Source organism: Azotosporobacter soli (genome assembly GCF_030542965.1).
In the GTDB taxonomy this organism is placed as follows: Bacteria; Bacillota; Negativicutes; order SG130; family SG130; genus Azotosporobacter; species Azotosporobacter soli.
In genome coordinates this window covers 57672-101427 of the sequence record NZ_JAUAOA010000010.1, presented here as the reverse complement: position 1 = coordinate 101427, position 43756 = coordinate 57672, and the positions used below count along the sequence as shown (strand labels likewise).

The following is a 43756-nucleotide window of genomic DNA, read 5'->3' as shown; positions in this document are numbered from 1 at the left end:
TGAACTGAACCAATAAAAACGGACAATGACAAAACACCCCCAGTTGTAGATAATTAATCTATGACTGGGGGTGTTCATATGTCAGGGCAAAGAGGAATAAAACATTTTGGAGAACACATTATTCTCGACGTTCTAAAAATGAAAGAAGAAGGCAAAACGAATCGTGAAATTAGCGAGTTCTATGGATTTAAGGATAAATACGTAATCAAAGAACTAATCCGAAGACACAACCGAAAACAAAAGATGATTGAATCTGGAATTATTCCACGGAAAAAAGGCAGACCGCCTAAAAGCTATGTTACCATACAGGATAAAAGAGATAATGAAATCAAGCGTTTAAAGATGGAAAACGAACTATTACGTTCTTTTCTTCAAATCGTTGGAAGGAAGTGAGGCCATCTGTAAAATACATGGCAATTTATAAAAACCAAGACAGCTATTCTATCTCTGCAATGTGTGACTTTTTTGATGTATCACGCAGTGGGTACTATGATTTTGTTCATCGCATGAATCAACCGAATCGCAATGAACGAATCGTAGCAGAAATTGCGGTATGCCAAGAAATATCAAAAAGAACGTATGGATATCGAAGGGTTCATTTGTGGCTTCAACAGAATAGAAATATATTTATTGATCCGAAAACCGTTCTTCGCTTAATGAGCAAATATAATTTATTATCTCAAATTCGCCGACGTAAAAAATACAAGAGAATGCAGCAACAACTTCATAAATATGAAAATCTACTCAATCGTGATTTTGAAGCAACTGCGCCGAATCAGAAATGGGTTACCGACATTTCATACATCCATACACTCCAAGGAATCCTGTATTTATCAATGATACGCGATGCGTTTGATCGCAGTATTATTGCTTATAAAACAGGAACAGAACAAACTGTAAATTTAGTTCTTGAAACAATTCGAACTGCCATGAAAAAGGAAAAAGTCACTACAGAGCTGCAACTCCATAGTGACCAAGGGTTTCAATACACTTCACAGGGGTATTTTAACCTAACTAAAGAGTATGGTATTACACCGTCCATGTCAAGGCGAGGAAATTGTTATGATAACGCATTAGCTGAAAACTTTTTTAGTATTTTGAAAGCAGAATGCATTTCGAGAATACATCTCAAAACATTTGCAGAGGCTAACGAGGTTATCGATGAGTATATCTATTTTTATAATTTTGAACGCATTCAACTAAAAACAAAACTGACACCGTATGAAAAACGATGCCAGTTTGCGTAATTTAAAGCTATTCTACTTCTGGGCGTTTTATTTTATGTACGTTGTTTCTGGTTCAGTTCAGATATGCCAAACGGGTTTCCTTTTAGTAATCGGATTTATATTTGTTTGCGTTTATCACTTTTCGTTTGCGGGGGTATAATCAGTCTAGGGATCCAGGGTGGTGCAGGCGGTTCGGCCCTCTTGGGCGTAAAATCAAGTAGGTCGCGAATCCAAAGCGGCGACTTGCCATTAGCGTCGGCAACGCGCCAGGAGATGATGCGTATAGCAATATAAACAAGTAAAAGAATAAATGAAAGTAGCAAATCCATAGGCTATCACCTTTTACGCTTTATGATGCTGTAACAAGTATAACATAATGCAACTTATGAAATTAACTATTTTCTTTTAGTGAACCTAGCATTTGAAGATAAATCGGTTGCCAATAATTTTTATCGATATCGGGACAGATAAGGACAACCGCAGTGATTTGACCGTTGCGTGGAACTAGGTTGACAATGGCGAACATCGGCAGCGGTAGTTTTTCCGGTAAAGTGGCGCGTAACGCCAATTGGATACCCGGATGATTGGGGATCGATGACTTGTTGGCGGGTAACCACTCGATTAATTTCAAATTGTTTTCCTCTAGTTTTTTACTGACCAGAGTTTTTCCCATTTCGGACAATAATGGATAGATTTCTGGTTTGAAACCGATCAAATCGATTAAAGTTCCGGCCATACCGAGATCTTGCGGTGCTTTGTAGACGAGTAAGCGGGCGTAATGAATTCCGGCTGTATCGGTAGCAGATAAGTCATATTGCGTTTCCATGTTTGTCATGCTTTCAGTGCCGACAGCCGCTGTTGCGCTGCAACCGGTCGGCAGCGAAGTCGTTCCTACGCCTTCAAGGGAAAATACGCTGCCCGATGATGAAATGGCGGCCGAAGTCGTAAGGGGCAAAGCAAGAAAAACAAAAAGCAAAAATAGGCTGAAAAAATGACGGTTTAGCATGAAAGAATGCCTCCAATCGGTTAATCCAGAGATAATGTTTGACCAGGGAGTAGGATATGAACAGGAATGGAAAAGCGCGCTTCAACATCCTGCTTAAACGTTTCAGCATTTTGTGCGATCAATGGCCAGGTGTTGTAATGCATGGGGATAACATGTTTTGCGTTCAACATTTTCGCTGCTTCAGCGGCATCGGTCGGACCCATTGTAAAATTATCGCCAATCGGCAGCAGGGCATAGTCGATAGATTCCAGACGGCCAAGTAGTTGCATGTCGCCAAAAATTCCGGTATCTCCTGCAAAATAAATGGTCTTGCCGAAAATGCTAACAATGAAACCGCTGGCGAGCCCGCCAGAAACTCCAGCGCCGTGCAATGCCGGAGTGAGGCGAACGGAACCGAAATCAAAGACGTGTTTGCCACCGATATGCATCGGGTGGATGCGGCAACCAGAGGTTTCGCACATGCTTGCTAATTCAAAGGTGGCTACGATTTGAGCGTCATTGGCTTTTGCTATCTCAATTGCGTCGCCGAGATGATCGTGATGCCCATGGCTTACGAAGATGTAATCACATTTAATACTTTCTGGTTGTATAAGTTGATGGGGATTATCACGCAAAAACGGATCAAAGAGAAGGGAATAGTTTGGTGTGGACAAGAGAAAACATGAGTGTCCCCAAAATTGAAGTTGCATAACGGCCGCCTCCCGTCGATTTTTTCATAATAGACAAAGATACTATAAGTATAGCAGGAAAAGATAGAAAAAGAGCAGGATTTTTGGTATTTGTAACGAAAATCATTTTACATCGAAAATAAAAAACCAGGAATGGGAGGAAGGTTTGTGAATTACCGACGAAGCGTATTTATTTTCTTGTTTTTGTTAGTCCTTCCTTCGGTCGCATTTGGTGCAGCAATCAAAGTACAAGAAGGCGACACCGGTGAAAAAGTCACCTTCATTCAAGAACGATTGAAAGTCAATGCTTATTATGAAGGCGCAACGGATGGTCGTTTTAATTCATCAGTTACGAAGGCTGTTAAAGCGTTTCAACGTAAGAATGGATTAAAACCAGACGGTGTAGTAGATGATAAGACGTACCAATTGTTGGAGAACATGCCTAAAGGGACAGGCGTGGGTCAAAAAGTGAGCGACAGTGCCCGGAAATATATTGGTGTGCCCTATAAATTCGGTGGTACGACAGCAAAAGGATTTGACTGTTCTGGTTTAGTTCAAAAAGTTTTTCAGGAACAGGGCATTAAGGTGCCGCGTATGGCAGATGAGCAATTCAAGTATGGCAAATCTGTTTTACGAACGACTCTGCTGCAGCCGGGAGATGTGGTTTTCTTCACTACGTATGAAAAAGGTGCGTCGCATTGCGGTATTTACATGGGAAACAATAAGTTTCTCCACGCCTCTTCAAGTAGAGGTGTCATGATCAGCGGACTCGACGAAACATATTGGAAGCCGCGTTATTTGGGTGCAAAGCGGTTCGTATAAAAAACAACCTGGAAATGCAAAAAAAAGCATTTCTGGGTTGCTTTTATATTTACACTGTGCTATAGTTTGTATAACTTAATAAGAAAACATGTAAAGGTGATGAACGGGAAGAGTAGACTAGTTTGTTTTTCAGAGAGCCGAGGGGTGGTGCGACTCGGTAAAGAGGCTAGTTGAAATACACCTGGGAACTGCAGGCCGAACGATAAGTCCAGTAGGCCGTGCCGGAATGCCTCCGTTATAAAAGGCTAGAGTATCGGTCGTGTAAGTGTACGCCCCGTACTTGAAGAGTGGCTTGCTATGGCAAGCAGGGTGGTACCGCGGGTTAAGTCTCCGTCCCTGTAGGGATGGGGGCTTTTTCTATTTTTATCTAAGTTGATTAAAAAGATGATGGAGGTTATGAAAATGATTATTGTAATGAATGACAACGCGACGAAGCAGGAAATGGAACAGGTGGTGGATCGGTTAGAGGCAGTCGGACTTAAGGTTCATTTGTCGACCGGCGATAGCCGAACGATCATTGGCGTAATTGGCGAAAAAGGATTGATTGCCGAACAGCCGATAGAGGCTATGCCAGGTGTTGAAAAAACGGTAGCTGTGACCGAAAGTTATAAATTAGTGAGCCGCAGCTTTCATCAGGAAGACAGTATCATCGATATTGACGGAGTGAAAATTGGCGGCGGTAATTTGGCTGTCATGGCGGGGCCGTGTGCTGTGGAAAGTATGGAGCAGTTATTGGAGTCGGCGCGTGTGGTAAAGGCGGCCGGAGCACAATTCTTACGCGGCGGAGCATTCAAACCACGAACTTCGCCTTATGCGTTTCAAGGTTTAGAGGTGAAAGGCTTGGAAATGTTGGCTAAGGCTCGTGAACTTACCGGTTTGAAGGTGGTGACGGAAGTTGTAGATGTGGAATCGGTTCCCGTAGTTGCCGAATATGCTGACATGTTGCAAATCGGTGCGCGCAACATGCAAAACTTCAAACTGTTGACGGCAGCCGGCAAAAGCAATAAGCCGGTACTTCTGAAACGCGGCTTGGCGGCGACGATTAATGAATGGTTGAATGCTGCGGAATACATCATGAGTGAAGGAAATTACAACGTGGTCTTTTGCGAACGCGGTATTCGTACTTATGAAGAATATACGCGAAATACACTTGACTTAAGCGCGGTTGCAGCGGTTAAACAAATCAGTCATTTGCCGATTATCGTTGATCCAAGCCATGGCACAGGACGTTGGAAATTAGTCGGGCCAATGTCGAGGGCGGCAGTTGCTTGTGGGGCTGATGGTCTAATGATTGAAGTACATCCGAATCCGGCAATCGCATTGTCAGACGGAAAACAATCCTTGACTCCGGAAAATTTCTCTTTAGTAATGAAGGAAATTTCCGGCATTGCAAACTTAATGGGGATGAAGATGGCATGAACGCCCAAAAGATAGCCGTTGTTGGATTGGGGTTGATTGGAGGATCACTGGCGCTCGCGCTACGTGACGCTTACCAGAGTTCAATTGAATTGTGCGGCGTGGATCAACGGGAAGAGGATTTAAATGCGGCAATCAATAGGCAGATTTTGAACTGGGGAACGGCGTCGATCGCCGAAGCGGCAGCTTGGGCGGATATTATCTTTCTCTGTACGCCTGTTTTGCAAATACCGGTTTTAGTTTCAATGATGGCGCCGCATCTTAAGCCTGGAACAATCATTAGCGATGTGGGAAGTACGAAACAATTAATTTCCTTTCAGATCAGAAGCTTGCTTCCGGAACATGCAGACTATGTCGCCGGACATCCAATGGCAGGGCGGGAAAGCAGTGGTTTTTGCGCAGCGGATAAAAATCTCTTTCGTGGCAAAAAATATATCTTACTGCCGGAATATACTCGGCAACCGGAATCGCTAGTGGTCATTGAAAATTTGTTAAGCGTACTTGGAGCGGATATTGCATATATGGATGCGATAACACATGACAAATGCGCGGCCATCATCAGCCATGTTCCTCATGTAGCGGCAGCCGCATTGGTTAATTTACTGGAAGATGGCGAGACGGAAACTGCTAAACTGGCGGGTGGCGGGTTTAAAGATACTACACGAATAGCCTCTTCCAATGCCGATATGTGGTCGGATATTTGCTTGACGAACGGAGAGGCCATTGTTGATTCGCTGGAAAATTTAAAACAAAAGCTGGATGACATGATTTATGCCATCCAGCGTCAGGATCGAAACGAAATTCATCAGTTCTTCAGCAATGCAAAACAAAAGCGGGATCAACTTGTTAGCGAGTCACTCTTGACCAATTAGCGTTAATCAATTGTCCCATTAACTTTTTCCCTTCTAAATCCATGTGCAAACCATCGACTGCAAAATGCGGTGGTAGATCGCCATCTGCGTTCATGAAGAATGGTGCAATGTCTATTACATAACGCTGTTGGCGTAGAAATGCATTGACCAGTGCAAACTGTTCTTTCCATTCGGGTGATGTTTCTTCTTGAAAAACGCGGGCGATCGCATCCGGGTTGATCGGAGGGAGCGTGAGGAAGATAGGGCGGATGCCATTGCGAATGCATTTGTCGCGAATGGTTGCTAAATCATGGATGACTTCCTCTGCGGGAACACCACCGCGCAGGCTATTGGTCCCGCCCATGATGAGTAAAAATTGCGGATGAAAGGGCAGTACGTCATGCTCAAAGCGATAGAGCATCGTCTCGCTGGTATCACCGCTTTTACCTAAGTTAAGAGCGGGAAAGGAAAGATATTTTTGAAAGCTGTATTCCATATCGGCCGGAGAATAGGAAACTGCTCCGCCGCCATGTGTAATGCTGTCGCCAAAGGTTGCTGCATAGCGACCGCTTTGAAAATCGACCGTGTAAGCTTCGGCATCAGAATAAACGCCAACGGCATGCCCGTTTTCATCTAAACCGCGGACGCGCCAATAATAAGTTCCAGGTGAAATCCGGGGGTTTTCATCATAACAGTCATAGCGACTTTGTACGATGGATGTCCAGATGCGATGTTCCGAAGGATAAGTGCCATTCGGGTTTTCTGGAGGGTGGTCAGTCAATTCGACTTCATACTGTGTAGCGCCCGGTATGGGGATCCACTCATAAACCGGGTAAATCGGCACGGGCAAATTGGCGGCGGCATAGCCGGTGTTTGATAGCGGACGCAGTAAAAATGGTTGCAAATTATCGATATAAATTTCTTCTGCATCAGAAAAAACACCAATTGGATTACCGTTGAAGTCAAGGCCGCGAGCACGCCAATAGACCTTATCGCGAAAGAAACGCGAGATATCGAGACTGTGACCGTTTGAAAAAACATCGCGTGTAACAAGTAGTTGAAAACGGGAGTGCTCTGTACCGTTTGGATTTTCCGGCAGGGCAGAAAGAAGTTCAAACTCATAATAAACCGCGCCAGCAACGGGGCTCCAGCTTAACATAGCAGTCGAAGGCGCCGGTGCCGAGGCTGGATAGTGCAAGGTCGGGGCGGGCTTGAGGTTTGCCTGCCTTAAGCTGGAGAATGCGACTGGTTCCGAATAAGTACCGAGTGGGTGATGCAGCAAACTATGCGCCGATACGCGGATAAAAGCGCTCTCAGGAAATGAGTTGTCAAGTTGGATATTGTTTGACAGCGTACGATACCGGGTGATGCGCGTAGCATCAGATGGCAGCAACTGCCAGTGTTCACGTGAACCGCTGAAGACTTCCACCTCATAATAGGCGGGATAAGAGGGTTTGGACCAGGAAAAGCACAGACGGTTTTGAAGACGTTCGACGGCTATGACTGGAGCATAAGTGCCGAAGCGGCTAGCCGAAGATAACTCAAATGCATATAGGGCGAGTAATAGAAATAAGATGATAGATATATATTTCCTCATGGAGGCTCCTTTTATCATATCGTTATGAATGTAGCACACTGTCACAATGATAGCATATCGGAGCTTGGTTTTCCATAATTATCCGCACTGAGCGGCGGTGCCTGAGGCCGGAGCCTGCTTTTGGGCTTGACCAAAAACAAGATGATATGTTGCAGGGATTAAACCATCTTCTGTGCAAAAGAGTTGTTCGTAATGCGATATCATCGTTGGAAGAAGTTTTCGATTAAAGTTATTACTAACTGAGGTCGGCGTATGATTAGCGCCGACTTTTTTTATTGAAGAGAGAAAAGAACGGACAGAAGGGTAATAAAGCAGTTCGGTTTTTTCCCTGTGATGGCAGAAGAGTCCGTTGTTAGAAGCATAGTCGGCCAGCGATGCAGAGGAAGCGAAGGGCGGGCCATGACGAATGTCAGACGGCAGAGTAAGACTATGGCGTGCCTGATTGAAAGAGGTATGCAACTCATAAAATGTTTCCGGTCCGAAAGTCGCATACAACAAGAGACCTTCAGAGGTCAAGTGACGGAAAAATCCGGAAAAAGCCGCGTCGTAATTGTTGAACCACTGGAAAGCTGCATTGGAAATGATTAAGTCAAATTTAGTGTTGAGAGAGAGGTTTTCACCGTCTTGTCTTTCGAATCGAACATTTTTGCCTGTTTGTAGGATTGAAGCCTGAGTGAGCATGGTTTCTGAAATGTCGGTCGCTACAATGTCAGCGCTAGGAAAGGATTTCGACAATAGACGGGTCAGATAGCCGGTGCCGCAGCCGATCTCTAGAATATGTGAAAAAGAGCGGCTAACCTTTTGTGTTTGCTGGAGGAGTAGGTGGGCCATTTTTTTTTGGACGACGGCATTTTCTTCGTAAGTTGTTGCGGCGCGGCTGAAACTATGCAAAATTTTTTCTTTATCCAACATGACTATTACTCCCTTCGAATTGTCGAAAAATGGATTCGAGCAAGATTTGAAATTTATTTTTCTCGTTTAAAAATGGTGCATGGCCGGACTCGGAGAATGCGTGCAATCTCGCGCCTGGCAGTTGTGCGGCAAGATAAACAGCGGCCCTATAGGGGCAAATTTGATCCTGCGTTCCGTGGATGATGTGACAGGGGAGGGTGATTTGTCCTAAGAGAGGACGAAGATCAGTTGCTGCTAAATAATCAAGACCCAAGAGATGTGATTCAAGTTCGAGCGGTGATGGTTCGTCCGCTAACATAGAAAAAGCGTCTGAATCGATTTGTCTACGAAAGCTGGCTATGGCAGTAGATGGGGTGCGCAATACTTGGCGTTTGAGTTGGCGCAGTGCGCCTGCTGATTGGCCGTGAGGAAAATCTGGTGCAGTTAAAAAGCGAGGCGTGGTTCCGACCAAGATGAGACCGGCTACATTATTGGGGTGGCGAAACGCTGTTTCTAGTGCCAGCATGCCGCCGAGTGACCAACCGACTAACACTGTTTTTTTGTTGTGCAATGCAAGAAAACGTAGGAGTTTATCTAGGGAGTAATTATCAGGCCAAGGGTGATGAAGTGGAAAATGAGCATTTGGCGTGTGGCAGTAATCCGGCCAAATGTCGGAATTAAAGGACCAGCCTTGTAAATATGTGATATGCAAAGAGAACACCTCTCGTTAACTTAAAAATAATAATGGTTTACGTTGATGCTTTAATATTACGGAAAATGAAATGCAAATGCAAGAAATATTGTGCGGGCGATGGATGCGAGGAAGTCGTATTTTTGGAACAAAACGGAAAATGATGCTAAATAAAGAGGAAAATAACCTTGCAATGTAGTATGATATAAGCAGTGAAAATAAATGAAATATAATACGATAAATTTAAGAAATTGGGGTGTTCGCATGGCTTACACTATATTGGTAGTCGATGATGTGGCCTTTAATCGTACTGTACTGAAAGCAGCGTTAAAGGATATGGAAGATGTCATATTTACTGATGCTGTAAATGGCGTTCAGGCTCTGGAAGTGATGGAAAGCGAAGAAATAAGCTTGGTGATACTTGATTTAATGATGCCGGAAAAAAATGGCTTTGATGTCCTGAGGGAGATGCGTCAGGATCATCGTTTGAAGGACATCCCTGTCATTGTATATTCGGCTATGGACGAAATCGACAGTATTAGTGAAGCGCTGGCTCTCGGCGCGTATGATTATTTTACAAAGCCTTTAAAACCGAAGCAGATGAATGTAATTTTGCCGATGAAGGTTAAAAATGCTATTCAACTATATGAACAACAAAAGACGATTCAAGCGCTGAATGAAAAAATGAGTCTTGAAATGCTGCTTGCAAATGTGTTTCAGCAGTCATTGTTGAAAGAAAGGCAAAGCTTTACGGTTGCCGACATGTACGGAAAATTTATTCCCTGCCATGAGGTGGGGGGGGATTTCTATGATTGCGTTGAATCCGGTGAGAGCCTTTGGTTTATTATGGCGGACGTTTCAGGCTATGGTGTGGCGGCGGCCATGTTGTCTTCCATGCTGAAAGTGGAATTTCAACATTGTGTGCAGCAGTTTCAATATCCGAATGATGTACTGCGTCATATCAATAATGTCTTTTGCAATCTAACGAAGAGTAATTATTGCCTGACTGCATTTGTCGGTCTCATCAAAGATAATACATTATGGTATTCAAATGCAGGACAATCCTATCCGGTATTTTATCAAGCAGAGAAAGATGTGGCCCATATTTTGCAAGAAAGCAGCCACAGCATAGGTATGATTGAAGACGAAGAATATGAACTGCATCAATTGCCGATTGCAGCGGGCGATCTTGTCGTGACCTATACCGAGGGTCTGTTGGAGAATAAACTGGACCATGCAGGAGCGGATGAGGTGTATGAAGAATTGTCGCGCTGCGTAATTAATCGAAAGCATCTGATTGCTGAACGGCCAACAGAATTTTTTGAAACGATCTTCCAATTGTTCGGAAATGGCTCGGATAAAAAAGCGAAAACGGATATGGCGATGATGCTTATTTGCGCGAAGTGAGAAGAACGGGTTTGCATTGATAAGAAACGGTGCGAGCCCGTTTGTTGCATGTGACATACATCATAGATTACATATAACAAATTTGTTAAAGTAAGAAGAAAAGAGATGAGGAAGAAGCATGAAAATAAAACGCAAAATTGTTAAGATTGATGAAATGCTTTGTAATGGCTGTGGCCAATGCGTTTCACCGTGTGCCGAAGGGGCAATCACGCTGGAGAATGGAAAAGCGAAGGTGTTACGGGAAGAATTATGTGATGGTGCAGGTTTTTGCCTCGGCGTATGTCCGACTGGCGCACTTACGCTCGAAGAGCGTGAAACGGAAAATTTTGATGAAGAGGCAGTTAAAGAGCACAAAGCTTCACTTGTGAAGGAGGGGCTTGCGCCGCATATCATGAGTTGCCATTGGTGCGGTAATTCGGAAATGATACAACCCTTGTTGCCGGTTAAGACGAACGGTGACAGTACCTGGGTTTGTGTGAAATGTCTGCCGCAGTTGATCCACGGTTAATCGAGGGATAAAAAACAGATCCTTTCAAGCATGAAAGAGATCTGTTTTTGTTTTGTCATTAAATATCGATTTGCCAAGCCGAGGACATTTTTGTATAGTATAGAGTAGTGTAAGTAAGAGAAAAGGAGAGTGCCATGCATATCGTGTTAGTGGAGCCCGAGATTCCAGGCAATACGGGAAATATTGCACGCCTTTGCGCTGCTACGGCGAGTCGGCTGCATTTGGTTAAACCACTGGGATTTTCTTTGGAAGACAGGTATCTTAAGAGAGCCGGACTGGATTACTGGCATTTAGTCGATGTCGTTTGCCATGAGGATTTTGCTTCTGTAGAGGCTGAATTGGCGGGGCACACCTTTTATTACGGTACAACGAAAACGACTCGTTCATATAGTCAGATTGCCTATAAGGCGGATGATGTTTTGGTGTTTGGGAAAGAGACGGCCGGATTGCCGGAGACGTTGCTTGCAGAAAACAGTGAGCGGTGCATCACAATTCCAATGCGAAAGGGCGCTCGATCTTTGAATTTGTCAAATTCGGTGGCGATCGTTCTTTATGAAGCGTTGCGGCAGACCGGATTTTCTGGATGTTAAAGAGTAACCTTTACTAACAGAGATAAAAGAGTGTTATGATGTGTAATATTTAATTTGGAGGGCTATAAAGTGAACATTTATGACAAGACGCATGAATTAGTAAAAGCAATCAAAGATTCGCAGGAGTTTAAAACGTTTCAAGCGGCTAAAAATGAGATCGAATCGGATTCGAATGCAAAAGAGATGGTAAAGAATTTTATCTCGAAACATATGGAATTGGAATATGAGATGATGGCTGGAAAGCCTGAAGATAAAGAAAAAGCGGAAAAAATCCAACAAATGTATCAGCTCATTTTATTAAACAGCAAGGCGGCATCTTTTATGCAAGCGTATATGACGCTGCAGCGGGTAGTTGCGGATGTGTATAAAATTTTAGGCGATTCGGTTGCCGAAGGAATGGATTTTTTTGATAAAAAATAAGATGAAAAATGACTTTGAAGCAGTTATCGCAAGTGAGCGCATTGCATATGAAGCGCCGCTGGCAGAGTATACAACGTTTAAAATCGGCGGTCCGGCAGACGTGTTGGCTTTTCCGATTTCGGTAGCAGAAGTGGCGGCGCTGGTGCGCATTGCGGCCGCCTATGCGATGAAAATCACAGTTCTTGGGAATGGCTCGAATATTTTAGTGCGCGATAAGGGGATTCGCGGACTGGTCTTGAAATTTGGTGATGAAATGGCTCAAATACGACGCCAGGGAAATGTTCTGATTGCAGGAGCTGGCACCGGCCTTGGGGACTTGGCTCGCTTTGCTGCGCAAGAAAAAATGACCGGTATGGAATTTTCGGTTGGTATTCCCGGTAGCGTTGGAGGAGCCGTGTTTATGAATGCAGGCGCCTATAATGGGGAAATTAGTGCAGTGGTCGAAAGTGTAACCGCCGTTACGTTAACTGGCGAAATTCAAAAACTGTCGCGACCGGAATTGAAATTTTCTTATCGGCATAGTGTCTTTCAAGAGAGTCATGCGATCATCTGTGAAGTGGAATTAGGGCTGGCGGATGGTCAGGAAGAAATGATTTTGGCGCAGATGGGGGAGTTTACCGAAAAGAGAGAGAGTAAACAACCGCTTGAAATGCCGAGTGCAGGAAGCACATTTAAACGTCCGGAAGGTCATTTTGCCGGTACTTTGATTGAAGCAGCCGGCCTGAAGGGCCTTCGTTACGGCGGCGCGGAAGTGTCAACGAAACATGCCGGTTTTGTCGTGAATGCCGGCGGCGCAACCGCAGCTGATGTGCAGGCGCTAATTAAAGAGGTGCAGCATCGTGTTTTTGAACATGCTGGTGTGATGTTGCATCCGGAAGTGCGCATTATCGGAGATGAATAAAGCGGATAGGAACAGGAACCCAAATAGAAATAGGGTTCCTGTTTTATGTCATAATGAAAAATGAGTGAAATAACGTAATCGATAAACTTATGTGATGCGAAAGCAAGAATTGCTGCAAGATGAAATAGTCGGAATTGAAGGAATTTAGCGCGTTTTGGCGAATTGGTATCGAAAGAGTAACGCATGCAGTCATTTATCTTATGGATAGAGGAGAAACATTATGCAGTTAACATTTTTAGGAGCCGCCAGAATGGTCACGGGATCCTCATACCTGTTGGAAGTGGGCAGTCAAAAAATCTTGATCGATTGTGGCATGTTTCAGGGATCAAAAGCCGTTGTTGCTTTGAATCAACGCGATTTTGTCTTTAACCCGGGTGAATTAGATTGTGTATTGTTAACGCATGCGCATATTGATCATAGTGGCTTGTTGCCTAAATTGTGCAATTCCGGCTTCAAGGGGCCTATTTATGCGACAAAGGTTACCGGAGAGTTATGCAGTATTCTTTTGCCGGACAGCGCCCATATTCAAGAATTTGATGCAGAGATTTTTAATCGTAAAGGCGTTCGGGCGGGGCGGGTAGCAATGGAGCCGTTATACACAATTGACGATGCCTACCTTTGCTTGCAGCAATTTTCTTCGGTTGCCTACGCGACGGAGGTCGTACTGTCAGATAAGGTTAGCGTGAAATTTTTTGATGCCGGACATATCTTAGGTTCGTCTTTGCTGGAGGTTACAGTGACGGAAGATGGCAAGAGCACGAAACTGGTTTTTTCCGGAGATTTAGGACAGTCCAATCAACCTTTGATCAAAAACCCGACAGTATTGACGGAAGCGGATTACGTCATTGTCGAATCGACATATGGAAATCGTCGTCATAGCCATTATGACAAAGAGGAAGCGTTGGGGAAAATTATCAAAGAGACAGCGGCGCGGGGCGGCAATATTATTATCCCGTCTTTTGCAGTAGGACGTACCCAAACGATTTTATATTATCTGCACAAGCTTCTCAAAGCAGGTAAGATTCCAGATTTACCAGTTGTGATCGATAGTCCGTTGGCAATATCGGCGACAGATATATTCATGCATAATATTCAAGATTATGATTCTGAGGCACTCGGTATGATGCGTGAAGACCAGGAAAGTCCTTTGTATTTGCCTAAATTACGCTTTACCAAGACTTCAGATGAATCGAAGGCGCTGAATGATCTCAACGAATCCGCAATCATCATTTCTGCTAGCGGAATGGCGGATGCCGGACGAATTCTGCACCATTTAAAACATAATCTGTGGCGTCCGGAATCAAGTGTGTTGTTTGTCGGTTACCAAGCGCAAGGCAGCTTGGGGCGTCGACTGATAGAAGGTGCGAAAAAAGTCAAGCTGTTAGGTGAGGAAATCAGCGTGAAAGCGGAGGTGCATAACCTCGACGGGTTTTCCGCCCATGCGGATCAGGGACAATTGCTCGAGTGGTTAGGGAATTTTGAAGGCAAACCGGCTTGCGTCTTTTTGGTGCATGGTGAAGTGGATATGGCTGAGCCGTTTGCGCTATTGCTTAAAGAAAAATTGGCCATGCAGACTTATATTCCACATTTTTCTGATGCAGCCCATATTGCAGGACGAAACTGGGAAATTGAAGAAAGCGGCATCGTCGTTCTTGATCCTGCACAGCGCCAATTGCAAGAATATCTTGAAACGGTGGAACGGGAGTATCAGCAATACCGTCGCCAATTAGAGCAGGCGGTTGCCTCTGATAAACAAAAAATGCCGGAAATTCTACGGCGACTGGAAAAATTGCAGAGTTATATGCGAAAAACTTTGAACGCAGTTTGATACTAGCTATTGACAGGGCGAGTGCCTTATACTATAGTAGCTTTATGCATAGACGGAGAGGATGCCGAGAAGCATCCTTTCTTTAATTTGGCTTGGAGGATGAAGGATGAAACGTCAGGACCTAAGAAATATAGCGATTATTGCTCACGTTGATCATGGTAAAACTACATTGGTGGATGCCATGCTTCGCCAGAGTAATGTTTTTAGAGCGAATGAACAATTGACGGAACGGGTTATGGACTCAAACGACCTGGAACGCGAACGCGGCATCACGATTTTGGCAAAAAATACCGCAATCATGCATGAAGGCGTGAAAATCAACATTGTTGACACCCCGGGACATGCTGACTTCGGCGGCGAAGTGGAGCGCGTTCTGAATATGGTAGACGGTGCGCTATTGCTGGTAGACGCGTTTGAAGGGCCAATGCCGCAGACAAAATACGTTTTGCGCAAGGCTCTTGAACAGAAATTAAAGGTTGTTGTTGTTGTTAATAAGATCGACCGTCCGGATGAAAGAGCTATCGAAGTTGTCGATGAAGTTTTAGAGCTGTTTATTGAGCTGGGAGCGGACGACGAGCAACTCGAGTTCCCTGTTATTTATGCGGCTGCCCGTGCTGGCGTTGCAAAAATGGATATGAAGGATGAGGCAGTCAACTTAGAGCCGATCTTCAAAGTTTTGCTGGAAGAAATCCCGGCGCCGGAATGCGACGAGGACGGAGCTTTGCAAATGATGGTCACTACACTGGAATATGACGATTATGTAGGCCGTGTAGCCCTGGGACGTATTATGCGTGGTACAATCAATGCGGGACAACAAGTCGTTACGATTAAAGGCGAAGTCCAGGCGAAGGGGAAACTCGGTCGCCTCTATACCTATGAAGGTTTGAAACGCGTAGAGACTGAATCGGCTAAAGCAGGCGACATCATCGCCTTGACGGGCTTGGCGGATGTCAGCATCGGTGATACCATTGCCGATCCGCTGCAACCGGAAGCTCTGCCGTCGATTCATATCGATGAGCCGACGCTGTCGATGGTTTTCAGCGTCAACACGAGTCCGTTTGCAGGTACGGAAGGCGACTTCGTTACGTCGCGCCATTTGCGCAACCGTCTCTTCAAAGAAGTGGAAACGAACGTCAGTTTGCGTGTTTCCGAGACTGACAGTGCCGATTCATTTGAAGTTTCAGGCCGTGGTGAGTTGCATCTGTCGATCCTGATTGAAACGATGCGTCGTGAGGGCTTTGAATTCCAAGTCGGTAAACCGGAGGTTGTTTATAAGATGATCGACGGCGAACGTAATGAACCGCTCGAGCATCTGACGATTGACGTGCCGCAAGAGTTTATGGGCGCGGTTATGGAAGCGCTGGGTGTGCGCAAAGCGGAATTGATCAATATGATTGAACTGGCTGGGTATTTGCGTATGGAATTTATCATTCCGGCGCGCGGCTTAATCGGTTTCCGTTCGGAATTCCTGACGAATACTAAAGGAACGGGTATCATGAACCATGTTTTCCATGGCTATGCACCGTTCAAGGGCGCAATCCAAGGCCGCACGCGCGGCGTGTTGGTAGCGTCTGAACAAGGTGAAACCTGCGCATATGGTATTTATGGCTTGCAGGATCGTGGTACTATGTTCGTTTCTCCGGTACAACCGGTATACCAAGGAATGATTGTTGGCGAAAGCACACGCGATATTGACATGGATGTAAATCCGTGCAAGAAAAAGCAGGTATCCAACATGCGTACAAGCGGCACCGATGAGGCGTTGCGTCTTGTTGCTCCGCGCTTGCTGTCGCTGGAACAGGCTCTCGAATACATCAATAAGGATGAACTTGTCGAAGTAACGCCGCAAAGTATCCGTTTGCGCAAAGCTACGCTCGATAAGCATCAACGTGGTCGTGAGCGCAAAAACGCTTAGTAACGAAGAATTTTTGGAGCTTTTGCAGGAAAAATGAAATGATTGGCGAATGCATACCAAAAGTAGTCATTTTATGACTTTGGAGGGCGAAAGACGTGGCAGTCGGATTGATTGATAAGTTAACGAACTTTTTAATGCCGATGGACGAAGTGCCGGAGCATGAAACAAGAGAAGAGCCGGAAGCGAATGAATTGGCTGCTTTGCGCGCAAAGAAAGCAACTCATTTGAAGGTTCATACTCAGGATCAGTCTGTGCTTAGGGTTTTAGTAGCCACGCCACAGCGCTATGATGATGTGCAGTTGTATGCGGATCAGCTGAAAGCGAAAGCTGCCTTAGTCATTAATTTTGAATGTGTAGAGCCATCGGTTCAACGCTCGATTATTGACTTTCTTAATGGTGTTTGTTATGTGACGAACGGAAATGTGCAGCGAGTATCGGATACGATACTCGTGTATACACCGGATCAGGTAGATATAAATAAAGAGCTATTCGCATATTCCGTGCCTGCTTATACTAAGGCGATTCGCTAAGGGATAAAGCTAAACCCCCACGTTAAACGTGGGGGTTTTTTAATATGTCGCGTCAGTTGAGTTTTATTAATAAGTCTGAGAGATGGTTTAATAAGGTGTCGATATCTTGTTCTGTGATAATGAGCGGAGGTTGAAAAGCAAGGACGTTGCGGTCGGGGCCGTTTTTACCGATTAAGACGCCGCGGTTCTTTAATTCCTCTAAAATCAGATCAGCTTGCGCGCTGGCGGGGCTTCCGTCACTCTGAATCAGTTCTGCACCGAGCATTAGCCCAAGACCGCGGACATCGCCGATCAGAGCGTGTTTTGTTTGCAGTTCGAGCAGTCCTTGGCGCAGTTTGGCGCCAAGTTTGGCAGCGCGTTCGACAAGAGTGTTATCAGCAATGTATTGCAATGTTGCCAAAGCTGCACTGGCGGTGACTGGATTGCCGCCAAGCGTGGATGCGCCGGGGCGCGTGTATACATCTGCGATTTCAGGACGTGCAATAAATGCGCCAACGGGTGCGCCATTGCCGAGCGCCTTGGCCAACGTCATGATATCAGGTTCAATATCATAGTATTCACTGGCAAACAAGTGGCCTGTCCGGCCAAATCCCGTTTGAACCTCATCCATAATCAAGAGGATTCCATAATGAGCGAGAACTTCCTTGAGGCGCTTAAAGTAACCTTGAGGCGGTGTAATAATGCCGCCATTGCCTTGAATGGGTTCGGCAAACATGGCCGCTACCTGGCCGGAGGTTGCTGTCTTTATTACGGATTCTACCTCCTGAACGCAGGCGAAATCGCATTCCGGATATTTTTTGTGGCAAGGGCAGCGATAGCAGTAAGGATTTGGCGCCATAGCTACCCCTCCGACTGGCGCGGGATCGGTACGCCAGAAACTGAGTCCGGTCAGGCTCATCCCTAACTTAGTTCGACCATGCAGGCCTTGGCGTAGCGTAAGGAATTCGGATTTTCCGGTATAAAGAGTAGCCAGTAAAGCTGCTCCCTCATTCGCCTCACTGCCGCTGGCGCAAAAGAAGGATTTTTGCAAACGGCCGGGCGTAATATGTGCGAGGCGTTCTGCTAAGTTGACAATAGGTTCTGTAAGATAAATGGTACAGGTATGCTGCAACGTGTTTGCCTGGTCGCAAATTGCTTTACTGATAACCGGGTTGCAATGTCCGCAGTTCATTACGGAGACGCCGGCAAAGCAATCGAGATAACGCTTGCCTGTCTGGTCGAATAAATATTGCATTTCACCACGTACCAGTTGCATCGGTGCGGAATAAAAATGATAGGTGCAAGGAATCATATATTCTTTTTTCTTGCGGATAATTTCATCAGGTCCCAGATAGGAAGTGGTCATGATCTCATCACCTTTCTTATGATTAGCGGGAAGTACGGTAGCGCATAACGCCGATGCCAAGCTCTGATGGGCTGACGGCTCGCAGTTGTTCTAAACGCTGCGCAGAATCTTCAGCGGTCGTCGCGGCAGGGGCGGCGATGCCGTCTAATTCCTGGCGGTACAGTGCGGTGACAGCGGCGACGGTATCGACAGTATAATGCTGGCACTCAAGGCGCAAGCTGCTTAGTGCGGTGAAATTGGACAGCAATGGGAACAGACAAAGATCCTTAGCGAGTAAGATGTGGTTACGGCCATACTGATCAATGACTAACGGATGTTTTTGTCCAGCTGTATCAAGCAGTGCAAAGGAAGTCGTATTCAAAATGGCATCATTTCCTGCCGTGGCTGAAAGACCGAGAACGGCGCTAGGAACGCAGTGATCCATAACCATCGTTTCGAGTGGGCCGTGGACAATCAATTCGAGAGGAAGAGTGCTGTTTTTTGCTAAGGCGAAAATCTGCTCTTGCGTGGCTTCCAAGGAAAGTGTCGACTGGGCGACGCTGAGACTGGATAGCAAACCAATTGTTGCCGAGTTAAAGACGTTAAAGGAATAGTCGGTGTAGATCGGTAAGTCAGTAAATTGCTTAGCCAAACGAAGCGCACCTAAGTTGCTTACCATTACCCCGGCAGGACGCAAGGTTGTTAATTGTGTCAGAAAGGGTTCCAGTTCGCTGCATTCGCGTTCCATTGTGATTCGCGGCGTCATGACAACGACCTGCGCGTTATGTTGCGATGCAGTTTCAATAGCTGCTGCTATCTCTTTGAGCGACCAAGGGGTGTGCGGTTTGAAGCTGTCGCCCCCGATATAAACGACGTTGGCTCCATTTTGGCAGGCTGCGGTCAAAGATGCTAAATCACTGACGCGCACTGCTAAATTTGCCCTGTTTTTGTTGGTTGAGGTGCTCGGTAAAGTATGCAGCGTTGTAGGAAGGCCAGGCTCGCGAACGGCTTGACTGAAGAAGCGTGGTTCGCGTTGACCGTTATAGCCGATTGCTTCAGCTCCAGGGGCGGAGATGGCATAACAAGTCGAAAAATCGCGGTTACGGTTTTCAAATAAATCCTTCCAGTCAGCAGGATCGTAATAATAACCGGTTGGATCTGCAAGGTAACGATCGACTGCCCGGCGATATACGGAAACGATGCGTTTAACAAAATCAGCGGTGCGCATTCGACCTTCAATCTTAAAGGAACATACGCCGGATTGGATCAGTTCAGGCAGGTGGCGGTACATGCACATATCTTTCAGAGCCAGTTTATATGGACCGGGATCTTCCTTTCCTAATACAGTCCCCGTTTTAGCGTCGACAAGTTCATAGGGCCAGCGGCAGGTTTTCAGACAACGTCCCCGATTGGAACTTTGTCCAAAAATAATTCCGGAATGGAGACATTGGCCGCTATGAGCAATGCACATGTCTCCATGGATAAAATACTCGATTTCAATGCCGGTACGTTCCTTTAAAAGCGCCAATTGCGCCAAAGACATTTCACGATTCGTGACGACGCGTGTGATACCTTGTTCCTGAAGGGTACGAACGGCGTGTTCGTTGTGTGTATTCATCATGACCGAAGCGTGAAGGGGAACCGTAAGACCAATTTCTTTGGCTAAAGCAAGAACGGAGAGATCTTGTACGATCAAGGCATCCGGTTGCAATTCGTTCAGTAGTTGCAAATATTCTTTTAATAACGGTAGTTCGCTTTCGCTAATCAGATTGTTTACCGTAATATAGAGACGAACATTGTGTGCATGCGCATAGGCGATGGCTTTTGCCAGACCGGCGTCGTCAAAATTGGCATCGGAGCGGTGAAGGCGCATATTGAAGCGTTTCCCGCCAAGATATACAGCATCGGCGCCAGCTTCGACTGCTGCGACAAGGACTTCTTGACTGCCGACTGGTGCTAAAAGTTCAACGGATTGACGGTTTAAAATCATGATATCATCATCTCCAACTAGTCTATAATTTCTTTTGCTTGTTTTATTAAGTCGGCGGGAAGTTCAATGCCTAAGTTTGTCGCACTGAAGCGGTTGAGAATAATGTCTGGGTTTTCGGCTTGTGAAATCGAAATTGAGCCGATGGGTGTGCCGCCCAATATTGCGGCGGCTTTTTCTGCGCAGGTAATACCGAGGCGAAAATGATTTGCGGTTAAAGCAGCGAGCGCACCGGCTGCAACATTAGGGGGGTGCGAAGCAATGACCGGCAAATTGACGCTATCGGTGTAATATACGATGCTGGCAAAATTATCTTCAGCGGCCCGCCCGATCGGCAGAAAAAGCGCATCAATGTTTTCGGGCAGCAAATCTGGCAGTAAGGAGAGGGCGGCTGGATTTTCAAACGGAATCTCCTGCCAGGAGAACGGGAGCTCTAAAGCGCGAAAACCAGCAACTTCAAGAACTGCATTGGCGTCATGCAGATGATATAAACAGCCGATGGAACGGGCGTCAGGCAACAGGCGGCGAATAAAGTTTATCTTTTCGGCAGCTGCTACGCGACCGGCTGCACCAGTCGCCCATCCGCCAGGCTGTGTCAGGCTGTTTACGAGGCCTGTACCTACAGGATCAAATACAGGTGTGAAGATGACTGGTGTTTGAGGCGCGTGTTGAATGGCGGCTAATGCGGCAGGCGTACTGCAAGCAAAAATCATTTCTACTGCTGCCTCTTTGAGTTTTCGCGCAAGGGCGGGCAGTTCCTGTTCGTTGCCGTCCGCATTGTAATAGAGAAATTCGGCGGCAATATTTTTTTCGGAGAGACCGGTTTTAAAGCCTTGTACAGCTTCGTCCAAGTATTGAGTCAACTGTAAAATGCCGATTCGATGCAACATAAACACTCCTTTTACTACAACAGATGTTCGGATATCCGCTGCGGGAAATCCTGCTTTGCAAGTTGTTTTACGTTGTTAAATTATACAAGGTTTTAGCGAATAATGCGAGGGGAGGAAAGAAAAACTTGAAGCGGAGAGAGTGACGCTGTAGTATACTAAGAGAATATGGTTTATTTAAATGTAGTATGGTTAAAGTGAAAGGCGAGTGAAACATAAATTCATGTCGAATTGTCAGCAGCAAGAACAATTTGTGCATTTGCACGTGCATACAGAATATAGTCTTTTAGACGGAGCGAGTCGGATCAGTGATTTATTGGCACGAGCCAAGGAACTTGCCATGCCGGCATTGGCGATCACCGATCATGGCTCTATGTATGGCGTGATTGATTTTTATAAACAGGCGCGCAAACATGGCATCAAACCGATCATTGGCTGTGAAGTTTATGTTGCGCCGCGCTCGCGCACGGAACGAAGCATGGTGGAAGGCGATGCTTACTACCATTTAGTACTGTTGGCGGAGAATCAAACGGGTTATCGTAATTTACTGGAATTGATTTCACGCGCGAATAAAGAGGGCTTTTATTATAAACCACGCGTTGACCGCGATTTATTGCGCGAGTACAGCCGCGGATTGATCTGTCTTAGTGCCTGCATTGCTGGAGAAGTTCCGGCCTTGATATTGAAAGGTGATATTTCGGGTGCGGAAAAACTCGCATCGGAATATAGAGATATTTTTGGCCAAGATAACTTTTATTTAGAACTACAAGATCATGGGATACCAGAACAGCGTCAAGTGAACCGGATCTTAATCGAAATGAGTAAGAAGTTGAATATTGGCCTTGTTGCGACAAATGATCTTCATTATGTAAAAAAAAGCGACAGTGAGAGCCATGATGTTTTGTTATGCATTCAAATGGGCAAGACGGTTGACGATCCGGCCCGAATGCGATTCTCCAGCAGCGAATTTTATCTGAAAAGCCGGGCTGAAATGCAACAACTTTTTCAAAATGTTCCTGAAGCGCTGGATAACACATTGCGAATTGCTGAGCGCTGCCAGGTTGAAATTGAATTTGGGCATTTGTATTTACCGGAGTTTCCTGTGCCGGAGTCTTTCACTGCGGATGAATATCTGGCGCATCTGTGTACAGAAGCGATTGAAAAGCGTTTTGCGACAGACAGTCAAGAAATCAGGGAACGGCTTCGCTTTGAATTGGATGTTATTTATCGAATGGGCTATTCCGGATATTTTCTTATTGTCTGGGATTTTATCAATTTTGCCCGCCAGCAGAAAATACCGGTCGGGCCGGGCAGAGGGTCGGCTGCTGGCAGTATAGTGGCATATTTGCTTCGTATCACGGACATTGATCCGTTGAAATATGGATTGCTGTTTGAAAGGTTTTTGAATCCGGAACGGGTAACGATGCCGGATATTGATATTGACTTTTGCTATGAACGACGTGCAAAGGTCATTGAGTATGTAGTCGAACGCTATGGTGAAGATCGCGTTGCGCAAATCATCACCTTTGGTACGATGGCTGCGAAGGCGGCGATTCGAGACGTGGGCCGAGCGCTTAATCTATCCTATGGCGAAGTGGATCGGATTGCAAAAATGATTCCCAATGAACTGGGGATAACGCTGAAAAAAGCGTTGGAAAACAATAATGAATTGCGTCAGGCTTATCAAAATGAAGAAACTGTCAAACGTTTAATTGATTTCGCAATGGCGATGGAGGGGCTACCGCGCCATGCTTCGACGCATGCCGCTGGTGTAGTGATTTCGAAGGATCCGCTGACGCATTATGTACCGCTACAGAATTCGGCGGAAGGCTTTCAAACTACACAATATGATAAGGATCGGGTCGAAGAGATTGGTCTGTTGAAGATGGATCTTCTGGGGTTGCGAACGTTGACAGTTATTGGTGACGCCATCGAATTAGTGCGCCAAAACCGCGGCATCGAAATCGATTTAGATACGATTCCGATGGAAGATGAAAGGGCCTGCGCAATGTTGACTAAAGGGGAAACCGCTGGTGTCTTTCAGTTGGAGTCGTCGGGTATGACGAATCTTGTCAAGGAACTTCAGCCGGAGCGGTTTGCCGACCTGATTCCGCTGGTGGCTTTGTATCGCCCCGGACCACTTGGCAGCGGCATGGTTTCTGATTTTATTAATGGCCGACATGGCCGTAAGACTGTGACGTATATTCATCCAGTCTTGGAACCGATTTTGAAGGATACGTTCGGCGTTATTTTGTATCAGGAACAGGTTATGCAGATTGCATCCGTCATGGCCGGCTTTTCGCTTGGCCAGGCTGATCTTCTGCGACGTGCTATGGGCAAGAAGAAACACGATGTTCTGGACGCGCAGCGCGCGACCTTCATCAACGGCGCTGCGGCGAAAGGAATCGGCGGTGATACGGCGAAAGAAATCTTTGACCTGATGGCGCATTTTGCAGATTATGGTTTTAATAAATCGCATAGTGCGGCGTATGCGTTAGTTGCGTATCAGACGGCATATTTAAAAGCGCATTATCCGCAGGAGTTCATGGCGGCATTGATGTCGAGCGTCATGGGCGACAATGATAAAGTTGGCTGGTATATTAATGAATGCCGTCGGATGGGGATTGCTGTTCTACCGCCGGACGTCAATGCAAGTCGACGCAGCTTTACCGTTGATAACGACGTGATCCGTTTTGGGTTGGCTGCCGTAAAAAACGTCGGTGATGGCGCAATCGAGACCTTGGTAACGGCGCGCCTTGCAGATGGGAAATTCACTTCGCTGGTCGATTTTTGCAGTCGAGTCGATATGCGCCAAGTCAATAAACGAGTCATGGAAAGTTTAATTAAATGCGGCGCATTTGATTCGATTGGTGCGAAACGTTCACAACTGCTGGCGATTATGGAACGGGCTGTCGATGTTGCGGCGGGGCAGCATCGTGAACGACAGAGCGGACAAATTGGTTTGTTCGGCGAAGAAACATTAAAAGAGATATCAGAGGTGGATCTGCCGGATATGGAAGAAAGTCCGCAACAGCAACTTTTGGTCTGGGAAAAAGAAATGACAGGATTTTATGTGACGGGACACCCACTGGATGCTTATCGCGAGCAATTATCGGCGTGCAAATCGATTGGCGAACTGGTCAGCGAAGAGGATTGGGACGGCCGTGAAGTCAAGTTAGCGGGCATTATTGTGACGGCCAAACGGATATCTACGAAAAATGGCAGCATGATGTGTTTTCTTACATTGGAAGATTTTACTGGACCGATTGAAGTGGTTGTTTTTCCACGAATATTTGAACGCTGCAATCATTTTTTGACGCCTGATGCAGTGATTCAGGTTAAGGGAAAAGTGAATGCCAACGATGAAGGATGTAAAGTCTTAGCGGACGAAATTCGTGAACTGACCGATTCAGGAAGTGAGATTAGAATTAAGATTAAAGCGGAGCATGAGGCGCCGGAAACAATGAACCGATTAAAGAATATTTTACAAAGCCATGTCGGCGAAACGGTAGTTTATTTGCATTTGCTGGGAAGTCGGAAAATCATTAAGGCGGACAGTCGCTTTTGGCTGAAGCCGACCGAAGTTGCGATCCGCGAAGTAGAAGAGTTGCTTGGCGCAGGCGCTCTTACTTTAAGCTAACATATGGATTAATGGGGCCTGGAACGAAAATGCCGCTGATTTTTTGGAAACTGAAGTTTTGTAGCAGGAATACGTTGCTAGGTGGAGAAAATGCACTAAATAAAGAATGTGCGAACTAGGGAAGTATGGATAAATATAATGTGTGACATCGGGAGGCTTATATGTGGACAGTTATATATATTGCAACAAATAGAGCACAGGGCGAGCGAATCAAAAATGTTTTGTGCGAGGAGGGAATTCTGGCAAATATGAGGCCGGCAAGTGTTTCGGCGGCTACCGGTGACGGAATTTATGAGATTCTGGTTTTGGAATCGGAAGCGGATGAGGCACATGCCATCATATGCCAGCATGCCATAAGATAACCTGTACGTTAAGAACCCGATATCATTATTGAGGGGGAAAACAAATGGGAAACAAAAAAACGAAAATCATATGCACAGTAGGGCCAAGTACGGAAAAGCCGGGTGTGCTGGATGCTATGCTGGAAGCAGGAATGAACGTTTGTCGGTTGAATTTTTCCCATGGCTCCCATGAGACTCACACAAAAAATATAGCCCTTGTCCGCGAGGTTAGTCAGCGCGTCGGAAAACCGGTGGCACTACTCCTTGATACTAAAGGACCGGAAATGCGTCTGGGTAAATTTGTGGATGGTAAGGTTATATTGGAACAGGGGAATCAGTTTGTCATTACAAGCAAAGAAGTCATGGGGACGGCTTCTTTGGCATCGGTTAACTACGCTGGCCTTCCGAAGGAAGTTGCGGTCGGACAACGGTTATTACTGGCGGACGGCTTGGTGTCGCTTTATATTGAAAACATTCAAGGGGACGAAATTTTTACAAGAGTTGAAAATAGCGGTGAAATCAGCGATCGAAAGAGAGTCGCTGCACCCGGGGCCAGTTTGCAGATGCCGTTCTTGTCAGAACAGGATAAGGCGGATATTTTATTTGGCGTAAGTCAGGATATGGATTTCATTGCAGCATCTTTTGTTCAACGGGCGGCTGATATTCTTTCCATTCGCAAGGTGTTGGAAGATGCGAATGCGGAAATGATGATTATTGCTAAAATTGAAAATGCCGAAGGTGTAAAGAATATAGAGGAAATTCTTAAAGTGGCCGACGGCGTAATGGTTGCGCGTGGCGACTTGGGAGTCGAGATTCCAACAGAGGAAGTTCCACTTGTACAAAAGAAATTGATTGAGAGATGCAATAAAGCGGGCAAACCGGTTATTACGGCGACGCAAATGCTGGAGTCGATGATGCAGAATCCACGACCAACGCGTGCGGAAGCGAGTGATGTTGCAAACGCAATCATGGATGGAACGGATTGCATAATGCTAAGCGGTGAAACTGCATCAGGGCAATATCCGGTCGAAGCCGTGAAGATGATGGCTGTAATAGCAGCCCGCACAGAAGAAGCGCTGCTGTATAAGGACATGCTGATGTCGCGCGGTGTAGGCGTACAACGAACGACGACAGAAGCAATCAGCCATGCTACGGTGCAAATTGCACATGAACTGAATGCTGCGGCAGTCATTACTGCAACCGAACATGGTTATACGGCGCGCATGATATCAAAGTATCGTCCGCAAGCGCATATCGTTGCAGTCACGCCGAATGAAAGAGCTCTGCGCCGGATGATGTTGTTTTGGGGCGTGCAGCCGGTTTTAGGCGTCAGTTCTAAAAATTCGGATGAAATGGTTGGCTTTGCCGTGACTCGGTCACTGCAAGCCGGCTTGGTCAAAGAAGGCGACTTGGTCGTCATTACCGCAGGAGTTCCGGTGGGAATGTCAGGGACAACGAATATGATTCGGGTACATATCGTTGGAAACATTCTCTTGCGCGGCATGGGGATTGGGCAAAAAGCCGTAACGGGCAAGGTCTGCGTGGTTCATTCATTCAAGGATTTAGAGAAAAAATTCAAGCCCGGTGATGTACTGGCTATTGACAGTGTAGATGAAGATTCGGCTCCATATGCAGCGAAAGCAGCAGCGATTATTGCAGCCGAAGGCGGTTTGACATCGCATGCTGCGGTAGTCGGAATCAGTCTTGGGTTTCCGGTCATCGTCGGTGTCGACGGCGTAACGGAGCGCTTAACAGACGGTATGCTGGTCACCGTTGATGCTGCGCGAGGCATTATTTACCACGGAGAAATTAACGCCCGGTAAAATGGAGGCTATAAAATTGGAAGCCAATGAATGGTGGAGTATTGGGGGAGGGCTGGGACTCTTAGTTCTAGCCCTTTGGCGTTGGAAGGCCAATGCGTGGCAACGGCGTTATCGTCGCTTGAGATGTCGGATTGACGACTGGGGCGAAAAAAAAACAGCGGATCAGCTGGAAGCGCGTCGTTTGTTAAAAAAATTGCATAAATGGCTGCTGGCAAGTATCGAAGCGGGAGACGAAGCGGGAGCCTACCGATTGTTGGAACTTTTAAAGCAGGCATATGGCGAAGGCGTTTATTCGTTATATGAGTTTTCGCGTTTAGCGGGCATTGTTGTTCGTGTTTTGCAACGTGAAGATATGCAAGCGATTGGCGTGATTGCTGTCGAGGCTTTTACGCCGCTCATTCGGCGGGCTCCGTTGGAAGAGCTGGGCCAAGGGGCGGATCAGCTGGGTTTAATTGGCGTATTGGCATTGCGCTACCGACAACCGTTTCTTGCTGACAAAGTGGTTGTAGAATTGCAGCGAGTAATGGATCGATTGACTTCTCAGTATGCGGAAGAGGGAATCGCGGCGTTGTTGAGGGCTATCCGCGTCATGGGTACGATGTGTTTGCGACGCAAGAATATGGATTTATTTCAAGCGCTTGTCCGCGATATTCAGGAACGGATGATTCAGTTGACGCAGAACGAAAAGGGCATTCGCGAAAGTTGGATGTTGGTCATCTTGTTTTGGTTGCATAGAGCAGCCAGACAAAATCAGTTGGATGCAGCTCGATTGCTTTGTCTAGTGATGGAGGAACTTTGGCAAAGTGAGAAAATGATAATCGATGCTAAAAGCAAGGAGTGGTTGCAAGATGCCATAGCGGCGGCCGCTACGGCCTGTTTTAATCCGCATTCGCAGATTGATCAGCTTATTATAGCGGCGCTGACGAAAAGCGTTGCTACTCAGAGTGATGCTCTGCTTTGGCGCAGTTTGGTGCGTGAAGTGAAAAGACTGGCGGTGTTTGGCGCAATGCGTCATGGCCCTGCGCGGGCGATGCAACTTTGGTTGCCGGTGCTCGAGTTTGCGCGCAAATGTTTACGCGCGCAAATGCGTACAGGCGTACAGGAAAATGAATTGCGGCATTATGTGATTGTCTATGTTCTGCAAGAAATGGAAGCGTATATTGCCTTGTTGGCGCGTAACGACATGCAAAAAACGCCGCTCGATTTTCTGAAGCAGATACATCTTCTTTGGGACGAAGATGCTTCAGGACCGCAACGACGTAAAAGCATAGAGGCGTTTTGTCAGTTAGTAGCACTTCGCTGGTTGGAAAATAAACGTCGAGCGAAGCGTTACAACGAAGGCGAAACTTGGTTGGAAGAACTGGTTTTGACGCCTGACTTGTTATACTCTTTTGGCATCAAAGCTTCTTACCGCGAGAAGTCTTCCCCAGCAATAAGAAGTTAACGACCGGCAGATGACTGCCGGTTTTTTCTATTAGATAAGCGATAATGAAGCAGATTAGCAATACGCTAAGATAAAATAATGGTGCAAAGCAGTCGGTTAACGGCAACTGATGATCTTCCCAGAACTTCCAAAGGTAAAACATGGCAAAGGGGTGGAATAAATAGATGAAATAGGAGTGCTTACCTCCGCTTGATAATAAATGGTTCAAAGCGGTAAAAAGGCGATTAGCGTGGGAAAATTCGCTGAACAAAAAAAGACAGGAGGTCATGGTGTAAATGATGCCGAGAGGACTGAGCTGATGCACGGTGTCGACCGCTTCAATTATTATATAATTTTTGTAAAAGAGTAGATAATAATAATGCATGAGAAGCGCGATGATCGAAAAGGCATAGCTCAAACGGATGATAGAACGATATTGACGGAGAGCTGGCAAAAAATCAGAAAAGCGTGCAGCGCAAAGGCCGCCAAGTAAAAAAATGAATACATAATGAAACGGCAGATAGTTGATGCGAAAATAGATCAAGCGATCCAACCAATTTTCGGAATAGGGAATGGATAACTGATAACTTGAATAATAGTCAAAACCGATTTGTGCGCCAAGCAATAGCGGCATTGCCCACTTCCATTGCCTGCTTAAAAAGGGGATGCAGAGCCGCCACAAGGGCATTAATAAATAAAATGCGAGCAGGATCAACAGAAAATAGAGATGGTAGGAGGATAGGCCGAAGAAAAGCATATCATATACAGTCGGTGATTCCCAGATGTGAAAATCCTGATAAACGTAGGTATAGTGGAGCATGTACAAAAGACTCCACGTCAGATAGGGAATAAGAACGCTTTGCCCGCGACGACGCAAATGGCTCCAATAGGAAAAAGTCTGATTATCGCCTTTAGGCAAGAACAGCCCGAAGGCGGATACGAAAAAAAAGATGGGCACGCTGAAGCGGGAGAGAACTTCAAGTAATGCAATAATATGTGGATTAGGCGAGGGCGTGCCTAGCACATAAGAACCAGTGTGGATACCTAAGACTCCGAGCATGGCAATGCCGCGAATGCTTTCCAATGCAGTTAGTTTTCCAGAGTTAGACATAATATAATCAACAATTCCTTTCGCTTTGCTTTGTGAGTTTGTTATAATAAAGAAGGGTAGATTTAGACAGGCAGATGACTTGAGTGAGAACCACTTCTCATTATAGATGGAAATCAGCAAAATGCCCAGAATTTCTATGCAGCAAAATAATCACTTGGCGGAAGTTGTTTAAAAGTACGCTTGATAAGTGGAGAATATGGAGGAATGGACATGCGGGAACTTGGATTAGTTGACGGCAAAATTGTTGATCTTATGGAACCTATTGTAGCGATGGAGGATAGAGGGCATCAATTCGGTGACGGCGTATATGAAGTGGTAAAAGTATATCGCAAACGCTGTTTTGCGCTTGTGCCGCATTTAGAACGACTCTTTCGATCTCTCCGCGAGCTACGGATACCGGCGATTTATACGGCGGAGGAACTGGCGGAATTTCATGAACGCCTGATTGCAGAAAGTGAAATAGAAGAGGGGTATATTTATCTGCAAACTACCCGTGGTGTCGCACCTCGGACGCATGGTTTTCCGGACCAGGTAGTACCGCGTCTGACAATGTCGATTCGTCCCTCAAAGCCTTTGCCATCGCAGTTGGTGAAAGAGGGGGCGACGGCAATTTGGCTGCCCGATGAACGTTGGCTGCGCTGTGATATTAAATCACTAAACCTGCTTGGCAATATTCTAGGCAAGCAAAAGGCGAAGGAAGCGAATGTCTTTGAAGGCATCATGATCCGCGACGGAATGGTCACTGAAGGAACCAGTACGAATTTTTTTGTCTGCAAAGATGGCGTTTTATGGACGTATCCAGCGAGTAATCTGATCTTAAGCGGAATCACACGTTCCATCGTAAAAGAACGTCTAGCGCCGACGTTGGCGGTACCGGTATTGGAAAAGGCATTTACGACAGCGTTTGTTGAGAGTGTTGATGAAGCTTTTGTCTGTGGTACAAATACGGAAATCATGCCGATTGTGAAGATTTCCGGAAAACGGATTGGCAATGGCGCAGTTGGCTCGGTGACGCGTGCGTTGCAAGAACAATATCAATCTTTAATTGATGAGGAATGCCCAAAGAAATAAAAAATGCATGAAATGGCATATGTGGGGGGCGGAAATGTGGAGCAGACTTGGATTAAACTATTAATCCTGATGGTTGGCAGCAGCCTGGTGAAGTATCTCTTTTATGACATTTGGATATGGGTGTTCATTGATTTAGCGGTTTTGGCAATAGCCTACTATATGCTGAAGGACAACCCTTATATTGACATCCGCAAGACGATGCTGTTGCTCGGCGGTTTTACGCTAATTTCAATTTTAACCGATGTGGGAGTATTGAATGCCTTGCTTGGACAAATGATCATGCTGGCAGTGTTGTTTTGGATGTTTTGGCGCAGACGCGAGGAGCGAAGCGGCGGCGGTGGACAACGTTCTTTCCCGCGTCGCCATAAATGGCATAAATGATTCAGAGGAGTAGCTGCATGAAGAGTAAACAGCGGTGTTTGACTAGAGCGGCACTTCTTTTGGCATTGACATTGGCGATTCAGTCTTTACGTCTTTTGATTCCAATGCCGCCGTTTGCTACGACCTTTTTAATCGGCAGTTTGATTAATGCTTGTTTGCTGGTTGCGCTCGAAAAAGTCGGCCTTGGACCGGCGAGTCTGATTGGCGTTGTCGTTCCCTTAGCGGCCTATTTTCAACAAATGTTGCCGTTGCCTGTTTTTATCTTGCCTGTGGCGGCAGGCAATTTGATTTATCTTCTTTTGTTGCAGGGAGGACGGAAAGTTCCGGTGTCATTGCGCCTGTTGGCGGCTGCCGCGGGCAAAGGCGCTTTTTTGTATGGCATTTTTTTCTGGTTATTGTTGCAGGTTCATTTACCAGCGCAGCTTGCAAGCATGATGCTGTTTTTGATGGGGTGGCCGCAAGTGGCTACTGCGTTAATTGGAGCAATGCTCGGATTGTACTTGATTGAACGTTTGCGTGATATATGATGAAGACACCTCCTGGAAATGTCAGATTGACAATCCAGGAGGTGCTTTTAATTTAGAAGAAAGATTTAGCGGCAGAAACAATTGGTTGCCGTGGAGACGAAGCCACTTGCGGTGTTGGCGAAAATCTGGATCGTGTTGAGCGACGACTTGCCAAAATGCTTGAGAGTGATTGGGAACGTGTAGATGCGCAAGTTCGTGTATCACAATATAATCAAAAATTTGGGGAGGCGCCATGATTAGACGCCAGTTATAGCGGATTGAGGCTGAGTGGGGGGAACAACTCCCCCAACGCGTTTTTAGATCGCGAATTGAGATGTGCCGAACGGATACGGATAATAATAGGCAGAAATGGGCCGTGCGTTCGCGGAACAATTCAATGGATTCGCGGATCAGACATTCTTCAAAGTGGCTTGCGGCGGTATCCTGAGCCGGTACGGTTAAATGGATGGTGCCATCATCTTGCAATTGGAAAAATGCCGCTTTGCATGCGGGGACAATTTTGAGGATGATATCATACAGTAGGCCGCGATAGTAAATGGCGTTATCGGGCGCTTTTTCGGCGGCGGGTGGGGCAGGCAAATGATCCCGATAATTTGCTAACAATTGTTGTAATTTTTCTGGTTTTGCGCCAATCGGTGAACGGATTTCTACACAGCCGTCAGCGCGCATGATGAATGAAACGTAACGGCGGCGCGGGTGGTAGACGATATGATGTGGGATGGGGTGATCAAGAAAAGAGAGTCGTTTCATTGTAAATATCCTGAAATCATTTCAGAGCCCAGCCTTTCTGTTTGCGCAATATTTCGGAACAATTTCAAACGTTAGCGAAGAGTGGGGGCAGCATACAAAATTACAATTCATCTATTGGTTCGTCATTTTACAAGTGGATTCGACATTGAAAGAGTGTCTTCCTTTGCATCTAGAATAGTGAGATAATCCTTTAAATGGTAAGTAAAAAAACCTTTCTTGTTATTAACAAGAAAGGTTTTGCAGTAGAGATGGTGCCGAAGGCCGGACTCGAACCGGCACGTGGGGCTACCACGCTTGATTTTGAGTCAAGTGCGTCTGCCAATTCCGCCACTTCGGCGTAAGCAATGTTGCAACTTACATATGTAATAATAACAGGTGTTTAGGGGTAATGTCAATGCTTTTTTATACTTTTTATGTTATCTTTTAAAGTTTTTTTCGCGGTTGATGATGGAAGCGTTCTTTATTATGAAGCAGAGAAGAAAATACTGCTGCGAGGATAATAAAAAAGAAAAGAGAAAAACGAATAAATGGAACATATTACCAACGGGTGGCAGATATAAGGTCTTGACCATTCTGTCAGTTTTTAGCGAAAAGTATTTTTTCACAAATGGAGGATAAAGAGTGAGGTAGTTCGAAGTAAGTTTATACAAAGAGAATTGCCAAACGAATAGAAATGCTTAGCAGTAGAGGAGTGACCATCCATGTACATTTCTTCATTGGTGGAAAGTCGCTTATTGCAGTTGAAAAATCCATTGGAATACACAGCGCATTTAGAACAAGGGCGGAGCGGAATGATCCAGTTGGACGCCGACGGACGGATTTTGAATTTCAATCAGGCGGCGAGCCAAATTTGTGCTCTGGAAAAAGAGATTGTCATTGGACAACGTGCTGACATCGTATTTCAAGGGTATGGCGATAAGTTTCTGCGTGTCTTTGATATGACGAACCAGGAAGAAATCAACAGCCTTAATATCCGTATCAAAGGGCGGAACGTATGTTTGGAAATTGATCGACTGCTATTAGCTGGTGAGGGACGACCGTCCGGCATGGTGGTTATTCTTAATGATGTATCTTCGACGTATGCTGGAATCAAGCAATTGCAAACGGTGCATATGCTGCACAGCTTAGGTGAATTGGCTAAACAGCTGTTTGATATTAAAAGTTCTTCGATTGGTGAAGTGGAAAGTTACATGCGCTTGATTCTTGCGCGCGTGAGAGAAAACGGAAGCAGTGAAAGCAGTCATTTGCTCAAAAGGGCGATTAACGAAACCGTTCATATTAATACGGTGGTGCGTGAATTGTTGTTTATGGCTAACTCGCCAATGTCGAAAAAAGCGGGTGTTACGATTAATAGCTTGCTCGACGAAGCTGCGTTACTGGTGTTTCGCGGCTTGGGTGGTGAAAATGTAAATTACAATAAAAACTTGGCGAATGGTTTACCTGATTTGTACGGTGATGCTAACGCATTAAAACAGGTTTTTATTAATATCATGCAGAATGCTTTAGAGGCGATGACGGCGGAAGGCGTGCTGACCGTTAAGTCATGGCTTGATGCGGAAAAAAATATGATTGTCATAAACATCGCCGATACAGGTGTGGGCATCCCAAAAGATGTGATGGAAAGAGTGTTTGAACCGTTTTACGGTACAAAGGATCACCATGCAGGATTAGGATTGGCATTTGTAGAACGGATCGTTCAAGAACATCATGGAATTGTTCAGATTGGCCCGGGTGAGCGCAAAGGGACGAATGTGCTGATCTATCTGCCAATCACAGGAACTGTCACAGGGGGGAGAAAGCTTCGAGGGAGGAGTATCCAGTAATAGACGCAGTGATTGCCGAGGCTATCTGTATTGACAGTGCACGGTGTATCCATTAATATTAAATTCATAAAGCTGCTAACGAATAACAACTCTTGCCGGGAGTGATCAGTGGTGAGAGTTGTTTCTTTTTATGAGCCTGCATATTTTTAATTGCATGCAGCATATACTCCGTTTTAAAAAGCCCCTTTAGAATTTGTTTGATGCGGGAGGGTGAAAAATGGGCCGGACTTTTTATATTATTGACGGCAGCAGTTTAATGCATCGTGCGTTTTACGCATTACCGTTGCTGACTGCGCCGGGCGGTATCCATACTAACGCTGTTTATGGTTTTACCACAATGTTGCTTGGCTTATTGGCGGAGCGAAAACCAGATATTGTCGCGGTTGCTTTTGATAAGAGTCGAATAACGTTTCGAACCGGATTGTATCAAGAATATAAAGCGCATCGGCAAAAAACGCCGAGTGAATTGTCGGAACAGTTTTCTTTAATGAAAGAAATGCTTTCCGCTCTCGGTATTCCCAATGTTGAAATGGATGGCTATGAGGCGGACGACATCATTGGTACTTGGGCTAAACAGGCGGCGGCACAGTCGGATCGAGTTTATATCGTAACTGGTGACCGCGATGCACTGCAATTGATTGATGCGAACATTAGCGTGTTATTAACGAAAAAAGGCTTGTCGGATTTGCAGGAGTATGACACGGGGCGTTTCGCCGCAGAATATGGCGTTAGTCCATTGCAACACATTGATGTAAAAGGATTAATGGGAGATTCTTCCGATAATATACCGGGAGTAGCTGGCATAGGAGAAAAGACAGCGCTTAAAATGATCCAAGCCTTTGGCAGTGTGGAAAATGTACTCGCTAATATAGACAAGATATCAGGGAAGAAGACGCAAGCAACATTGCGCGAAGAGAGTGAACTTGCCAGACTTTCAAAACAGTTGGCAACGATTCATTGTGAAGTGCCGGTCGAATTACCAAGAAGCGGGGGCGTAAGCCTGACGGATGAAAAGAAGCTGAATGAACTGCGTCAATTATTCAAAAAACTGGATTTTAAAAAGATGGAACAGCGCATGGAAGCTTTGCAGTTAATTTCTTTTCAAGCGACAGCTACGACGCCGGTATCCGAAGAAATTTTGCTGTATGAGACGGATGCGACAGAGGTTCTTGCTAAAGCCAGAGCAACAAAAGAGATGTATTTAGTTGCTGCCTATACGAGAAAAATACCGGAGCTGAAGTTTGCGAATCTGGTTGTCGTGGCGGATGATTTGCTGAGTTGCATCACGCCTGAGGATAAGGCTTGGCCGGAATTGTTGCGTTGTCTGGCCGATGCGACGATTAGTAAGGTGGTACATGATGCGAAAAGGTTCTATGCGGCCTCTATATTAGAGCAGGTTGCGGTAGAGGGTGTGTGCTTTGACATCATGTTGGCGGCTTATCTCCTGAATCCCTCTGGCGGAAAATATGATTTGGCGACGCTGCAGCGTAAGTATCTTTCAGGAAGCGAAGAAGAGGAATTGTCGGCAGCGCAAAAAGGACATGTGTGTAAAGCGCTATATCCGCTTTTGCAGGCAGAACTAAAGATGAATGGAATGGCGACGCTGCACACGGAAGTGGAACTGCCTCTTAGCCAAGTTTTAGCAGAAATGGAATGCTGCGGCATTGGCGTTGATTCGGAAGCGATTAAGAGGATGACACAAGAGCTGTCATTGCGCTTGGATGAGCTGCAGCAGCAAATTTATTTGTTTGCGGGTGAAGAATTCAACGTGCATTCACCAAAACAACTTGGACAAATTTTATTTGAGAAATTGCAGTTGCCGGTAGGGAAGAAGACAAAGACAGGATACTCGACAGATGCCGAAGTGCTGGAAGGCTTGCGTGATAAACATCCGATGGTGGATCACCTTCTGGAATATAGGGTGCTCGCAAAACTGAAGTCCACTTATTTGGATGGCCTGCTATCGCTTGTCGACCCGAGAACGAAAAGAGTGCATACGACTTTCAATCAGTGTGCGACAGCCACTGGACGACTCAGCAGTTCGGAACCGAATCTGCAAAATATACCGGTTCGTACAGAAATAGGTCGACGTATTCGGCAAATGTTCATACCACAGGATGATTTTACTTTGTTGATGGCGGCCGATTATTCGCAAATTGAACTTAGGGTTTTGGCAGAAATGTCGGATGACCGGAATATGCAGGATGCTTTTTTAAAGGGTCAGGATATTCATGCGCGAACAGCCGCAGAAGTTTTTGAAGTCCCGTTACTTGAAGTAACGAGTGAGATGCGCTCGCGCGCCAAAGCGGTTAACTTTGGCATTGTTTATGGCATTAGCGACTATGGATTGTCGCGTGATATTGGCGTAATGCGCAAAGAAGCAGCTTTGTACATTGAAAACTATTTTGCCAAATATAAAGGCGTAAAAGAGTACGTTGATGAATTGATTCAAGCTGCAAAACGCGATGGCTATGTGTCAACTGCTTTTGGCCGCAAGCGTTATCTGCCGGAAATCAATAGTTCGAATTTCAACCTGCGTTCCTTTGCAGAGCGCATGGCGATGAATACGCCGATACAAGGAACGGCCGCGGACATTATAAAAAAAGCCATGATCGAAGTGCAAAAACGTATTAAGGCAGCGGGGCTTCGGAGTCGAATGCTTTTACAAGTACATGACGAACTGGTGTTTGAGGTTGTGCCGGAAGAAAAAATTCAAGTAGAAACGTTGGTTAAGGAAACAATGGAAACGTGCGTGTCGTTTCGCATTCCGCTTATGGTACAAGTCAGCAGCGGTAAGGATTGGGCATCTGCTAAATAAAACACGAAAATAGAGGTGGAGATATGCCGGAAATGCCGGAAGTAGAAACGGTGCGCCGTAGTCTGGAAGCGAAATTGATTGGAAAAACAATTACAAAAGTCGAAGTCAGACTGCCGCGTCTAATCAAGACTTCCGGTGCGTCTGCTTTTTGTGACGGTTTAGAAGGACAGACGATTCTTGAAGTGCGCCGTCTTGGCAAAGGGCTGCTCCTTGTTTTGTCAGGCGAGCGGGCTCTTGCAATACATTTGCGTATGACGGGGCGTTTATATGTGCGACGTGAAGTGGGGACGAAAGAAAAGTTTGTTCGCATTCTATTCAGCCTGGATAATCAGGAAGAGTTGGTTTATGAAGATGTCCGGACGTTTGGCACCTTGCACTTAGTTAAACTGTCTGAAATAAAACAGATCCCATATCTGAAGAATTTGGGCCCGGAACCGCTGAGTGAAACTTTTACATTAGCCTATCTGACGGAAACTATGCGAAAAAGTCGTGGCAAGATCAAAGGCTTTTTATTGGATCAGAGAAAGATTGCAGGACTAGGCAATATTTATGTCGATGAAGCGCTTTACCAAGCACGCTTACATCCATGTCGAATCGCGAATGGTGTGAGTGAAACAGAGCGGGAACACTTGTTTGTCGCAATCAATGAGATTATTGCGGCTGCGATTAAAAATCGCGGTACAACATTTCGTGACTATGTGGATGGCGAAGGTAAAAAAGGACACAATCAACTCTTTTTAAAAGTGTATGGTCGTGCCGGAGAGCCTTGTGAAAGTTGCGGAACTTCAATTAGCCGTAGCGTAGTGGCGGGGCGAGGAACTCATTTTTGTCGTTGCTGTCAGCCGGAAAAGGAGGTTCTTCGATGATTAAGATCGGACTTACTGGCGGCATCGCCAGTGGCAAGAGCACCGTAGCGGGCATGTTGCGCGAATGTGGCATTATCGTTATCGATGCGGACGAAATTGCACATCGCATTATGGAACCTGGTCAAACGGCCTGGCAGGAAATTGTTGCTTGGCTTGGGCGGGAGATTTTGACGACAGATGGAATTATTGATCGGCGGCGTTTAGGCGACATTATATTCACTGATCCTACTGCGCGTGCAAAATTGGAGGCGATAACGCATCCGCGTATTTGGGCTGTCATGAATGATGCGGCGACGCATTACGCTGCGCAAGGCGTGAAACAGGTAATACTCGACATTCCGCTTTTGATTGAGTGCAATTGGCAAGAAAAGGTGGATGAAATTTGGCTGGTGTATGCTTCGCAGCAGCTTCAACTGGAACGTCTGCAGGCACGCAATCACTTGAGCAAAGCGCAGGCGTTGGCGCGAATCCATGCGCAAAAAAGCATAGAAGAAAAACAGAAGGTTGCCGATGTAATCATTGATAATAGCGGTGATTTGGCGAAGACAAGAGCACAAATAGCGATACTATCTGCTCGGCTTCTGTTATAATAGTGGTCTGAGTGAAAAGGTAACAAGTGGGGTTGATATGGTTTTGAAGGCGAAAATAATCGGTGGGCTGTTGATAGCAGCAGTTTTACTGTGCTTTACATATAATTGTGACTGGTTTCAGCGAAGTTTTATCTATCCGCTGCCATATAAAAATTCTATAGAACGCTATGCCTCAGAATATGGCGTCGATCCCTGTTTGATTGCCGCAGTAATCAAAAATGAAAGTAAATTTTCTGCGCAAGCCAGATCTAACCGCGGTGCGATTGGATTGATGCAGTTAATGCCGGAAACGGCGATGTGGATTGCAGGGCAACAGAAAAAAGATGGCTTTCAAGTCAGCGAATTGAATGACCCCGATAGTAATATCAAGATGGGGGTTTGGTATATTGCTTCGCTACAGAAAGAGTTCGATAACAATGAAGTATTAGTATTAGCCGCCTATAACGGCGGTCGCGGCAATGTGAAAAACTGGATGTTGCAATATGGTTGGACGATGCAGTTTGCTGATATCAATCAAATACCCTATCCGGAAACACGTCGCTATGCGGAACGGGTGCTGAGCAGCAAACAGCGCTATCATCAGCTTTATGCAGAGGGAAAGTGAGCAAATGATAAAAAAAATCATGGCCGTCGCACTATTGGCATTGACAATAGCCGGATGCGGCAAGCAGAATATCGAAATAACGACGCCGAACAGTAAGCCGCAAGCAGCCAGTGGGAGGCTTACGATTGCCAGTCTGCAAGAACCGAATCTGCTTAATCCCCTGTTGGCGGAAAATGAAGCAGCGTACGATGTTGACCGGTTAATTTATAGCGGCTTGCTTTTCTGTGATGATAAAGGAAGCTGGCAAGCGGATCTTGCTCTCGATGTGCCGAGCAGTCAAAATGGAGGCATCAGTCAAGACGGCAGGGTACTGACCTATCATTTGCGTCCTGGAGTTGCTTGGCATGATGGCGTTGCATTTACAGCTGATGATGTAAAGTTTACTTGGCAAATGATCATGAGTAAAAAGCTGAAAATTTCGCGTGACGGATACGAGCAGATCAGCGGCATTGACACGCCGAATCCGACAACGGTTATTGTACGATTCAAAGATCCGTACCCGGGATACTTGAGCTTGTTTCCTTTTCTTATGCCAAAACATTTATGGGAAAAAGAAGCGGACTGGTTAAAGAGTCCTTTAAATCGTGCGCCAATTGGCACGGGGCCTTTCAAATTTGTTAATTGGCAACTGGCAGAACAAATCGAATTGGAAGCCAATAGCTCGTATTATCGAGGGAAACCGCGTCTAAACAAAATTAATTATAAATTTGTCACAGATAACGATATTTTATTAAACCAACTGAAAGTCGGTGAAGTAGACATCGCAGTGAATTTGCCATTCGCATCAGCTGACCAGGGTCGCGCTGTTTCAGGCAGCAAAAGTGTGTTGGTGCCGACTGGAATATTGGAAGAATTGGCGATCAATTTGGACTTGCCGCAATTTCAGGATGCAAATGTCAGGATGGCGATGGATAAGAGCATTGACCGTCCCGGTATCGTCAGCCAAGTCTTGAAAGGTGTCGCGCATGTAGCGGCCGGGGATCAACCGATGGGAGCCTGGGCGCTACGAACAGATCTCAAAGCGGGTACGCGCGATGTTTCGGCGGCGAAAGAGTTGCTGGCGCAGAGTGGCTGGACGCAAGGACCGAATGGCGTCTGGGAGAAAAACGGTAAAAAACTTGCTTTTTCAATTCAAGTGCCAAGCGGCAATAAGTTGCGCGAGCAGGTGGCTTTTTATCTTGCGAGCCAATTGCGTGAAACCGGCATGCAAGTGGAAGTCCAGACGGTTGATGAACAATTGTTCTTTAATGAACGCCTGCCGATGCGACGCTTCGAACTGGCGTTGTTTGCACTTGTAACTAACGAAGAACCGGACAATTATGATCTTTGGAACAGTTCACAAATTCCGACAAGCAAGAATGGTTATGGTGGTCGAAATTACGCCGGTTGGCGTAATCAAGAGGTCGATCAATTGACGTTGCTAGGGCGTCAAACGTTTGATTATCAAACACGAAAACAGTACTATGGTCGCATACAAGAATGCATGATTGACGATGTGCCGATCGTGCCGCTCTATTTTCGTGCGGCGCTCGATGTAGCGAAAGAATCGGTACAAAATTATCGCCCGCTGCCATGGAAAGGCGGTCGATTTTGGAATGCTTGGGAAATAGAGATGAAATAAAATAAAAAAGCATTGACGATTACATAATATATGTGGTAATATATATATGTCGCTGAAAGGCGGAAAACATGCGGTCGTGGCGGAACGGCAGACGCGCTAGCCTCAGGAGCTAGTGAGGGCAACCTCGTGGTGGTTCAAATCCACTCGACCGCACCACTTAATTTCATAGTTACTTACCCCAATGCGGTTGTGGCGGAACGGCAGACGCACCATCTTGAGGGGGTGGCGGGGAGACCCGTGTGGGTTCAAATCCCACCAACCGCACCAAAAATCATTTAAAAGCTTGCAAAGTAATTTGCAAGCTTTTTTTACTTCCAACATTATATTGGCGAGCATAAAAATTTAAATGGTTGGATTTTTGCAAATATTTCACAGTGATTTTGGTCAATAAACTTTAATAATATTGATTCGGGGAAAATATATACTATAATTATTTGGTATTGATATACGTATTTTACAATTTTATTAATAAGCTTGAGGTGCATAAATGGAGCCAACAGATAAGGAGAAGCAAAGTGAACAGTTGCATACGGCGGCGTTATCATTGGGTGTCATTGCCAAAACATTGGGCATTGGGATAGCAGATGAGCAGATATTAGAATGGCTTAAATCGAGTGCGGGAGAAGTAATTAGCACTAGAATTATTTTTACTGCGAAAAGATTAAAACTAAAAACAAAACGTTATAAGCTGACGAATGCTGAAACATTGCAGAAAATCGCGGTACCTGCGATTGCTGAAATGAAGGATCAACAATATCTTGTGATTGGCCGTAATGACGGAAAAACTATTATGATTTTTGATCCAAAAGAAAAACGTGGACAGGCTATGCCTGTGTTTGACTTTGTGCAAAACTGCAGCGGAATTGTTATTACGCTGCAAAAACCATTTTCGCTTAAGGAATTAGGACGACGTTTTAATCTTGAATGGTTTTGGCCCGTCTTGGTGCGTTATAAAAAAATCTTTGTTGAAATTATCTTAGCATCTTTTTTCCTCCAAATTTTCGCTTTAGCAACTCCGTTATTTACCCAGGTTATCATTGACAAGGTTTTAGGGCAAAAAGGCATTTCGACGCTTGACGTACTCGGGATCGTATTCTTGATTGCAGCAGTATTTCAGTGTGTAATGGGCATCTTGCGTACGTATTTATCCTCACACACCACGAATAAGATAGATATGATTTTAGGTGCGCGTTTGTTCAGGCATTTGACTGCATTGCCGCTGCGTTATTTCGAATTACGGCGCGTCGGCGACACTCTGACGCGGGTGGCGGCACTGAACGGAATTCGCGAATTTTTGACTGGCTCGGTATTGACCGGCGCTCTTGATGCGTTTTTTTCGCTTGTTTTTGTCTTAATTATGTGGTTTTACAGTCCGGGTATGACGTTGTTAGCGCTGCTGGCTGTACCGCTGTACATTGTGCAAAACGTCTATGCGACGCCGCTGTATCGAGAACGGTTGGAAAAATCCTGGGCAGCTGGAGCGGAAAACAATGCGTTTCTTGTGGAAACGGTAACGGGCATGCAAACGGTAAAAGCGTTGGCTTTGGAGCCGCAATTCAACTACCGCTGGGAAATGCTTGTGGCAAAATATATTCGCACGTCATTTAACAATGCGACGCTCGGTATTGGGCTTAACAGCGCGGGAACGGCGATTCAGAGCATCGTTAGCTTTGCGATTTTATTTTGGGGCGGCCACAAAGTCATGGACGGCCAGATGACGATCGGCCAGCTAGTCGCATTTCAAATGCTGGCCGGTCAGGTTGGCGCCCCAATCTCAAGGCTCAGCGGCATGTGGCAGCTGTTTCAGCAGACGGCGCTGTCGGTCGAGCGACTCGGCGACATTTTGAATACGGCGCCGGAAATGTTCCAGCGCAAAGGCGATATCCCAGCGCAATTGAATGGTGCGATTACGTTTGAAAGAGTAGCGTTTCGCTACAGTCCGGACGCGCCGCTGGTGCTGAATGAAACAACATTGGCGATTGAAGCGGGAATGAAGATCGGCATTGTCGGTCGTTCCGGTTCCGGCAAGAGTACGATCACCAAGCTGATGCAGCGGCTTTATCTGGCGGAAGCAGGAACAATCCGGCTCGACGGAATCGATATGGCGGAGATTGATCCGCTGTGGCTGCGTCGGCAAATCGGCGTAGTGCTGCAGGAGAACTTTCTGTTTAACGGCAGCGTACGCGAAAACATTGCCTTGGCGCGTCCAAGTGCTTCGATCGAAGAAGTCATTCAGGTGGCCCGGCTGGCCGGTGCGCATGAATTCATTCTGGAACTGGCTGAGGGGTATGACACGATGGTCGGCGAGCGCGGTTCGTCTCTGTCAGGCGGTCAGCAACAGCGCATTGCGATTGCGCGAGCGCTGCTTAACAATCCGCGGATTATTATTTTTGACGAAGCGACCAGTGCGCTCGATTACCATTCAGAGCGGATCATTCTCGACAACATGGAGAATGTGGCGAAAGGACGCACGCTGATCATGATCGCGCATCGCCTGTCGACGGTTCGCAAATGCGATCGGATTTTCGTCGTCGAAAAAGGCGAAATTGCGGAGCAGGGCACGCATGACGAATTAGTGGACAAGCAAGGCATTTATTATCGTTTGCAGCAACAACAGGAGGGCTGAGGAAATGTTCAAAACATGGAAACAAAAATGCCGGCAGTTCTTCCTGCAGGAAGGTCCGGATTGGGGTAAAGAAGAGACCGAATTTCTGCCGGCGGCGCTGGAGGTTGTCGAAACGCCGCCATCACCGGTCGGACGGATTGTGCTGTGGACGCTGTTTGCAGTAGTTGTTTGTGCGTTGATTTGGTCGATTCTCGGCAATGTCGACGAAGTGGCGATTGCGCCGGGCAAGGTGATGCCGATCGGTTATGTCAAAACGCTGCAAGCGGAAGATAAAGG

At 45.9% G+C, this 43756-nt stretch carries 38 protein-coding genes, 3 tRNA genes and 1 other annotated feature (1 of these 42 running past the window's edge); of the genes, 30 read left to right on the top strand and 11 right to left on the bottom strand.

Translation table 11 applies throughout. The features are described 5' to 3' along the window. The first annotated feature begins 78 nt into the window (after positions 1 to 78). Positions 79 to 393, top strand: a complete 315-nt coding sequence (locus tag QTL79_RS10825) for a hypothetical protein (RefSeq protein WP_346353978.1) — start codon at positions 79 to 81, stop codon at positions 391 to 393. A gap of 17 nt (positions 394 to 410) precedes the next feature. Then, the gene (locus tag QTL79_RS10820) at positions 411 to 1247 is read left to right on the top strand and encodes an IS3 family transposase (RefSeq protein ID WP_346353979.1); all 837 of its coding nucleotides are present in this window, start codon (positions 411 to 413) and stop codon (positions 1245 to 1247) included. 370 nt (positions 1248 to 1617) lie between these two features. Here QTL79_RS10820 and QTL79_RS10815 read toward each other — a convergent pair whose 3' ends face one another. Next, a complete protein-coding gene (locus QTL79_RS10815) occupies positions 1618 to 2232 on the bottom strand; it encodes a hypothetical protein (RefSeq protein WP_346354979.1) in 615 nt (204 codons plus the stop codon). Positions 2233 to 2252: 20 nt separating this feature from the next. Next, on the bottom strand, positions 2253 to 2921 hold the full coding sequence (locus QTL79_RS10810) for a metal-dependent hydrolase (protein WP_346354978.1): 669 nt from the start codon (positions 2919 to 2921) through the stop codon (positions 2253 to 2255). Between the two features lie 147 nt (positions 2922 to 3068). On the opposite strand from QTL79_RS10810, the gene QTL79_RS10805 reads away from it, so the two are divergent. The 3 genes from QTL79_RS10805 to QTL79_RS10795 all read left to right on the top strand — a co-directional run bounded on the left by QTL79_RS10805 (position 3069) and on the right by QTL79_RS10795 (position 6010). Next, a complete protein-coding gene (locus QTL79_RS10805) occupies positions 3069 to 3722 on the top strand; it encodes a C40 family peptidase (RefSeq protein WP_346354977.1) in 654 nt (217 codons plus the stop codon). Between the two features lie 90 nt (positions 3723 to 3812). Beyond that, positions 3813 to 4063: a binding site (T-box leader), on the top strand. Positions 4064 to 4124: 61 nt separating this feature from the next. Beyond that, entirely contained in the window at positions 4125 to 5141 is a 1017-nt protein-coding gene (gene aroF, locus QTL79_RS10800; RefSeq protein WP_346354976.1) for a 3-deoxy-7-phosphoheptulonate synthase, read from the top strand. After that, positions 5138 to 6010, top strand: coding sequence for a prephenate dehydrogenase (locus QTL79_RS10795; RefSeq protein ID WP_346354975.1), 873 nt, complete (start codon positions 5138 to 5140; stop codon positions 6008 to 6010). Before aroF ends, QTL79_RS10795 begins: the two co-directional genes overlap by 4 nt. On the opposite strand, the gene QTL79_RS10790 is transcribed toward QTL79_RS10795, so the two are convergent. From QTL79_RS10790 to QTL79_RS10780, 3 genes are all read right to left on the bottom strand, one after another. Beyond that, the gene (locus tag QTL79_RS10790; protein WP_346354974.1) at positions 5985 to 7586 is read right to left on the bottom strand and encodes an SGNH/GDSL hydrolase family protein; all 1602 of its coding nucleotides are present in this window, start codon (positions 7584 to 7586) and stop codon (positions 5985 to 5987) included. The genes QTL79_RS10795 and QTL79_RS10790 overlap by 26 nt on opposite strands. 78 nt (positions 7587 to 7664) lie before the next feature. Next, on the bottom strand, positions 7665 to 8498 hold the full coding sequence (gene bioC, locus QTL79_RS10785; RefSeq protein ID WP_346354973.1) for a malonyl-ACP O-methyltransferase BioC: 834 nt from the start codon (positions 8496 to 8498) through the stop codon (positions 7665 to 7667). After that, complete coding sequence (locus tag QTL79_RS10780; RefSeq protein WP_346354972.1) at positions 8488 to 9189, bottom strand: alpha/beta fold hydrolase; 702 nt, start codon at positions 9187 to 9189, stop codon at positions 8488 to 8490. The genes bioC and QTL79_RS10780 overlap by 11 nt, the downstream gene beginning before the upstream one ends. Positions 9190 to 9390: 201 nt before the next feature. On the opposite strand from QTL79_RS10780, the gene QTL79_RS10775 reads away from it, so the two are divergent. The 8 genes from QTL79_RS10775 to QTL79_RS10740 all read left to right on the top strand — a co-directional run bounded on the left by QTL79_RS10775 (position 9391) and on the right by QTL79_RS10740 (position 17267). Next, positions 9391 to 10575, top strand: a complete 1185-nt coding sequence (locus QTL79_RS10775) for a PP2C family protein-serine/threonine phosphatase (RefSeq protein WP_346354971.1) — start codon at positions 9391 to 9393, stop codon at positions 10573 to 10575. 118 nt (positions 10576 to 10693) lie between these two features. Beyond that, a complete protein-coding gene (locus tag QTL79_RS10770; protein ID WP_346354970.1) occupies positions 10694 to 11083 on the top strand; it encodes an ATP-binding protein in 390 nt (129 codons plus the stop codon). A 134-nt stretch (positions 11084 to 11217) separates the two neighbouring features. Beyond that, entirely contained in the window at positions 11218 to 11673 is a 456-nt protein-coding gene (gene trmL, locus QTL79_RS10765) for a tRNA (uridine(34)/cytosine(34)/5-carboxymethylaminomethyluridine(34)-2'-O)-methyltransferase TrmL (protein WP_346354969.1), read from the top strand. Positions 11674 to 11742: 69 nt separating this feature from the next. Further along, positions 11743 to 12093, top strand: coding sequence for a YlbF/YmcA family competence regulator (locus QTL79_RS10760; protein WP_346354968.1), 351 nt, complete (start codon positions 11743 to 11745; stop codon positions 12091 to 12093). Next, positions 12080 to 12994 carry a UDP-N-acetylmuramate dehydrogenase gene (murB, locus tag QTL79_RS10755; RefSeq protein WP_428845475.1) on the top strand — a complete coding sequence of 305 codons (915 nt, stop codon included), beginning with the start codon at positions 12080 to 12082 and terminating at the stop codon, positions 12992 to 12994. Before QTL79_RS10760 ends, murB begins: the two co-directional genes overlap by 14 nt. A gap of 220 nt (positions 12995 to 13214) precedes the next feature. Beyond that, positions 13215 to 14822, top strand: a complete 1608-nt coding sequence (locus tag QTL79_RS10750) for an MBL fold metallo-hydrolase RNA specificity domain-containing protein (protein WP_346354967.1) — start codon at positions 13215 to 13217, stop codon at positions 14820 to 14822. A 106-nt stretch (positions 14823 to 14928) separates the two neighbouring features. Next, positions 14929 to 16737, top strand: coding sequence for a translational GTPase TypA (gene typA, locus QTL79_RS10745; RefSeq protein WP_346354966.1), 1809 nt, complete (start codon positions 14929 to 14931; stop codon positions 16735 to 16737). 95 nt (positions 16738 to 16832) lie between these two features. Then, positions 16833 to 17267: a cell division protein SepF gene (locus QTL79_RS10740; RefSeq protein ID WP_346354965.1), complete on the top strand. Its 435-nt coding sequence runs from the start codon at positions 16833 to 16835 to the stop codon at positions 17265 to 17267. A gap of 52 nt (positions 17268 to 17319) precedes the next feature. On the opposite strand, the gene QTL79_RS10735 is transcribed toward QTL79_RS10740, so the two are convergent. From QTL79_RS10735 to QTL79_RS10725, 3 genes are read right to left on the bottom strand one after another with little or no spacing between them, the layout of a single operon-like run. Beyond that, on the bottom strand, positions 17320 to 18612 hold the full coding sequence (locus QTL79_RS10735; RefSeq protein ID WP_346354964.1) for an aspartate aminotransferase family protein: 1293 nt from the start codon (positions 18610 to 18612) through the stop codon (positions 17320 to 17322). A gap of 22 nt (positions 18613 to 18634) precedes the next feature. Next, positions 18635 to 20581: a peptidase U32 family protein gene (locus tag QTL79_RS10730; protein ID WP_346354963.1), complete on the bottom strand. Its 1947-nt coding sequence runs from the start codon at positions 20579 to 20581 to the stop codon at positions 18635 to 18637. A gap of 17 nt (positions 20582 to 20598) precedes the next feature. Further along, entirely contained in the window at positions 20599 to 21468 is an 870-nt protein-coding gene (locus tag QTL79_RS10725) for an ABC transporter substrate-binding protein (protein WP_346354962.1), read from the bottom strand. 220 nt (positions 21469 to 21688) lie between these two features. Between QTL79_RS10725 and QTL79_RS10720 the strand changes: the two genes are divergently transcribed. The 4 genes from QTL79_RS10720 (at position 21689) to QTL79_RS10705 (ending at position 28713) form a co-directional block, all read left to right on the top strand. After that, positions 21689 to 25105, top strand: a complete 3417-nt coding sequence (locus QTL79_RS10720) for a DNA polymerase III subunit alpha (RefSeq protein ID WP_346354981.1) — start codon at positions 21689 to 21691, stop codon at positions 25103 to 25105. A gap of 161 nt (positions 25106 to 25266) precedes the next feature. After that, the gene (locus QTL79_RS10715; RefSeq protein WP_346354961.1) at positions 25267 to 25467 is read left to right on the top strand and encodes a putative signal transducing protein; all 201 of its coding nucleotides are present in this window, start codon (positions 25267 to 25269) and stop codon (positions 25465 to 25467) included. A 44-nt stretch (positions 25468 to 25511) separates the two neighbouring features. Then, on the top strand, positions 25512 to 27269 hold the full coding sequence (gene pyk, locus QTL79_RS10710; RefSeq protein ID WP_346354960.1) for a pyruvate kinase: 1758 nt from the start codon (positions 25512 to 25514) through the stop codon (positions 27267 to 27269). A gap of 16 nt (positions 27270 to 27285) precedes the next feature. Next, complete coding sequence (locus tag QTL79_RS10705; protein WP_346354959.1) at positions 27286 to 28713, top strand: hypothetical protein; 1428 nt, start codon at positions 27286 to 27288, stop codon at positions 28711 to 28713. Here QTL79_RS10705 and QTL79_RS10700 read toward each other — a convergent pair. Beyond that, positions 28667 to 29803 (bottom strand): acyltransferase, encoded by a 1137-nt coding sequence (locus QTL79_RS10700; protein WP_346354958.1) that lies wholly within the window; start codon positions 29801 to 29803, stop codon positions 28667 to 28669. The two genes, QTL79_RS10705 and QTL79_RS10700, sit on opposite strands and share 47 nt — an antisense overlap. A gap of 210 nt (positions 29804 to 30013) precedes the next feature. On the opposite strand from QTL79_RS10700, the gene dat reads away from it, so the two are divergent. The 3 genes from dat to QTL79_RS10685 are packed head-to-tail and all read left to right on the top strand — an operon-like array spanning position 30014 to position 31782. Further along, positions 30014 to 30874: a D-amino-acid transaminase gene (gene dat / locus QTL79_RS10695; RefSeq protein ID WP_346354957.1), complete on the top strand. Its 861-nt coding sequence runs from the start codon at positions 30014 to 30016 to the stop codon at positions 30872 to 30874. Between the two features lie 36 nt (positions 30875 to 30910). Beyond that, positions 30911 to 31255: a hypothetical protein gene (locus tag QTL79_RS10690; protein WP_346354956.1), complete on the top strand. Its 345-nt coding sequence runs from the start codon at positions 30911 to 30913 to the stop codon at positions 31253 to 31255. A gap of 17 nt (positions 31256 to 31272) precedes the next feature. Then, positions 31273 to 31782 carry a hypothetical protein gene (locus QTL79_RS10685; RefSeq protein WP_346354955.1) on the top strand — a complete coding sequence of 170 codons (510 nt, stop codon included), beginning with the start codon at positions 31273 to 31275 and terminating at the stop codon, positions 31780 to 31782. A 21-nt stretch (positions 31783 to 31803) separates the two neighbouring features. Here QTL79_RS10685 and QTL79_RS10680 read toward each other — a convergent pair whose 3' ends face one another. Both QTL79_RS10680 and QTL79_RS10675 read right to left on the bottom strand, forming a co-directional pair. Then, positions 31804 to 32532 carry a M48 family metallopeptidase gene (locus QTL79_RS10680; protein WP_346354954.1) on the bottom strand — a complete coding sequence of 243 codons (729 nt, stop codon included), beginning with the start codon at positions 32530 to 32532 and terminating at the stop codon, positions 31804 to 31806. A gap of 249 nt (positions 32533 to 32781) precedes the next feature. Beyond that, positions 32782 to 32869: transfer RNA gene (locus QTL79_RS10675), tRNA-Leu, on the bottom strand. Between the two features lie 364 nt (positions 32870 to 33233). On the opposite strand from QTL79_RS10675, the gene QTL79_RS10670 reads away from it, so the two are divergent. The 10 genes from QTL79_RS10670 to QTL79_RS10625 form a co-directional block, all read left to right on the top strand. Continuing rightward, positions 33234 to 34355, top strand: coding sequence for a two-component system sensor histidine kinase NtrB (locus QTL79_RS10670; RefSeq protein ID WP_346354953.1), 1122 nt, complete (start codon positions 33234 to 33236; stop codon positions 34353 to 34355). A 217-nt stretch (positions 34356 to 34572) separates the two neighbouring features. Continuing rightward, positions 34573 to 37173: a DNA polymerase I gene (gene polA / locus QTL79_RS10665; RefSeq protein WP_346354952.1), complete on the top strand. Its 2601-nt coding sequence runs from the start codon at positions 34573 to 34575 to the stop codon at positions 37171 to 37173. Between the two features lie 23 nt (positions 37174 to 37196). Then, a complete protein-coding gene (gene mutM, locus QTL79_RS10660; RefSeq protein WP_346354951.1) occupies positions 37197 to 38039 on the top strand; it encodes a DNA-formamidopyrimidine glycosylase in 843 nt (280 codons plus the stop codon). Further along, positions 38036 to 38629: a dephospho-CoA kinase gene (gene coaE / locus QTL79_RS10655; RefSeq protein ID WP_346354950.1), complete on the top strand. Its 594-nt coding sequence runs from the start codon at positions 38036 to 38038 to the stop codon at positions 38627 to 38629. The genes mutM and coaE overlap by 4 nt, the downstream gene beginning before the upstream one ends. Before the next feature lie 37 nt (positions 38630 to 38666). Then, positions 38667 to 39233 carry a lytic transglycosylase domain-containing protein gene (locus QTL79_RS10650; protein ID WP_346354949.1) on the top strand — a complete coding sequence of 189 codons (567 nt, stop codon included), beginning with the start codon at positions 38667 to 38669 and terminating at the stop codon, positions 39231 to 39233. 4 nt (positions 39234 to 39237) lie between these two features. Beyond that, positions 39238 to 40854, top strand: coding sequence for a peptide ABC transporter substrate-binding protein (locus QTL79_RS10645; protein ID WP_346354948.1), 1617 nt, complete (start codon positions 39238 to 39240; stop codon positions 40852 to 40854). A gap of 70 nt (positions 40855 to 40924) precedes the next feature. After that, a tRNA-Leu gene (locus QTL79_RS10640) sits at positions 40925 to 41010 on the top strand. Between the two features lie 27 nt (positions 41011 to 41037). Next, positions 41038 to 41121 (top strand) — tRNA-Leu (locus tag QTL79_RS10635). A gap of 220 nt (positions 41122 to 41341) precedes the next feature. Continuing rightward, a complete protein-coding gene (locus QTL79_RS10630) occupies positions 41342 to 43480 on the top strand; it encodes a peptidase domain-containing ABC transporter (protein ID WP_346354947.1) in 2139 nt (712 codons plus the stop codon). Between the two features lie 4 nt (positions 43481 to 43484). Continuing rightward, positions 43485 to 43756, top strand: the 5' end (the start) of a protein-coding gene (locus QTL79_RS10625) for an HlyD family type I secretion periplasmic adaptor subunit (RefSeq protein WP_346354946.1). The gene runs 1102 nt beyond the window's last position; 272 of the gene's 1374 nt are visible here — the first part of the coding sequence; its start codon is at positions 43485 to 43487; its stop codon lies beyond the right edge, outside the window.

What these genes read in the sequence shown, in the direction of transcription:
- QTL79_RS10825 (WP_346353978.1), top strand. Translation starts at nt 79, where the DNA reads ATGTCAGGGCAAAGAGGAATAAAACATTTTGGAGAACACATTATTCTC.
- QTL79_RS10820 (WP_346353979.1), top strand. Translation starts at nt 411, where the DNA reads ATGGCAATTTATAAAAACCAAGACAGCTATTCTATCTCTGCAATGTGT.
- QTL79_RS10815 (WP_346354979.1), bottom strand. Translation starts at nt 2,232, where the DNA reads ATGCTAAACCGTCATTTTTTCAGCCTATTTTTGCTTTTTGTTTTTCTT.
- QTL79_RS10810 (WP_346354978.1), bottom strand. Translation starts at nt 2,921, where the DNA reads ATGCAACTTCAATTTTGGGGACACTCATGTTTTCTCTTGTCCACACCA.
- aroF (WP_346354976.1), top strand. Translation starts at nt 4,125, where the DNA reads ATGATTATTGTAATGAATGACAACGCGACGAAGCAGGAAATGGAACAG.
- QTL79_RS10795 (WP_346354975.1), top strand. Translation starts at nt 5,138, where the DNA reads ATGAACGCCCAAAAGATAGCCGTTGTTGGATTGGGGTTGATTGGAGGA.
- QTL79_RS10790 (WP_346354974.1), bottom strand. Translation starts at nt 7,586, where the DNA reads ATGAGGAAATATATATCTATCATCTTATTTCTATTACTCGCCCTATAT.
- bioC (WP_346354973.1), bottom strand. Translation starts at nt 8,498, where the DNA reads ATGTTGGATAAAGAAAAAATTTTGCATAGTTTCAGCCGCGCCGCAACA.
- QTL79_RS10775 (WP_346354971.1), top strand. Translation starts at nt 9,391, where the DNA reads ATGAAATATAATACGATAAATTTAAGAAATTGGGGTGTTCGCATGGCT.
- QTL79_RS10770 (WP_346354970.1), top strand. Translation starts at nt 10,694, where the DNA reads ATGAAAATAAAACGCAAAATTGTTAAGATTGATGAAATGCTTTGTAAT.
- trmL (WP_346354969.1), top strand. Translation starts at nt 11,218, where the DNA reads ATGCATATCGTGTTAGTGGAGCCCGAGATTCCAGGCAATACGGGAAAT.
- QTL79_RS10750 (WP_346354967.1), top strand. Translation starts at nt 13,215, where the DNA reads ATGCAGTTAACATTTTTAGGAGCCGCCAGAATGGTCACGGGATCCTCA.
- typA (WP_346354966.1), top strand. Translation starts at nt 14,929, where the DNA reads ATGAAACGTCAGGACCTAAGAAATATAGCGATTATTGCTCACGTTGAT.
- QTL79_RS10735 (WP_346354964.1), bottom strand. Translation starts at nt 18,612, where the DNA reads ATGACCACTTCCTATCTGGGACCTGATGAAATTATCCGCAAGAAAAAA.
- QTL79_RS10730 (WP_346354963.1), bottom strand. Translation starts at nt 20,581, where the DNA reads ATGATTTTAAACCGTCAATCCGTTGAACTTTTAGCACCAGTCGGCAGT.
- QTL79_RS10725 (WP_346354962.1), bottom strand. Translation starts at nt 21,468, where the DNA reads ATGTTGCATCGAATCGGCATTTTACAGTTGACTCAATACTTGGACGAA.
- QTL79_RS10720 (WP_346354981.1), top strand. Translation starts at nt 21,689, where the DNA reads ATGTCGAATTGTCAGCAGCAAGAACAATTTGTGCATTTGCACGTGCAT.
- QTL79_RS10715 (WP_346354961.1), top strand. Translation starts at nt 25,267, where the DNA reads ATGTGGACAGTTATATATATTGCAACAAATAGAGCACAGGGCGAGCGA.
- pyk (WP_346354960.1), top strand. Translation starts at nt 25,512, where the DNA reads ATGGGAAACAAAAAAACGAAAATCATATGCACAGTAGGGCCAAGTACG.
- QTL79_RS10700 (WP_346354958.1), bottom strand. Translation starts at nt 29,803, where the DNA reads ATGTCTAACTCTGGAAAACTAACTGCATTGGAAAGCATTCGCGGCATT.
- dat (WP_346354957.1), top strand. Translation starts at nt 30,014, where the DNA reads ATGCGGGAACTTGGATTAGTTGACGGCAAAATTGTTGATCTTATGGAA.
- QTL79_RS10685 (WP_346354955.1), top strand. Translation starts at nt 31,273, where the DNA reads ATGAAGAGTAAACAGCGGTGTTTGACTAGAGCGGCACTTCTTTTGGCA.
- QTL79_RS10680 (WP_346354954.1), bottom strand. Translation starts at nt 32,532, where the DNA reads ATGAAACGACTCTCTTTTCTTGATCACCCCATCCCACATCATATCGTC.
- QTL79_RS10670 (WP_346354953.1), top strand. Translation starts at nt 33,234, where the DNA reads ATGTACATTTCTTCATTGGTGGAAAGTCGCTTATTGCAGTTGAAAAAT.
- polA (WP_346354952.1), top strand. Translation starts at nt 34,573, where the DNA reads ATGGGCCGGACTTTTTATATTATTGACGGCAGCAGTTTAATGCATCGT.
- mutM (WP_346354951.1), top strand. Translation starts at nt 37,197, where the DNA reads ATGCCGGAAATGCCGGAAGTAGAAACGGTGCGCCGTAGTCTGGAAGCG.
- coaE (WP_346354950.1), top strand. Translation starts at nt 38,036, where the DNA reads ATGATTAAGATCGGACTTACTGGCGGCATCGCCAGTGGCAAGAGCACC.
- QTL79_RS10650 (WP_346354949.1), top strand. Translation starts at nt 38,667, where the DNA reads ATGGTTTTGAAGGCGAAAATAATCGGTGGGCTGTTGATAGCAGCAGTT.
- QTL79_RS10645 (WP_346354948.1), top strand. Translation starts at nt 39,238, where the DNA reads ATGATAAAAAAAATCATGGCCGTCGCACTATTGGCATTGACAATAGCC.
- QTL79_RS10630 (WP_346354947.1), top strand. Translation starts at nt 41,342, where the DNA reads ATGGAGCCAACAGATAAGGAGAAGCAAAGTGAACAGTTGCATACGGCG.